At 56.3% G+C, this 57508-nt stretch carries 55 protein-coding genes (2 of these 55 cut by a window edge); 48 read left to right on the top strand and 7 right to left on the bottom strand.

Annotated features, from left to right (window positions below; genetic code table 11):
* The 13 genes from FHS18_RS13280 to FHS18_RS13220 form a co-directional block, all read left to right on the top strand.
* On the top strand, positions 1-759 hold the 3' portion of the coding sequence (locus tag FHS18_RS13280) for a uroporphyrinogen-III synthase (RefSeq protein ID WP_183600550.1). It extends 57 nt beyond the left edge of the window; only the last 759 of its 816 coding nucleotides appear in the window; its start codon lies off the left edge, out of view; its stop codon occupies positions 757-759.
* 34 nt (positions 760-793) lie between these two features.
* Positions 794-1552 carry a uroporphyrinogen-III C-methyltransferase gene (gene cobA, locus FHS18_RS13275; protein ID WP_183600549.1) on the top strand — a complete coding sequence of 253 codons (759 nt, stop codon included), beginning with the start codon at positions 794-796 and terminating at the stop codon, positions 1550-1552.
* 618 nt (positions 1553-2170) lie between these two features.
* Positions 2171-3799 carry a peptide ABC transporter substrate-binding protein gene (locus FHS18_RS13270; protein ID WP_183600548.1) on the top strand — a complete coding sequence of 543 codons (1629 nt, stop codon included), beginning with the start codon at positions 2171-2173 and terminating at the stop codon, positions 3797-3799.
* 113 nt (positions 3800-3912) lie between these two features.
* Entirely contained in the window at positions 3913-4842 is a 930-nt protein-coding gene (locus FHS18_RS13265) for an ABC transporter permease (RefSeq protein ID WP_183600547.1), read from the top strand.
* Between the two features lie 4 nt (positions 4843-4846).
* Complete coding sequence (locus FHS18_RS13260) at positions 4847-5791, top strand: ABC transporter permease (protein ID WP_183600546.1); 945 nt, start codon at positions 4847-4849, stop codon at positions 5789-5791.
* 15 nt (positions 5792-5806) lie between these two features.
* Entirely contained in the window at positions 5807-6790 is a 984-nt protein-coding gene (locus FHS18_RS13255) for an ABC transporter ATP-binding protein (RefSeq protein WP_183600545.1), read from the top strand.
* A gap of 15 nt (positions 6791-6805) precedes the next feature.
* A complete protein-coding gene (locus FHS18_RS13250; protein ID WP_183600544.1) occupies positions 6806-7771 on the top strand; it encodes an ABC transporter ATP-binding protein in 966 nt (321 codons plus the stop codon).
* Between the two features lie 144 nt (positions 7772-7915).
* Positions 7916-8611, top strand: a complete 696-nt coding sequence (locus tag FHS18_RS13245) for a DNA alkylation repair protein (RefSeq protein WP_183600543.1) — start codon at positions 7916-7918, stop codon at positions 8609-8611.
* 74 nt (positions 8612-8685) lie between these two features.
* On the top strand, positions 8686-9510 hold the full coding sequence (locus FHS18_RS13240; protein ID WP_183600542.1) for an alpha/beta hydrolase family protein: 825 nt from the start codon (positions 8686-8688) through the stop codon (positions 9508-9510).
* Positions 9511-9690: 180 nt separating this feature from the next.
* Positions 9691-11061 carry a beta-N-acetylhexosaminidase gene (gene nagZ / locus FHS18_RS13235; protein ID WP_246427629.1) on the top strand — a complete coding sequence of 457 codons (1371 nt, stop codon included), beginning with the start codon at positions 9691-9693 and terminating at the stop codon, positions 11059-11061.
* 561 nt (positions 11062-11622) lie between these two features.
* The gene (locus FHS18_RS13230; protein WP_183600541.1) at positions 11623-14730 is read left to right on the top strand and encodes a PAS domain S-box protein; all 3108 of its coding nucleotides are present in this window, start codon (positions 11623-11625) and stop codon (positions 14728-14730) included.
* A gap of 166 nt (positions 14731-14896) precedes the next feature.
* Positions 14897-15061: a mechanosensitive ion channel protein MscL gene (locus FHS18_RS13225; RefSeq protein ID WP_183600540.1), complete on the top strand. Its 165-nt coding sequence runs from the start codon at positions 14897-14899 to the stop codon at positions 15059-15061.
* A gap of 161 nt (positions 15062-15222) precedes the next feature.
* A complete protein-coding gene (locus FHS18_RS13220; RefSeq protein ID WP_183600539.1) occupies positions 15223-15804 on the top strand; it encodes an LOG family protein in 582 nt (193 codons plus the stop codon).
* Positions 15805-15917: 113 nt separating this feature from the next.
* Here the strand turns inward: FHS18_RS13220 and FHS18_RS13215 are convergent, their stop codons facing one another.
* Entirely contained in the window at positions 15918-17876 is a 1959-nt protein-coding gene (locus FHS18_RS13215) for a glycoside hydrolase family 15 protein (protein ID WP_246427628.1), read from the bottom strand.
* Positions 17877-17883: 7 nt separating this feature from the next.
* Positions 17884-18912, bottom strand: coding sequence for a LacI family DNA-binding transcriptional regulator (locus FHS18_RS13210; RefSeq protein ID WP_183600538.1), 1029 nt, complete (start codon positions 18910-18912; stop codon positions 17884-17886).
* A 557-nt stretch (positions 18913-19469) separates the two neighbouring features.
* Between FHS18_RS13210 and FHS18_RS13205 the strand changes: the two genes are divergently transcribed.
* The 8 genes from FHS18_RS13205 (at position 19470) to FHS18_RS13170 (ending at position 27898) form a co-directional block, all read left to right on the top strand.
* The gene (locus FHS18_RS13205; RefSeq protein WP_183600537.1) at positions 19470-20786 is read left to right on the top strand and encodes a sugar ABC transporter substrate-binding protein; all 1317 of its coding nucleotides are present in this window, start codon (positions 19470-19472) and stop codon (positions 20784-20786) included.
* Between the two features lie 123 nt (positions 20787-20909).
* Positions 20910-22220, top strand: coding sequence for a carbohydrate ABC transporter permease (locus tag FHS18_RS13200; RefSeq protein WP_183600536.1), 1311 nt, complete (start codon positions 20910-20912; stop codon positions 22218-22220).
* The gene (locus tag FHS18_RS13195; protein WP_183600535.1) at positions 22217-23056 is read left to right on the top strand and encodes a sugar ABC transporter permease; all 840 of its coding nucleotides are present in this window, start codon (positions 22217-22219) and stop codon (positions 23054-23056) included. Before FHS18_RS13200 ends, FHS18_RS13195 begins: the two co-directional genes overlap by 4 nt.
* A gap of 10 nt (positions 23057-23066) precedes the next feature.
* Positions 23067-24737 (top strand): alpha-amylase family glycosyl hydrolase, encoded by a 1671-nt coding sequence (locus FHS18_RS13190; RefSeq protein WP_183600534.1) that lies wholly within the window; start codon positions 23067-23069, stop codon positions 24735-24737.
* A gap of 138 nt (positions 24738-24875) precedes the next feature.
* Positions 24876-25109, top strand: coding sequence for a hypothetical protein (locus FHS18_RS13185; RefSeq protein WP_183600533.1), 234 nt, complete (start codon positions 24876-24878; stop codon positions 25107-25109).
* Positions 25110-25313: 204 nt separating this feature from the next.
* Entirely contained in the window at positions 25314-25463 is a 150-nt protein-coding gene (locus tag FHS18_RS13180; protein ID WP_183600532.1) for a DUF1540 domain-containing protein, read from the top strand.
* A gap of 255 nt (positions 25464-25718) precedes the next feature.
* A complete protein-coding gene (locus tag FHS18_RS13175; RefSeq protein ID WP_183600531.1) occupies positions 25719-26297 on the top strand; it encodes a TetR/AcrR family transcriptional regulator in 579 nt (192 codons plus the stop codon).
* Between the two features lie 137 nt (positions 26298-26434).
* Positions 26435-27898, top strand: coding sequence for a DHA2 family efflux MFS transporter permease subunit (locus FHS18_RS13170; RefSeq protein ID WP_183600530.1), 1464 nt, complete (start codon positions 26435-26437; stop codon positions 27896-27898).
* Positions 27899-27992: 94 nt separating this feature from the next.
* Here the strand turns inward: FHS18_RS13170 and FHS18_RS13165 are convergent, their stop codons facing one another.
* Both FHS18_RS13165 and FHS18_RS13160 read right to left on the bottom strand, forming a co-directional pair.
* Entirely contained in the window at positions 27993-28718 is a 726-nt protein-coding gene (locus FHS18_RS13165; RefSeq protein WP_183600529.1) for a hypothetical protein, read from the bottom strand.
* 199 nt (positions 28719-28917) lie between these two features.
* Positions 28918-30681, bottom strand: a complete 1764-nt coding sequence (locus FHS18_RS13160; RefSeq protein WP_183600528.1) for an alpha-glycosidase — start codon at positions 30679-30681, stop codon at positions 28918-28920.
* Between the two features lie 325 nt (positions 30682-31006).
* Between FHS18_RS13160 and FHS18_RS13155 the strand changes: the two genes are divergently transcribed.
* From FHS18_RS13155 to FHS18_RS13085, 15 genes are all read left to right on the top strand, one after another.
* Positions 31007-31600, top strand: coding sequence for a TetR/AcrR family transcriptional regulator (locus tag FHS18_RS13155; protein WP_183600527.1), 594 nt, complete (start codon positions 31007-31009; stop codon positions 31598-31600).
* 94 nt (positions 31601-31694) lie between these two features.
* Positions 31695-32057 (top strand): DMT family transporter, encoded by a 363-nt coding sequence (locus FHS18_RS13150; protein WP_183600526.1) that lies wholly within the window; start codon positions 31695-31697, stop codon positions 32055-32057.
* Positions 32058-32095: 38 nt separating this feature from the next.
* The gene (locus tag FHS18_RS13145; RefSeq protein ID WP_183600525.1) at positions 32096-32419 is read left to right on the top strand and encodes a DMT family transporter; all 324 of its coding nucleotides are present in this window, start codon (positions 32096-32098) and stop codon (positions 32417-32419) included.
* A 79-nt stretch (positions 32420-32498) separates the two neighbouring features.
* Positions 32499-33176, top strand: a complete 678-nt coding sequence (locus FHS18_RS13140; RefSeq protein ID WP_343060524.1) for a serine/threonine-protein kinase — start codon at positions 32499-32501, stop codon at positions 33174-33176.
* Between the two features lie 18 nt (positions 33177-33194).
* Complete coding sequence (locus tag FHS18_RS13135; protein ID WP_183600524.1) at positions 33195-34094, top strand: DUF72 domain-containing protein; 900 nt, start codon at positions 33195-33197, stop codon at positions 34092-34094.
* A 172-nt stretch (positions 34095-34266) separates the two neighbouring features.
* The gene (locus tag FHS18_RS13130) at positions 34267-34692 is read left to right on the top strand and encodes an RrF2 family transcriptional regulator (RefSeq protein WP_183600523.1); all 426 of its coding nucleotides are present in this window, start codon (positions 34267-34269) and stop codon (positions 34690-34692) included.
* Positions 34693-34820: 128 nt separating this feature from the next.
* Entirely contained in the window at positions 34821-35132 is a 312-nt protein-coding gene (trxA, locus tag FHS18_RS13125; RefSeq protein ID WP_183600522.1) for a thioredoxin, read from the top strand.
* Between the two features lie 231 nt (positions 35133-35363).
* Positions 35364-36035 (top strand): response regulator transcription factor, encoded by a 672-nt coding sequence (locus FHS18_RS13120; protein ID WP_183600521.1) that lies wholly within the window; start codon positions 35364-35366, stop codon positions 36033-36035.
* Positions 36032-37423 (top strand): HAMP domain-containing sensor histidine kinase, encoded by a 1392-nt coding sequence (locus FHS18_RS13115; RefSeq protein WP_183600520.1) that lies wholly within the window; start codon positions 36032-36034, stop codon positions 37421-37423. Before FHS18_RS13120 ends, FHS18_RS13115 begins: the two co-directional genes overlap by 4 nt.
* Before the next feature lie 589 nt (positions 37424-38012).
* Positions 38013-38927 carry an ABC transporter ATP-binding protein gene (locus tag FHS18_RS13110; protein WP_183600519.1) on the top strand — a complete coding sequence of 305 codons (915 nt, stop codon included), beginning with the start codon at positions 38013-38015 and terminating at the stop codon, positions 38925-38927.
* Positions 38927-39640, top strand: coding sequence for an ABC transporter permease (locus tag FHS18_RS13105; protein WP_183600518.1), 714 nt, complete (start codon positions 38927-38929; stop codon positions 39638-39640). Before FHS18_RS13110 ends, FHS18_RS13105 begins: the two co-directional genes overlap by 1 nt.
* Complete coding sequence (locus FHS18_RS13100) at positions 39640-40374, top strand: ABC transporter permease (protein WP_183600517.1); 735 nt, start codon at positions 39640-39642, stop codon at positions 40372-40374. Before FHS18_RS13105 ends, FHS18_RS13100 begins: the two co-directional genes overlap by 1 nt.
* Positions 40375-40519: 145 nt before the next feature.
* Entirely contained in the window at positions 40520-41476 is a 957-nt protein-coding gene (locus FHS18_RS13095) for a helix-turn-helix transcriptional regulator (protein WP_343060522.1), read from the top strand.
* 82 nt (positions 41477-41558) lie between these two features.
* A complete protein-coding gene (locus FHS18_RS13090; protein ID WP_183600516.1) occupies positions 41559-42059 on the top strand; it encodes a DinB family protein in 501 nt (166 codons plus the stop codon).
* 236 nt (positions 42060-42295) lie between these two features.
* A complete protein-coding gene (locus tag FHS18_RS13085) occupies positions 42296-43531 on the top strand; it encodes a molybdopterin-dependent oxidoreductase (RefSeq protein WP_409348559.1) in 1236 nt (411 codons plus the stop codon).
* Positions 43532-43753: 222 nt separating this feature from the next.
* Here the strand turns inward: FHS18_RS13085 and FHS18_RS13080 are convergent, their stop codons facing one another.
* Positions 43754-43900 carry a hypothetical protein gene (locus FHS18_RS13080; protein ID WP_183600514.1) on the bottom strand — a complete coding sequence of 49 codons (147 nt, stop codon included), beginning with the start codon at positions 43898-43900 and terminating at the stop codon, positions 43754-43756.
* A gap of 184 nt (positions 43901-44084) precedes the next feature.
* Between FHS18_RS13080 and ychF the strand changes: the two genes are divergently transcribed.
* The 5 genes from ychF to FHS18_RS13055 all read left to right on the top strand — a co-directional run bounded on the left by ychF (position 44085) and on the right by FHS18_RS13055 (position 48773).
* Complete coding sequence (gene ychF, locus FHS18_RS13075; RefSeq protein ID WP_183600513.1) at positions 44085-45185, top strand: redox-regulated ATPase YchF; 1101 nt, start codon at positions 44085-44087, stop codon at positions 45183-45185.
* Positions 45186-45396: 211 nt separating this feature from the next.
* Complete coding sequence (prfA, locus tag FHS18_RS13070; protein ID WP_183600512.1) at positions 45397-46470, top strand: peptide chain release factor 1; 1074 nt, start codon at positions 45397-45399, stop codon at positions 46468-46470.
* A 172-nt stretch (positions 46471-46642) separates the two neighbouring features.
* On the top strand, positions 46643-47662 hold the full coding sequence (gene prmC / locus FHS18_RS13065) for a peptide chain release factor N(5)-glutamine methyltransferase (protein WP_183600511.1): 1020 nt from the start codon (positions 46643-46645) through the stop codon (positions 47660-47662).
* A 119-nt stretch (positions 47663-47781) separates the two neighbouring features.
* Positions 47782-48255, top strand: coding sequence for a hypothetical protein (locus FHS18_RS13060; RefSeq protein WP_183600510.1), 474 nt, complete (start codon positions 47782-47784; stop codon positions 48253-48255).
* The gene (locus FHS18_RS13055) at positions 48252-48773 is read left to right on the top strand and encodes a hypothetical protein (protein WP_183600509.1); all 522 of its coding nucleotides are present in this window, start codon (positions 48252-48254) and stop codon (positions 48771-48773) included. Before FHS18_RS13060 ends, FHS18_RS13055 begins: the two co-directional genes overlap by 4 nt.
* Before the next feature lie 77 nt (positions 48774-48850).
* Here FHS18_RS13055 and FHS18_RS13050 read toward each other — a convergent pair whose 3' ends face one another.
* Together FHS18_RS13050 and FHS18_RS13045 are read right to left on the bottom strand one after the other, a co-directional pair.
* Positions 48851-49687, bottom strand: coding sequence for an ABC transporter permease (locus FHS18_RS13050; RefSeq protein ID WP_183600508.1), 837 nt, complete (start codon positions 49685-49687; stop codon positions 48851-48853).
* Between the two features lie 32 nt (positions 49688-49719).
* Complete coding sequence (locus tag FHS18_RS13045) at positions 49720-50490, bottom strand: ABC transporter ATP-binding protein (protein WP_183600507.1); 771 nt, start codon at positions 50488-50490, stop codon at positions 49720-49722.
* Positions 50491-50794: 304 nt separating this feature from the next.
* On the opposite strand from FHS18_RS13045, the gene FHS18_RS13040 reads away from it, so the two are divergent.
* The 7 genes from FHS18_RS13040 to FHS18_RS13010 form a co-directional block, all read left to right on the top strand.
* Positions 50795-51388 carry a TetR/AcrR family transcriptional regulator gene (locus tag FHS18_RS13040; RefSeq protein WP_183600506.1) on the top strand — a complete coding sequence of 198 codons (594 nt, stop codon included), beginning with the start codon at positions 50795-50797 and terminating at the stop codon, positions 51386-51388.
* 257 nt (positions 51389-51645) lie between these two features.
* Positions 51646-52566 carry a TauD/TfdA dioxygenase family protein gene (locus FHS18_RS13035; protein ID WP_183600808.1) on the top strand — a complete coding sequence of 307 codons (921 nt, stop codon included), beginning with the start codon at positions 51646-51648 and terminating at the stop codon, positions 52564-52566.
* 59 nt (positions 52567-52625) lie between these two features.
* Complete coding sequence (locus tag FHS18_RS13030; protein WP_183600505.1) at positions 52626-53705, top strand: aliphatic sulfonate ABC transporter substrate-binding protein; 1080 nt, start codon at positions 52626-52628, stop codon at positions 53703-53705.
* Between the two features lie 60 nt (positions 53706-53765).
* Positions 53766-54698: a TauD/TfdA dioxygenase family protein gene (locus FHS18_RS13025; protein ID WP_183600504.1), complete on the top strand. Its 933-nt coding sequence runs from the start codon at positions 53766-53768 to the stop codon at positions 54696-54698.
* A 222-nt stretch (positions 54699-54920) separates the two neighbouring features.
* Positions 54921-55637, top strand: coding sequence for a stage II sporulation protein R (spoIIR, locus tag FHS18_RS13020; RefSeq protein WP_183600503.1), 717 nt, complete (start codon positions 54921-54923; stop codon positions 55635-55637).
* A gap of 273 nt (positions 55638-55910) precedes the next feature.
* On the top strand, positions 55911-57074 hold the full coding sequence (locus tag FHS18_RS13015; RefSeq protein WP_183600502.1) for an L-threonylcarbamoyladenylate synthase: 1164 nt from the start codon (positions 55911-55913) through the stop codon (positions 57072-57074).
* A gap of 124 nt (positions 57075-57198) precedes the next feature.
* Positions 57199-57508 carry the 5' portion of a manganese efflux pump MntP gene (locus FHS18_RS13010; RefSeq protein ID WP_183600501.1) on the top strand. Its footprint extends 251 nt past the window's final position, so the window shows 310 of its 561 coding nt (coding positions 1-310); its start codon is at positions 57199-57201; its stop codon lies off the right edge, out of view.

Genomic DNA, 57508 nt, shown 5'->3' with positions numbered 1-57508 from the left:
ATGAGTCGGATGATCGGGAAGTTCGGCGGTACTGCCGTAATTAGGCCGACGCAAGGTACGGTGTTTCTCGATGATTCGCAGATAGAAGGGCAGCTCGAAGCGCTCATGCAGCAGCCGCCGGACTGGATGATCCTGACGACAGGCGTTGGGACGGAGGCGCTGATTCAGGCGGCGGAAGGACTTGGGCTTGCGGATCGTTTCCTGGAGTTGCTCGGTACGGTGAAGCTTGCTGCGCGCGGTTATAAGACGATTAATGTACTTCGGAAGCTGGGACTTACGCCGCTCGTCCGCGATGATGACGGCACGACGGCAGGGCTGCTGAGAGCGATGGAACCGCATGACCTGCAAGGGTCCAAAGTGGTCCTGCAACTATACGGCGATCCTGCGCCGAAGATTACGCGTATGCTGACCGAGCGCGGAGCGGCTTGCGAAGAACTGCTGCCTTACCGGCATATCCCGCCGGCAGGGGATGAAGTCACCCGGTTGGTGGAAGAAATAATCGCGGGTTCGGTCGATATGGTGGCCGCGACGAGCACGCCGCAGGTTCGGTACCTGGCGGAACATGCCGCGAAGCTTGGTAAGCTTGAAGCGGTTATTGAAGCGTTCGAGGAACGCGTGCTTGCTGTGGCGGTCGGCAAGGTGACGGCTGAGGCTTTCCATGAAGAAGGCATCAAGCGCGTGCTTGCGCCCGAAGAGGAACGGATGGGCAATATGGTGGTGGCCATGAGCCGCCATTACGACAGCGAAGAGCAGGTCTAATCACCCAATTGAAGCTTGAAAGGGCGTGTGGTGTATGTTCGGTAAAGTATATCTCACCGGAGCGGGGCCTGGCGATCCGAAGCTGATCACACTTCGAGGGCTTGAGACCATTCGCGAAGCCGATGTGCTCATCTACGACCGATTGGTCGCGCAGGAGCTGATAGAGGAGGTGAAACCGGGAGCGGAACTATTATATGTAGGGAAAGCCTCCGGCCACCATACAATGAAGCAGGAAGACATCAATGCGCTCATCGCAGACCGCGCCATGCGCGGATTGACGGTAACCCGGCTCAAAGGCGGAGATCCGTTCGTGTTCGGCCGCGGCGGCGAAGAGGCGCTTCATTTAACGGAGCTCGGGGTGGAGTTCGAAGTCATACCGGGGATCTCCTCCAGCATTGCGGCACCGGCCTATGCAGGCATTCCGGTCACTCACCGGACGATGGCAGCTTCATTCGCGGTGATTACCGGCCATGAATGCATTCAGAAGGATAAGGCGTCGGTCAATTGGGAGTGGGCTGCCGGGGCGGAAACCTTAGTCATACTAATGGGACTCTCTAGGCTTCCTCTGATCGTAGAACGGCTGCTTGCGTTTGGTAAGCCTGAAGATACGCCTATCGCATTGATTCAGAACGGCACTTCCGAACGGCAGCGCGTCGTGACGGGCACGATCGGGACGATACTGGAATGTCCGGATGCCGCGCAGTTGAGCAGTCCTGTCGCGATCGTTGTCGGCGAAGTCGTGAAGCTCCGCGATCAGCTGGCGTGGCGGAAGGTAGAAGCCGTCATCGGCTAGCAAGCTGTAAGCACTCATACGCTCTAATAATCGAAGGCACGATGTTGTTGATCCCTTGGCGGGATGAACGGACATCGTGCTTTTTTTTATCCAGTCCGGAGGCGCAAAAGAAAAGAACGGTTATTGGATATGCTACAAAATAGAGGGGCGGCAACCGAAAAGTAATGGGGGTAAAATCAAGCAACTTTACATCTATAACCATTTATAAATATACATAGATTTGTATAACAATCGAATGGTTATAGGATAATTTCAACAAAAAAATGAGGTGACATCGCCGAAAATCAGTAATTAATAACAGTAAATACCATTAATAATTCAAAAAGTATTAACATTCTGATACTTTGGCGCTATTTACTAAGAAAAAGTTATTGCTCTTGAAGTATTGAAAGTGTAGAATACATGGGTAAGCGTTTGCAGCTAAAACACATAAAATAGTGGTAAATATTGTCATATCTGCTCGTAAAAAGCAGATAAAACCTTACATAGATGTGACATATATGTCCAATAATTGGAGATAAAGCGTAGAAATATGATTAACTTATTATATTTCTATTGTCAGTACTATGTGAGGCTGATATAATTCCACGTATAACTCGTGAGAGAGGTGTAAGATTTATGAAAGCAAAGCTAACATTATTGCTCGTTTCCATCGTAGCATCGGTTGCTGTATTGGCTGGCTGCGGTAACGACAACAGCGGGGGCGCTGGACAAGAATTCCGTATGAACCTCGGTGCAGAACCACCGACGCTTGACCCAGCTCTGATGCAAGACCAAGTATCGTCGACAGTTATGTCCGGTCTTTTCGAAGGTCTGACTCGCATGGAGAACGGCGAAGCGGTTAACGCGATGGCAGAAGACATTGCAGTTAGCGAAGATGGTCTGAAGTACACAGTCAAGATCCGCCAGGATGCAAAATGGTCCAATGGCGATGCTGTAACGGCACACGATTTCGAATATTCCTGGAAACGTACGCTGGATCCGAACCTGAACCCTCCAGCACCATACGCTTACCAGCTTTACTACATCAAAGGCGCTGAAGAGTACAACACCAACGCCGGCGGTACAGTAGATCAAGTTGGCGTTAAGGCGACTGACGATCTCACGCTCGAAATCGAGCTGAAGAACCCAACGCCTTACTTCAAGAGCTTGCTTTCCTTCTACACTTACTACCCAGTAAACAAAGCGGTTGTTTCGGCTAACCCGGCATGGGCAGCAGAAGCTGACACTTATGTTTCCAACGGTCCTTTCAAACTCTCGAGCTGGGCGCACAGCGACAGCATCGACCTGGTTCCGTTCGAAGATTACTATGACCGCGACAGCATTAAGCTGGAGAAAGTTCACTTCGTCATGATCTCCGATGCTAGCACGGAGTCCAATATGTATGAAACGGACGAGCTTGACTGGTCCGGTAAGCCAACGGGTTCGATCCCGGTTGAACAGCTTGCACAATTGATCCAAGACAAGAACCCTGAGCTGGTATCCCAACCACAGGCGAGCACGTACTATTACAACTTCAACAACTCGAAGAAGCCGTTCAACAACGCGAAGGTACGTAAAGCACTTTCGATGGCTATCGATCGTCAAGCAATCGTTGACAAAGTATCAAAAGGTAACGAAGTACCTGCTTTTGCTTTCGTACCGCCAGGTATCCATGGTGTAACGAAAGATTTCCGTGACGAAATCACGACGGAATACTTCACAGAGAACGCTGATGAAGCGAAGAAACTTCTTGCTGAAGGTCTTGCTGAAGAAGGCATGACGGCTATGCCTGAATTCGAGCTTTCGTACAACGAAGGCGGCGTGCACCAACCGGTTGCAGAAGCAATCGCTGATATGTGGAACAAAAACCTTGGCATCACGGTAAAAACACAAACGGTTGAATGGAAAGTATTCCTGCAAAATCGTACTTCCCTGGCGTATGACGTAGCTCGTGCAGGTTGGGGCGCTGACTACAACGATCCTATGACTTACATCGACATGTGGATCACAGGCGGAGGTAACAACGACACTGGCTTCTCCAATGCAGAGTATGACGCGCTTGTTAAAGAAGCTTACTCTACACAAGATCAACAAGCGCGCGTTGACGCTATGGCGAAAGCCGAGCAAATTCTGATCGGAGACAACATGGCGATCATGCCAATCTTCTACTCTTCGGTTAACACATTGGTTAAACCGCATGTTAAGAACGTAGGCATTGACTACAAAGGTGATATTGACTACACGAGAGCCTACATCGAGAAATAAGTTAGAGGCACTCGGTCTTCTTCGAGCAAGCTAGACGGAAATACGTAGGTGACGTCGAATGACATTGCCTACGTATTTCTACGTTTTATAATCTGATTGGGAGGTGGTGGATCATGTTCCGTTATGTGCTAAGAAAGTTGGTCAACATTCTGTTGTCCCTGTTCGTCCTTGCAACGGCAACATTCTTCCTCATGAAGGCGATCCCGGGCGATCCATTCATGCAGGAAAAGAACGTACCCGCTGCAGTCCGCGAGAACTTGATCAAATACTACGGGTTTGATAAGCCGTTATGGCATCAATATCTCATTTACTTGAAGAACCTGCTTAACTTAGACTTAGGGATGTCGATGAGACAGCAGTACCAGAGCGTAGTGGATATCATTACCCGTTCGTTCAAATACTCGCTTCAACTCGGCGTTGTGGCTATTATCGTTTCCGTTGTCGTTGGTGTTGCTATCGGCCTCATCGCGGCATTGTATAACCGTAAGCTGATTGACCGTCTGATCATGCTGGCGGCTACAGTCGGGATCGCGGTTCCGAACTTCGTGCTTGCTACGCTCGGACAGTACTATTTTGCGAATAAGCTGCGCTGGTTCCACGTTGCCGGTCTGCACGGTCCGATGGACTATGTTCTTCCGACGCTTGCGTTATCTGTTCTTCCTATAGCCTTTATTGCCCGACTTACGCGTTCGACGATGATTGAGGTTCTGGCAGCCGATTATATCCGTACTGCCAAAGCGAAAGGTTTGGGATCGCTCACGATTCTCATCCGCCACGCCTTGCGTAACGGCCTGTTGCCGGTGGTTTCCTATGTTGGACCGATGACAGCGAACATTATTACGGGTTCCGTTGTCGTCGAATCGATTTTTGGCATCGCTGGACTTGGGAAATTTTTCACAGATTCCGTATCGAACCGTGATTACACGCTCATCATGGGCATTACCTTGTTCTATGCGGCCATTCTCATGGCTTCTCGTTTCATAACGGATATTGCTTACGCCATCATTGACCCACGTATCAAGATTTCGAAAAAAGGAGGCTGAGACCATGCAGCCGGCTAATGTGGAATCCCACAAAGGAAGCATTGATCCTAGTAAATTTGCTAAGCTTGAAAAGAAGTCGAATGACGTCGTTGAGTCTGCTCCTAAGAGTCGCTCTGCAGGTCAAGAAATTCTGTACCGCCTTTATACGAACAGCTGGGCAATGGTATCGTTAGGTATTCTTGTTGTCATTGTATTTTTCGCAATATTTGGTCCACACATGACTGCGCACAACTATTACTCGAACAATCTTGATGCTCAAAACCAAGGCCCTTCCGGCGACCACTGGTTCGGTACGGACAGCCTTGGCCGCGATATCTGGGCGCGTGCCTGGAAGGGTGCGCAAATCTCGCTTACCATTGGCCTTGTAGCAGCGCTGGCTGACTTGTTGATTGGTGTATTGATGGGCGGTATGATGGGCTATTTCGGCGGCAAAGTCGATGAAATCCTCAACCGTTTCTCTGAGGTTCTCTATGCGATTCCGTACCTGTTGGTCGTAATTCTGGTCAGCGTCGTACTCGGATCGAATATGTGGACGATTATTCTGGCGATGACAATAACCGGATGGATCAACATGTCGTGGATCGTCCGTGGACAAATTATGCAGCTGAAGAACCAAGAATACGTGCTGGCTGCACGTTCGATGGGGGCAGGCGGTTTCCATATCGTGCTGCGCCATCTGATTCCGAACTCGCTTGGCCCGATTATCGTTACGTTGACGCTGTCGGTACCATCGGCTATTTTCGCCGAGGCATTCCTGAGCTTCCTGGGCCTTGGCGTTCAATCGCCGGCCGCTTCGTGGGGCGTTATGATCAACGACGCAATGGAGACATGGAAGTACTACCCTTGGCAGTTGCTCTTCCCAGCTGGTCTGTTGACCATTACGATGCTGGCGTTTAACGTCTTCGGTGACGGCCTGCGCGATGCGTTCGATCCGAAGATGAAGGTTTAACGGGAGGTGACGGACATGAGTAAACAAGAAACGGTTCTATCCGTGAAAAACCTGGAAGTTGCGTTTAACACACGCGGTGGATTGGTACAGGCCGTCCGAAACGTTACGTTCGATCTGAAGGCCGGTGAAGCGCTCGCGATCGTTGGTGAATCCGGCAGTGGCAAGAGCGTAACCGCACAGACGATTATGCGTCTGATCCCAACCCCTCCAGGCCGTATTAACGGCGGCACCATCGACTTCAAAGGGCAAGATATTCTGAAGAAGTCGGAGAAAGAGATGGAAGCGATCCGTGGTAAAGAGATCGGCATGATCTTCCAGGATCCGATGACATCGCTCAATCCGACGATCACGATCGGCCGTCAAATTACCGAAGTTCTCATGAAGCATCAGAATATGAACAATACGCAAGCCAAAGAACGTGCGGTCGAGATGCTGCGCCTCGTAGGCTTGCCGAATCCGGAGCGCCGGTTCGCACAATACCCGCATGAATTCTCCGGCGGTATGCGCCAACGCGCGATGATCGCCGTTGCGCTCTCTTGCGACCCGACGCTGCTCATTGCCGATGAGCCGACGACGGCGCTCGACGTGACGATCCAGGCTCAGATTCTGGAGCTGATGAAGGATCTTCAGCATCGCCTAGGAACTTCGATTATTATGATCACCCATGACTTGGGGATCGTTGCCGATATGTGTGACCGCGTTATCGTTATGTATGCCGGTAAAGTGGTGGAAGAAGGTACGAAGGAAGAAATTTTCAAAAATCCGCAGCATCCATATACGCGTGGTCTGCTTCGTTCGCTGCCGCGTCTCGACCAACCGAAGGACGAGCCGCTTATTCCGATCGATGGCACCCCGCCGAATATGATGCATCCGCCGAAAGGCTGTGCATTCGCCGACCGTTGCGAGAACGCAATGCGTATTTGCGCCGAGCAAGACGCAGACGTTACGACGCACAGCCCAACTCATGCGTCCAGATGTTGGATGCATAGCGCGGTATAGAGAGGGGCACGGACGATGAGCAAATCTAATTCGAATGCACTCATTCAAATCGATGGTCTGAAAAAATATTTCAACGTTGGCGACGGCACGCTGAAAGCCGTCAACGATCTTTCGCTGAACATCGCCAAAGGCGAAACGGTCGGGGTTGTAGGCGAGTCGGGCTGCGGTAAATCGACGGCAGGCCGCACGATTCTCCGCCTGTACGAACCGACAGCCGGCACGGTGCTGTTCAACGGCGAGAACATCTACAAGATGAACGGCTCCAAGCTGAAGGCGGCGCGCCGCAACATGCAGATGATCTTCCAGGATCCCTACGCATCCCTGAACCCGCGCTGGTCCGTCGAAAGTATTATTGCCGAACCGTTCAAGCTTCATAATCTGGCTGGCAGCCGCAAAGAGATGCGCTACAAAATCGAGCAGTTGCTCGACCGCGTAGGCCTCAAGCCTGAGCATGCGGATCGTTATCCGCATGAGTTCTCCGGCGGCCAGCGTCAGCGGATCGGGATTGCCCGTGCGCTGGCGGTAGACCCAAGCTTCATCGTGTGCGACGAGCCGATCTCCGCGCTCGACGTTTCGATTCAGGCGCAGGTCGTCAACCTGCTGAAGGATCTGCAGCGTGAGCAAGGACTGACGTACATGTTCATCGCGCATGACCTGGCGATGGTTAAGCATATCTCCGACCGCGTAGCCGTTATGTACTTGGGCAAAATGGTGGAGCTCGCAGAGAGCGAAGCGCTCTATGCGAACCCGCAGCATCCGTATACCAAAGCGCTGCTGTCTTCGATTCCGGTTCCGGATCCGGAGATCGAAGCGAAGAAAGAACGCATCGTGCTGAAAGGGGACATTCCATCCCCGATCAACCCGCCGAGCGGTTGCCCGTTCCGTACGCGCTGCCCGGCTGCCACAGAGCGCTGCGCTTCCGAAGTGCCTGCGCTGCGTGAAGTGAGCAAAGGCCACTTTGCGGCTTGCCACTACGCATAAGTTTAAGTGGAAGGCGTTATCATCGCGCAAGCGATGGTAACGCCTTTTTTTCGCTTCGTCCAAGGGTGGTCGCCGGCGGCTTGTCTTGTTCGATCGGAATCGGTAGACTACAGGCAGGAGCAGAGATGGGAGGACGTTCGCAAGATGAATCAGCACTATGTTACGCTGCTTGAGAATAAGCTGAGGGCGTCGGCTAACCCTGCCGAGGCAGCCGCAATGGCCGCGTACATGCGGGATCTGTTTCCGTTCCTGGGGATCAAGAAGCCGGAACGTGCGGCGCTGACGCGCGATTTTCTGACTGAGCATGGATTGCCGGAGACGGAAGAGGAGCTGCTGCAGGTCGTTCGCACCTTATGGGCGCTGCCGGAACGGGAGTTTCATTACACGGCGATCGTGCTGTTGGAGAAGCGGATGAAGAAGGCGAAGCCGGAGCGCGCGCCATTGCTTGAACAACTTATCGTGACCTATTCTTGGTGGGATACCGTCGATCTGCTGGCGGGCAAGCTGGCTGGATCGCTATTCGAGCTGTATCCGGAGTTAAGAGGCGAATACGTTCCGCGATGGACGGAGTCGGACGATCTGTGGCTAAGAAGAAGCGTGCTGCTGTTCCAGCTTCATTATAAGGAGCGGACGGATGCGCAGCTATTGTTCGCGTTGATTCGGCGCTTCGCGGGCGAGGAGGACTTCTTCATCCGTAAGGCAATCGGCTGGGCGCTGCGGGAGTATTCCAAGACGGATGCGCAAGCGGTGCGGAATTTCGTCGCTGCAGAGAAGTTGTCGCCGCTCAGCGTACGGGAGGCGCTCAAGTGGTTGGATGCCCACCCGTCAAATAACGATTGACGCAAGGGAGCAGGTGTGTTATTCTAATTCCAACTAATACGGTATGAATTATAGGAATAAGGTGGTGCCGATAGATGAATCATTCCATTACGATAAAAAGCGGCGATGTACTGTTGTCCGGCGTACTGCAGTACCCGACTAGCGATAAAGATTCCCGCGGCTCGCGGAAGTACCCGATCGTCGTGATTGCCCATGGATTCATCGGCAACCGGATCGGTACGGACCGTCTATTCGTGGAGGCGGCCGAGCGCCTCACGGCACAAGGCTACTTCGTCCTGCGCTTCGATTATGGCGGCTGCGGCGAGAGTACGGGCGACTATGGCAGCGGCGGTCTGGATGTGCTCATCGAGCAGACGCGCACGGTGCTCGACTACGTATCCGGCCTGGATCTGGTCGATCCAGAGCGCGTCACGCTGCTCGGGCACAGTCTAGGCGGCGCGGTGGCGGTGCTGACGGCGGCTCGCGATGCGCGGGTCAAGTCTCTCGTGATGTGGGCGCCGGTTGCGCATCCTTATATGGATATTCGCAATATCATCGGGACTAAGGCAATCGAGGAAATCGATACGGTCGGCAAGACGGATCATCATCACTACGAGCTGACGAAGCGCTTCACCGACTCGCTCGCGGAATTCCAACCGCTGACCGAGCTGCGCGGCTACAATGGCGACGTGCTGATCGTGCATGGCACGGCCGATACGGTCATTCCGGTCGACTACTGCTTCTTGTACCAGAAGATGTTCTGGCTGCGCAAAGAGGGCAGCTGCGACAAGGAAGTTATTCTGCAGGCCGATCACACCTTCTCCTCGAAGGCGGCCCGTGAGCAGACGTTCGATATTACGGTCCGTTGGATCGAGGCGCTCGGCAAGCGCCGCAACGATTGGAGTCTGTGGACAATCTAGCCGCCTCACGCGGCGAATAGGGTCTTCTGTACCAGCGAATGGGCTGGTGCGGAAGACCTTTTTTTATCGATAGAGGCTTTGATTGGGCCCTGGAAGGAACTTTCTGCCGCCGTATTCGTCTAAGGGTTAAACCCGCTCGTAGTTGTGCAACAATGAAGGATGGGGACAGGAAGGTGAAGCATGGGAAAATCGAAGCTGTTACGGATAGGGATCATGCTGATTGTTATCGTTGTGCTGATCGCCGGCTGCAGCAAGGATAACCGACAAGAGTCGGAGCCTGGTAATGGACAAGGGGAGCAGACGTCCGACAATCGTCCGGAGGCTCCTGACGTGAACGCAGGGACTGCGGATGGCGGGCAGGATGATGGAGCGGCAGAGGGCGGCAACGATCAGCCTGAAGCGGAACCGGACGATGAATTAAGTCCGGAAGATGAGGCGGCGGCAGCGGCGCAGGAGGAACTGCAGCGTCAGCTAGCGGCGATGACGCTGGAGGAGAAGATCGGCCAGCTGCTCATTGCCGGCGTTGACGGCACCCAAGCGGATGAAGGCGCGAGACGGATGGTACAGGAACAGCATGTGGGCAGCGTTATTTTCTATAAAGACAATCTGAAGTCGGTCGCCGGCATGACGAATTACGTTAATCAGCTCAAAGCGTGGAATGCGGGCAATCCGGCGCCGCTCATGCTGTCGGTCGATCAGGAGGGCGGCAAGGTAAGCCGGCTGCCGGAGCTGGCCAAGCTGCCGAATGCGAGACAGATCGGCAATACCGGCAAGACGGAGCTGGCGGAGGATATCGGGACATTGCTAGCCGAAGCCTGTGCGGCAATGGGCATCAACGTCAACTACGCGCCGGTGCTCGATATTAACAGCAACCCGGACAATCCGGTGATCGGGACGCGCTCGTTCGGGACGACCGCGCAGCGGGTAAGCGAGATGGGCCTTGCCACGATGAAAGGGATCGAGGAGCATGGCGTGGTTCCGGTCATTAAGCATTTTCCGGGGCACGGGGATACGGGCGTGGACTCGCATCTGGAGCTGCCGGTCGTGCAGAAGGAGCTGAGCGAGCTGCAGGCGTTCGAATGGAAACCGTTCGAGGCGGCGATCGAACAGGGGGCGGAGGCAGTCATGGTCGCCCACATTCTATTCCCGAAGATCGACCCGGAGTATCCGGCTTCGTTATCGAAGACGATAATGACCGATCAGCTGCGGGAGACGCTGCATTTTGACGGCGTGATCATGACCGACGATCTGACCATGGGCGCGATCGCGGATCATTACGGCATGGGCGAAGCGGCGGTGCAATCAATGAAAGCAGGAACGGATATGCTGTTCATCGCCCACGGATACGATAACATCGACACCGTCATCAAGGCGCTGAAAGGCGCCGTCGCCAGCGGCGAGCTAACCGAAACGCGACTCGATGAGAGCGTCTTGCGCGTGCTAGCGCTCAAGCGGCGTCATCAGTTCTCGGACGCCCCGACAGCCAAAGCGGACATCTCAGCGATCAATGCAGACATCGCCGAGGTGCTTAAGGAGTTTGGTCTAAAATAAACCTGAAGGTCGTGTAGGCGATGCCCGCACGGCCTTTTTGCTGTTGCGGTTTAAAGTAAAGCGTGTCCACAAGGTGGACGTCAAGCGAGAGTCAGCACGTGTAATGTTCAGACGAGAACCACCGCAGGTCACCTCCCCAAGGCATCAAATTAATTAACGAAGCTCGAACAAAGAGCTTTGTGCTGGCGGCTCAACCGACAGCACAAAAGCGGGCCTCGCGCGAAAGGACACATCGAAGATGGCCGCGTCCCGAGTCTCGCCCCTTACGGGTATCCAGTAGGGCCGTGGCCCTCTGGTTCCCCTCCGCGGAGGGGGAAGGGGGAGGCGAATTAAAGGGGTTGAAGGGGTCTCCCTTTCTCTGGGGTCTAAAGGGGGTTGCCCCTTCTCTATTGGGTTTCAAGGGCTGGCCCTTGGTTGCAGAGGGTGTCCAGAGGGCCAAACCCTCGGAATCCCTCAGGGATTTTGGGACCCAATTTGTACTAACAGGGTTTTGTCGTTTCATGTCGAATCAATTAATAAAGCGCTGTTAATGATGCTGCATAGAAACGGAGAGACCCTATAGTGAAGCTGCCGACCTTTCCGCGCAAGGGCGCGCGATCGTTGAATAACAAGCTCCGGAGCCGGGCGATCATGCTTGTGCTAAGCGTGGCGATAACCTGTATGCTGGTGTTTACATTCACCGAATATGAGCACCATGAACGCCAGACGATCGAGCAGCTCCAGCAGGTCGTCATGCTGGAACATGCTTTTATCGAGAAGTGGATCGAGATGCGGATGTCGGAGATTCACTTCCTGGCGAACATGCCGTCCACCAAGAAGCTGAATCGCGCGGAGATGAAGGCGAACATGCAGCAGTTCCTGGGCAAACAGACGGAGTTCAGCTATATCACCTATGTCGACCAAGACGGCATTGCCAATGTGAACGGCCAAACGACCAATTTGACGGACCGGCAATATTTTCAGGAGGGCAAGCTGCTGAAGGAAAGCATCTCCAGTACGCTGACGTCCAAGTTTACCGGCAAGCCGGTCATTATTTTTTCCTCGCCGGTTACGGATGAGAACAACGAATTTATCGGCCTCGTAACGGGTGCGGTCAATTTGACGACGATCGATGCGCTCGTGAAGCAATTCCGCTTCGGAGAGCATGGGGAATCGTATCTGGTGGCGCTCGACGGGACGATGATTACCGAATCGCGCTTCACGCTTGACGGCGTCATGGATACGGAGATTACGCGCTTGGCTACGCTTGGCGAATCCCCTGCTAACTCGTACACGAACTATCGGGGCGTCGAGGTATACGGAGCATACCAGTGGGCCAATCAAGACCGATGGCTGATCATTGCCGAAGCGGGCAAGGATGTCGTCATTCACTCGCTGTACACGCAGATTCAGATGACGGCCGCAATTATACTGCTTGCGATATTAGCGGCAATCTATTTGTCATTCAAAATGTCGAAAAAAGTAACGTTGCCGATCGAGCATCTGCTTCAAGGGGTGCAAGGCATTAAGGAAGGCGACTACAGCTATAAAATCGATTCGGATCAGCTGAAAATCCGGACAGTCGAGCTGGTGGAGCTAGTCGAGGTCTATAACGGGATGTCGGCCGCGCTTCGTTCGTCGATCGAAGAGTTGCGGATGGAGCGTAATTTCGTCGGCTCGGTCCTGGATGCGGCTGCTTCGCTCATCGTAGTTATGGACGCCGAAGGCCGAATCATTCGTTTCAATCAAGCGTGCAAAACGATGACCGGCCATACGTTGGAAGAAGTGTACGGCCGCTATATCTATGAGCTGCTGCCGCTCACGGAAGAACGTGAGGCGATGAAGGAAGGGCTGCAATATTTTATGGAAGGCGGCGCCTTCTCCCAGCATTATGAGCAGAATTGGTCGTCGGTAGAGGGAGAGATCCGGCTGGTGGCTTGGTCGAATGCACTCCTCAGGGATCAGGATGGGCAAGTCAAATACATGATCGCCACCGGCAAAGACATTACGGAGCAGCGCCGGGCGGAGAAGGAACTGGCGGACCGCGAGGAGCATTTTCGCTCGATTGTCCACTCGATGGACGAGACCGTTACCACCTATGACGATCAATTGCGCATCGTGGGCATGTTCGGCCGGTCGACCCGCGAGGTGGGGGAGATCGATGGCCTGCTAGGCAAGCAAGTGAAAGAGCTTATGCCGCAGAAGGATTCGGCTCCCCATGAAGAAGCGCTTCATGCCGCATTGCAAGGGATTCCGTCCGTCGTGGATTGGTCGCTTATGACGCAGGAAGATGGCATCAAGCACTACCATACGTCGTACTCTCCTTATAAGGAGACGAATGGACAGATCAAGGGCGTCGTCTCCGTTGGCCGCGACGTGACCGAGCTGAAGCAAGCCGAAGAGGCTTACCGTGAGTCCGAACAAAGAGTGACGAGCATTCTCGAGAGCATTACCGATGCGTTCATGGCGTTGGACCGGGACTGGCGCTTCCGGTACATTAACCGCGAGGCGGAGCTGGTTCTTGGAAAAGGCAGCCGCGATGTGATCGGCACGATCATATGGGACGAGTTCCCCCGCGTGAAGGGGAGCGTGTTCGAGAGGGCCTACCGCAAGGCGATGGAGGAACAGACCCCTGTGCTCATGGAAGAATTCGTGCCGAACTTCAACGCATGGTTCGAAGCGAATATTTATCCTTCCAAGGAGGGCATCTCGATCTATTTGCGCAATGTAACCGAACGCAAGCAGTTGGAGCTGAAGGTCGAGGAAGGCCGGGAACGCGTCGATACCATTATTGAGACGGTGCCGAACGGCATTCTCGTCATTGACGAAGAAGGTACGATCACGCTGGCGAACGAGATGGCCGAGCAGATGCTGGGCATTCCGCAAGGGACGGCCGAGGAAGCGGGCTTCTGCATTTGGAATTTGCACAGCACCGAAGGCGTGCGGTACACGCATGACAAGTTGCCTTTCCTGGACGTGCTGAAGACGGGGCAGGCGAGGAACGATATGGAGTTCTCGATACGCGACGGCGAGCAGCTGTCCCGGATCGTCGCTTGCAATGCTGCGCCGCTGACCAATAAGGATGGCAAGGTTACGGGCGTGCTCGTCTCGATCACCGACATTACGATGCGGGTGATGGCGGAAGCCGAACTGAAGAATGCCAACGATGCGCTAGTGAAGCTGTCCTCGCTCGATGGTCTTACCGGGGTCTACAACCGCCGTTATTTCGACGAGATGACCACGAAGGAATGGCAGCAGTGCTGCGCGCGCAAGGAGGATCTGTCGATCATTCTGCTCGATATCGATTGCTTCAAAATGTACAACGACACGTACGGCCATCAAGGCGGGGATATGTGCCTGAAGACGGTAGCGAGCTTGGTGAAAGGGACCTTAACCGCTCCTTCGCATTACATCGCTCGTTACGGAGGCGAGGAGTTCGCTTGCGTACTTCCAGGCGTAAGCGTGACGGAAGCAGGCCGCATCGCGGAAGAAATCCGCACGTTGGTGGAAGCGCAGCGGATTCCGCATGCCAAGTCGATGGTGAGCCGTTATGTGACCGTGAGTATGGGCGTGGCTGCAGGCGGCTGCGCCGAGGTGCAAGGATGGGAGGAGCTCGTCGCTTCCGCCGATCGTGCTTTGTACGAGGCCAAAAGCACGCGTAACGCCGTAGTATTAGCTGCGGAAGCGTAAGTAAGAGGCCTTAGGCAGAGGGCGGTTAGCCATCTTGAGCCTGAGGCTTCTTCTTACATCGCCCGAACACTCGGGAAGAGAATTGACACAATCCGACGCGACGTTTAATCCGGCCTTAACACGATGCCTTTATGCTTGGTAACAATAAGCGTAAAGGAGCTAAACCATGATTGTATTCGATGTGATCGTCGAAGGCGCCGTGAAGGAAACGTTAAAACCTGCCAAACAGCAGTTGAAGGAAATTGCCGCATTCATGAAGTCCGAGTCGGTACGTCTCATCCGTACCTATGGCTCAGAGGTTCAGATCAAGCGGCGTATGCTTTACAAATAAGCGCTGCCCGGATAAGGGCATGCGCTTTTTTTGCGGTTATTCGCGTTTACGGTTCCGGAGCACTAGGTAATGGATGACGCGGTTTGGTAAGCTAGGGGATGTATTGTTTCCGCATGCAGGTAATCCATCACCATCATGAGACAAGATTGGAGTGTTCAGGAATGAAATCAATCGCTGTATTCTGCGGCTCGAACGTTGGCGTTTCACCCTTATATAAAGAAAGCGCGACAAGGCTCGGTCAGGAACTTGCCGAACGCCGGATTACGTTAATTTATGGCGGGGCTAATGTCGGGCTGATGGGGGCTGTAGCAGATGCTGTGCTAGAGCATGGGGGCAAAGTGATCGGGGTACTTCCCTTCTTCTTGCAGCAACGCGAAATCGCGCATACGGGCCTTACCGAGCTGATCATGGTGGATTCCATGCACGAACGTAAAGCGAAGATGGCGGAGTTGGCCGATGGCTTCATTGCGCTTCCCGGAGGGCCGGGGACGATGGAAGAATACTTTGAGATTTTTACGTGGGGGCAGCTCGGGTTGCATACGAAGCCCTGCGGATTGCTGAATATTAACGGTTATTTCGACCCGCTTGTGTCGATGTTCGACGTCATGCAGCGGGAGCAGTTCATGCAGCCCAAGTACCGTCCGATGGTGATCGTCGATCATACGCCTGAAGGAATACTGCAGCAATTCTCAAACTATACGGCTCCTTCGGTCAAGACGTATCTTACCGAACAGCGTACGTAACTTGGCTAGTTAATCGATGTATGACTCGACGCAATCAAGCTCATCCATAACCAAAAAAAGCGGCGGACCAGGTTAATCCCTAGTCCGCCGCTGTTCTATTTGGTCCATCTGAATTAGTTCAGTTCTCCACGCTCTGCCAGCATGAAGATCGTCAGCACGAACATCGCATGCGACCACGTGAGCGGTACGACCCAAGCCGTCTCGCCCGTGTTCTTATCTACTTGCTCCGGCAGCAGGCCGGTTGCCGTACGGTGATCGATCGCCCATTGCAAGTGCTTCTTCGCTTCGTCATATTGCCCGTTAGCGATACGGTAGTGAGCCAGCCACAGCGTCGTCAGGATCCAAGGGTTGCCCCCGGCATACGTGTCGTCCTCGTAGCGCTTGATGCCGCCTACGATCGGGCTCGTCAGTTCGCGCTCCACTACGTCGGCCGTCTTCACCATACGCTCGTCGTCCGGCGTGAAGGCGCCGAACGGTACGGAGATGCCGAGCAAGCTGATGTCGATAACCGGATCATGCTGAAGGTGGTAAGTTGTGTACCCTTTCGCGCTCGTTTGCGTGTAGCCTTGCAGGCCCTTCGACGTTGCTTCTTCATACACGTGCGGGTAGACGGTGATTTTCAGACCGCGGTAGAAGCTGTCCTTCTCTTCGTTCCAGCCGTGTGCGGCAAGGCCTTCCTGGACGCGCGCCGCAGCGGCGGACCACTCGGCTGCGAGTTCTTGTTTGCCTTCGAGTTCGGCGAAGGAAGCAGCCGCGCTCAAGCCGCCATAGACAGCCGCAGCGGAATACGTATGCTCGGCTTCGCGCTCTTCCCACAGATCGCGGCTTGGCTTAGGCAGGCCGGTCGCAGGGTCGAGGCTTGCCACGAGGAATGCAGCGCCTTTCTCGACGGATGGCCATACACGGACGGCAAAATCGCGCGAGCCCGTATGTTTGTAGTGCTCCCACATCCCCCAGATCAGCGAAGCGCCTTCGTCGAGCTGGATGCCCCACGATGGTGCAAGGCTGCCGTCATGGTAGTGGCGTTGCTGCCACGAACCGTCCGGATCCTGCGCCGTAAGCGCCCAATCGTAGAAGCGGTCCGTCAGGCCGGTCAGGCCGGCTTTGTCGATCGCGGTCGTAATGAACGCGGCGTCGCGACCCCAGCAGTACGAGTATCCGCCGCAGCGGCTGAAGTTCTCGTCGAATTCCGGCGCGGCTACGATGCTGCCGGTCTTCTCGTCGCTCATCAGCTTGAACATGAGCAGGGAACGGACGTACAGTTCCTTGATCTCCGGGTTATCGGTAGGGCATGGCGTCGCGGCTTCGACGAACTCATGCCAGTATTGGTTTGTTTCCGCGAACCATTCGTTAGACGGACGGCTCTTCGCTTTATTCAGCGCGTCGAGCGATTCGAAGCGGGTCGTGCCTGCTGCGATATAGACGGGAACCGTAACGGCAGCGCCTGGAGCCAGATCTTGGATCTTCCAGCTAAGTCCGCCGTCCGTCGTCATCTCGATGTTCGTGCCGCGGAGAGCGCCGTTCTCGGCGGCATCCCACGCATAACCTGCTTGATAACCAGTGCAAACGTTTGAACTACCGATTGAAAAAAAATACCGGTGACGGTAGTGGACGATCGCGTCCGCCTCTTCGTCGAAAAACACCGTGTTGTACAGGCGGTTCTCTGCGATAGCGAATGCGGAGTAGAACAGGAATTGGAACGATACCGGCGACTCGCCGTTGTTCGTGAACGTATACTCGCGCACATGGAAGTCTTCGCCTGGCGCAGCAAAGTCTACCGTAGTTGCTTCAACCGGGAAGTAATGATGCTTCGCTTTCGTGCGGAAAATATTCGTTCCCGGTACGTAAGCGGCCTCATGCGACCAGCCGTGCTCCGGCTCGTCGAACCAGGAAGTGCGTCCGGAAGCGAGCTCGCCCTCGAAGAAGAGCCCGCTGTGGATTTTGTCTACATGCTGCGGGAAGTCGATATTCGGCCACCAGAGACGGTACATGCGGCCGGTATTGCCCAGCGAAGCAAGGAAACGGGAATTGCCGGTAATGGCATCGATTAGATAAGGTTTGTCGTTAAGCAAGTTAACTTCACGTCCTTTTTAGATTTGGTTGAATCGATGATTCCCGCACGATAAGACGGTGCGGAATGACAATCTGATTCTGGCTGAGCGGCTCGCCATGCACGGCGCGCAGCAGCGATTGGGTCGCGGTGTAGCCGAGTTGGTAAGTCCCGATGTCGATCGAGCTGATCGGCGTGCTAGCCAGCTCCGAGAGAGGGATATTGTTAAAGCTGACAAGGCACATGTCGGAAGGGACGCTGTAGCCAAGTTCCGTCAGTCCGCGAAGAACGCCGAAGGCGATCAGATCGTCGTAGACGACTAATGCCGATGGCCGGTCCGGCAGACTCATGAAGAAGGACATGGCGCGGAAGCCGCTCTCCTGCAGCACGTCGCCTTCAAGTATCCATTCCTGCTTCGAAGGCAGCTTCGCTTCCTTGAGTGCCTGATGATAGCCGGCCAGACGGTCTTGCGAGACGACGAGGTTCGGCGGTCCGCTAACGAATCCGATCCGTTCATGGCCTTGTGCAATGAGATGGTTGGTTGCTTCATAAGCTGCCTGCACGTTGTTGTTGTCAATAGATATGATGTCCGGAAATTCATCGCTTCGACCGATAAGCACGAATGGGAAATTATGTGCCTGGAGAAATGCGATGACCGGGTCATTCTTGCGGGAAGAAAGCAGAATCAATCCGTCTACGCGGCTGCCTCGAACGAGTCGGGATATCGTCTCAAGCTCGTCATGATCCGAGGTAACCGTTGTCATTAACATGTCATAGCCTGCTCGTGTTGCCTGGGTAACAATCCCCCGGATAAGCTCGCCGAAGAAGAAATTAAGGAATAGTTCCTCGGCAGGCCTAGGTAGAAGGATGCCGAGCGTCTGGGTTGTCTTGGATACGAGGCTCTTGGCCATCACGTTCGGATGATAACCGAGCTGCTCCATAATCTCCTTAACCTTGCGCGACGTCTCAGTGCTGATTCTTGGGTTGCCTGATACAACACGCGATACCGTTGACGGTGAAACGCCGGCGACCCGCGCGACATCTTTTATCGTTACCATAGTGTAATCCCCCGGTTGTGCAAACGTATGCACGTCGTTGTCCTTTAATATGATTATGTTAAACGAGCAGGGAGGTGTTGTAAATAGATAATATGCCCAGACAAGCCCAAAAACAAAACATCAATAACGTCCGAAAAAAAGAGGAAATAGAAGAAAAACGAAGTGCGAGTCGTAAAAGGTAGTAAAAATGAACTGTGCAAACGTTTCCCCAACTTATGTCCTATGATGTATGATAAACCCATCAATAAAACGCTTTCTTCATGAAAAAGATGGTGAAAACGATTTCCTTAAGGCGTTTTCAGTGCCGATTGCACAAACGTTTGCACTTTATGAAATCGTAGTTTTTGCGTCAAAATCGGCTTTTTCGCCTATTCAAGCGGATCTATGAGCGAAGCCGAGCGGACAATTGGCAACGATGCTAATTTGTCGTAATGGTTCGGCGGAATTTGGAGACGCTACTGAGAGGCGCCTAGGGACAATCGATTTTCGACAAGCGAGCGTTTTATGGCGGAACTCGCCAACAATTTCTCTTATGAAGTGAAAGGGGTTCAATTCAGATGAAAAAACTGTCTTCCCTCGCTCTTGTTCTGGCTGTATCGGTATCGCTGACAGCTTGCGGAGCCAACAGTGAGAACACAGGCAACAACACTGGCTCGACGACGAATGAAACAACGAATACCGGCACGAACAATGCAGCAGGCGAAACAGCCGGCACCGAAGAGCTTGTGCCTGAAGAAGGCGCGTCCCTGCTCGTATGGGAATCCAAAGAAGAGCGTCCTTTCGTCGAGCAAATGGCGAAAGAATTCAAAGAGAAATACGGCGTAGATGTACGCATCGAAGAAATCGGCGCTGGCGACCAAGTTACGAAGCTGACGACTGACGGCCCTGCGGGCATCGGCGCAGACGTTGTTCTGTTCCCTCACGATAACCTTGGCCGTGCCGTATCCGCTGGCCTTGTCCTTGAGAATGATTCCTTCGCTGAAGAAGCTAAATCGGAGAATGCCGAGAATGCGGTTCAAGCGGTTACTTACGACGGCAAGCTGTACGGCTACCCGCGTTCCGTTGAAACTTACGCGATGTTCTATAACAAGGACCTGATCGCAACGCCTCCAACAACGATGGACGAAGTGAAGGAGTTCGCTAAGACGTTCAACGATACGAAAGCGAACAAATACGCGTTCATGTGGGATATCGGCAACTTCTACTTCAGCTATCCGTTCCTGGCAACGACAGGCGGCTACGTATTCGGCGGCAACGGTCAAGACGCTGCAGATATCGGCCTGAACAACGCTGGCGCAGTTGAAGGCGCTGAATACTTCAAGTCGCTCAAAGATTCCGTGCTTCCGCTCAAATCCGGCGACGTGAACTATGACATCAAGAAAGGTCTGTTCACGGGCGGCACGCTGGCTATGAACATCGACGGTCCTTGGGCAATCGGCGACTTGAAGAAATCCGGCATCAACTTCGGCGCGGCTCCAATCCCTAGCATCAACGGCAAGGCATCCGTATCGTTCTCCGGCGTAAAAGCTTGGTACGTCAATGCATTCACGCAATATCCGAACGCAGCGAAACTGTTCGCTCGTTATGCTTCGACGAAAGAAGCTCAGCTGGCTGACTTCTCCCTGACAGGCGCAATTCCGGCGAACAACGATGCTTCCGCAGACCCTGCCGTATCCGGCGACGAGCTGATCAAAGCATTCGTCGAGCAGTTCAAGAACTCCCAGCCAATGCCGTCGATCCCAGAGATGGGCAACGTATGGACGCCAATCGGCGCTGCTATGTCCGACATGTGGAACGAAGGCAAAGACGCGAAGACTTCGCTTGACAACGCTGTGAAACAAATCCAAGACGCGAATGCTGCTGCTGGTCAATAACTAAGTAACTTCACTCGCTGCCCCACAAAAAGAAACACATACTACACGTCACCCGCCCTCTAATGCAGAGAGCGGGTGACGTAACATAAAAAGATAAAGAGATATGGAAGGGAGCTGGGAGGGATGCAGCGGCATCGTAAAACGGCAACGATTTTATCGATACTGTCCATGGGCCTTGGCCAATTGTATAACCGCCAGTTTGTAAAAGGTATTCTCCTGCTGCTCGTGGAAGCGGTAGGGCTCGTTTATTTTGTGCCTCGTCTTGGCAATGCCATCTGGGGCATCGTTACGCTCGGCAGCGAACCGGCTCATATGGAGCGGATCGGCAAAAAAATGGTTCAAGTGGGCGATCACTCGATCTATTTGCTGATTAACGGTTTGATCGTCGTTCTCGTTTTTGCTATTTTCGCAGTTATTTATGTGCTTAACGTCAGGGATGCGTACCGAAACGGGAAGCATCGTGATGAAGGAGGAGCACCTGCTTCGATCCGTGAGACTTTGGCTCATGTAGCCGACAAGAACTTCCCGCACCTCTTGCTGACTTTGCCGGCAATCTCCGTGCTGTTCTTGACGATCATGCCAATCATCATGGCGATCATGCTCGCCTTTACGAACTATTCGGCACCGAATCATATTCCGCCAGCTAAGCTTGTCGATTGGGTCGGATTCCAGACGTTTATTGATTTGATTCAACTGAAAACATGGAGCCATACGTTCTATGGCGTATTCGTGTGGACGGTTATCTGGGCGATTATCGCGACGGTTACAACGTATTTCGGCGGTATCCTTGTCGCGCTGCTCATCAACCAAAGCGATATCAGGCTCAAAGGTCTGTGGCGTACGATTTACATCGTGCCTTACGCGATCCCGCAGCTGATCTCACTTCTTGTCATGCGCAACCTGTTCAACGGCCAATTCGGCCCGATTAACCAATACCTCGGCTATTTCGGATTAGGCGGCCTGCCTTGGCTGACGGATCCGTTCTGGGCGAAGGTCACGGTTATTATCGTTAACATGTGGGTCGGTATTCCGGTATCCATGGTTCTCATCCTGGGCGTCCTGACCGCGATTCCGAAAGATCTGTACGAAGCAGCCGAAGTCGATGGCGCGACGCCGTTCCAGAAGCTTCGCATCATTACGCTGCCATTCGTCTTGTTCGCGACAGCGCCGGTGCTTATCATGCAGTTCGCCGGCAACATCAACAACTTCAACGTCATCTTCCTGCTGACGAACGGTGATCCGGTCAAAGGCGATTACCAATACGCAGGTGCCACGGACTTGCTCGTTACCTGGCTGTTCAAGCTGACGTTCAATAACAGTAAGTACAACATGGCTTCGGCGATCGGTATTATTATCTTCGTGATCATTGCGACCTTGTCCATCTGGAGCTACCGCCGTTCCAAGTCGTTCAAAGAGGAGGACATGATCCAATGAGTACGAAATCCAGTAAATATCTCAGACTCACTCTGTCGTACGTCATTATTGTCGTGCTTGCCCTCTGTGCGCTGTATCCAGCGGTGTGGGTACTGCTATCGTCCTTCCGTCCGGGCAGCTCGCTGTTCGCGGATTCGTTCTTCCCGAAGAACCCGACGATCGACCATTATAAAGAACTGTTTACTTCGCCGAGCTTCCAATACGGCACATGGTATTGGAACACGCTGAAGATTGCTACGATCACCATGATTCTGTCGACATTCCTGACGACGATCAGTATGTACGCCTTGTCGCGTTTCCGTTTCAAAGGCAGACAGAATACCTTGACACTGATGCTGATCCTCGGCATGTTCCCGAGCTTCATGAGCATGATCGCGGTCTACATCCTGCTGCTTCAGCTGAACCTGCTCGATACGCATACGGCGCTTATTCTCGTGTATTCGTCCGGTTCCGTCCTTGGCGGATTCATCGTCAAAGGCTTCTACGACACGATTCCGCGGAGCTTGGACGAAGCGGCTCGGATCGACGGCGCGAATCACTTCACGATCTTCTGGCGGATTATGCTTCCGCTGTCCCGTCCAATGCTGACCTACGTGGCGCTTACGACGTTCACGGGAGCATGGGTCGACTTCATCTTCGCTCGTCTCGTTCTGCGCAGTAAAGAGAACTGGACGCTGGCGGTCGGCATGTGGGATATGGTATCGAACTTCCAGAACAGTAACTTCACGATGTTCGCCGCAGGTGCGGTGCTTATCGCAGTTCCAATTATGATTCTGTTCGCCTTCCTGCAGAAGTTCCTCGTTGAAGGTCTTACGGCAGGGGCATCGAAGGGATAAATCGGAGCCTATGAACAAAAAAAACAAACGAAGTTGGATCGGGGCTGCGCTCAGCGCAGCCCTGTTTCTTGGTATCGTCGGCTGCTCATCCGGTAACGGGGAAGCGCCTGCGGGCAATGACGCAAGCAAACAAGAAACCGCTGCCAACAATAATGGCAACAATAATGGCGCAGGAACGGGTACGGCGGGCAATGTAACGACAGCCGCTGTGGACGAACAGCCCTCTACCGTTTATTACGAAATCTTCGTCCGTTCTTTCTATGACTCCGATGGCGATGGCATCGGCGATCTGAATGGCGTGACGAAGAAGCTGGATTACCTGAAGGATCTTGGCATAGGCGGCATCTGGCTCATGCCGATCAACGCGTCGCCTAGCTATCATGGCTATGATGTAACGGACTACTACGCCGTGAACGAAGAATACGGCACGTTGGAAGATTTGAAGACGATGCTCGATGAGGCGCACAAGCGCGGCATTAAGGTCATTATGGACCTGGTCGTCAATCATACGAGCACGGAACACCCTTGGTTCAAGGAAGCGCTAGCAGATCCGAATAGCAAGTACCGCAACTGGTATACGTTCAAAAGCGCCTCTGAGAATCTGCCGGGCGACGGCGCGACTGGCGGTAACCCGTGGCATTCGGCGGGCAGCGACAAATATCTCGGCGTCTTCTGGGAAGGCATGCCGGATCTGAATATGGATGAACCGGCGGTTCGGGCGGAAATCATCAAAGCCGGTCAGTTCTGGCTGGAGCAAGGGATGGATGGCTTCCGCCTCGACGCGGCCAAGCACATCTACGGAGACTTCAAGTCGACGATCAATTCCGATGAAGTGAAGGCGAAGAACCAGGCGTTCTGGCAGGAATTCCGCGCTGGCATGTCCGAGGTGAAGGACGATGCTTACCTCATCGGCGAGGTATGGGATTCGCCGGTCATTGTCGCCCCTTATCTGGATAAAGCACTGGACTCCGGCTTTAACTTCGATCTGGCGACGAAGCTGCTGTCGGCGGCGGATACCGAGACGAACCCGGATGTCGCGTTCTCGCTGAAGCGCGTATACACGATGTACGAGAAAGCTTCGAACGGCGAGTTCGTCGATGCGACGTTCCTGGCTAACCATGACCAGAACCGGACGATGAGCGTGCTGGGCGGCAACGTCGATCATGCGAAGATGGCGGCGGCGGTGCAGTTCACTTTGCCGGGCAATCCGTTCATCTACTACGGCGAGGAAATCGGCATGCAGGGCATGAAGCCGGACGAAGCCATCCGCGAGCCGATGCCTTGGTATGCCGGGAAGGATGGCGGCGAAGGCCAGGCGGCGTGGGAGACGTCGCACTACTGGAAGGAAGGCGCGAACGTAGAGACGCAGCTAGCCGATGACAACTCGCTGCTGAACTATTACAAGCTGCTCATCGCATGGCGTACCGAGATTCCGGCGCTGCGTGACGGAGGCTTGGAAGAATATAAGCTCGACAATCCGAAGATCGGCGCATTCCTGCGCATGACGGCGGAGGAAGAGGTGCTTGTCGTTCATAATATGAGCGGCGAGGAGCAGTCGATCGAGCTTGCCGCAAGCGAAGGTAAGTCGCTTCGCGAGCTGCTCAAGACGAGCAAGGACGGGGCTTCCCTGTCCGGAACGAAGCTGACGCTGCCTGCGTACAGCACGGTGATTGTGAAGTAACATGAGGAAGGTCGGGAAGGCGGTGCACTAGCCGTTTTCCCGGCCTTTTTTGGTGTTCACTTGGGGGTATTGTTGTTTCGAACAACCTTGGAATGAGGTATGAGAGGGTACACCACGGATAGGAGGGAGGTGCGAGTGATGGACAAGCATACTGATAGGGAATCGCTGCAAAATGGCCAGCAGAACCGCGATCATCCGGAGCAATATCCGACCGACCAACCGAGCCTATTCGATATGTGGGAGAGCGAGCGCCATGTCGACGCGATTCCGGTCGAGGAGCTTAAGATCAGTCAGGACGACGAGAAGGACAAGTCGCATACGAAGGATCAATCGTCCAGCGCGAGGAAGTATCATTCGGGGTTCGAGAAATAGCATGGTTGCTAGAATAATTCTAAATGAACGAAGCGAGGAATATAGCAAAGGATTGCGAAAAGGTGAAAGTTTTGCTATGCTAAGAGAAGTCCGAATTTAGGACAAATGCCAAATAACCCGATCAATTAGATCGAGTTCATATCGTTATGCAAGCACCACCTTGCTTAACGATTCCGGCAAATACAATTGATGAGGTGAGCCAACATGGCGAAAGACGTATTGTGCGAAGTGAACTCCTGCCGTTACTGGGCAACAGAGAACAAATGCTCTGCAACATCGATCTACATTGTAAGCCACGCTTCTAAAGCAAGCGAATCCGCTGAGACGGACTGTAAAACATTCGAAACGAAATAAGTCTTACCGATGAAGGAGCCGCCCTACGGCTCTTTCTTCTTTTTGTATTGTATCAAGAATGATAATTGTTATCAAGCCCCGATTGAGAGAATTTTTCATTATCAATACGGGTTCCTACAAAGAACGGCCATCCCATAACCGCAAGGCGTGATTAGCCGTCATGTTTCGCGTTTTTTTGCAATTGATTATTGATTTCCTGGCGCTCTTTGCGCATATTATATATATAGACCAGTTGTTATAATGGAGATGAACGCATTGGGAACCGAGAAACCAAGTTCCAAGGACATCATTCTGGAGACGGCGGCGCGGCTGTTCGCCAAGCAGGGCTATCATGGCACCGGACTTAATCAAATCATCCGCGAAAGCGGCGCGCCGAAGGGATCGCTTTATTATTATTTCCCGAGGGGCAAAGAGGAGCTCGCCATCGCCTGCGTCAACCTGATCAGACGGGGATTGCAAGACAAAATTATGGAGCAGATGGCTAAGGCGCGGAAGCCGGCCGACTTCATGCGGAATTTCGTTCGTGATATGGCGGACAGCATCGATGTTTGCGGTACGGATGGCCTTATCCCGTTCGGCTTCTGGGCAGCTGCCGAGACCTCGGCGGTCAGCGATTCGCTGCGGGATGCTTGCAAGGTCGCCTTCAAGGAATGGAAGGCAATCTTGGCGGCCAAGCTCGTGGAACTGGGCGTCGAACATGAGCTGGCGGATGGCAAGGCCGATCTTGCGGTATGCCTGATCGAAGGCGCCACCATCATGGCGATCGTCGAACGGGAATCCAGAGCGATGCGCCGCGTAGCCGAACATCTTCCCGTCATTCTGAGCGTACCTTGAGAGAGGGGAGAAGGCACCGCCTTGCGACAATGGGCTTACGTCCCGTTGTTTTGTGAAGAAATTATATAGAACGGTCTAGTTATAAAGATTGGCGCGGCATTAACCGCGTCTTTCAATAGATAGAAGGAGTGGAGACCATGCAAGCTTCAGCAGCAACAACCGGCGCCGGCGTAACGGCAGCCAAGAAAGACATTAAAGTGTTTCCCGTCGTTCTCGCTTTCCTACTCAGCGGGTTCATCGGCCTGTTCAGTGAGACGGCATTAAACGTCGCGCTGACCGATCTGATGCAAGTATTCAACATCGGCTCGTCGACCATTCAGTGGCTGACGACAGGCTATCTGCTGACGATGGGGATTTTGGTCCCGTTATCGGGCTTGCTCATTCAGCGTTATACGACAAGACAGCTGTTTATTACGGCTCTTGCTCTATCGTGCCTTGGCGCGCTTGTCGGAGCCGTTGCCTGGAGCTTCAGCATCCTGATGGTATCGCGGATTATTCAAGCGATCGGCACTGCGCTGCTGTTGCCGCTAATGTTCAATACGATATTGGTTATTTTCCCAGTAGAAAAACGCGGCGCCGCCATGGGTCTCATCGGTCTCGTTATCATGTTCGCTCCAGCAATAGGACCGACAATTGCAGGCCTGCTTATCGAAGCGCTGAACTGGCATTATATCTTCTGGATTTCGCTCGTGTTTCTTGTGATCGCCTTGATTCTGGGCATCCTCACGATGCAGAATGTCTCCGAGACGAGCAAGCCGCGCATTGATCTGCCGTCCATGCTGCTGTCCACGCTCGGATTCGGCGGTATCGTCTTCGGCTTCAGCAGCGCAGGCGAAGGTCATGGCGGATGGAGCAGCCCGACCGTACTGGTCTCGCTTGCGATCGGTCTCGTCGCGCTTATTCTATTCTCGGTGCGTCAGTTGAAAATGTCCGTGCCGATGCTCGATCTGCGCGCCTTCAAGTACCCGATGTTCACGATCGGCGCCCTCATGGTCGCCCTATGCATGATGGTCATTCTCTCGTCGATGCTCGTGCTGCCGATGTACTTGCAGGCAGGATTGGCTTTCTCCACGCTTACCGCAGGTCTGATCTTGCTGCCGGCCAGCGCATTGAATGGACTTATGGCACCGGTTATGGGCAAGTTGTTCGACAAATACGGGCCGAAATGGATCGTCCTGCCGGGTCTCGTCCTGGTGGTGGCCGCGCTCTGGCTGTTCTCCGGCGTTACGCTCGCTTCATCGGTCGGCTTTATCATTGCCGTCCATATTCTGATGATGATCGGCGTCTCGATGATCATGATGCCGGCACAGACGAACGGGCTCAACCAGCTCCCGCCGCAGCTGTATCCGCACGGCACGGCCATTATGAACACGATGCAACAAGTGTTCGGCGCGATCGGCACGGCCGTCGCGGTCAGCGTCATGAGTAATGGCCAAGAGCGGTTCATGAGCCAGGCCGACAATCCGAGCGACCCCACGCTTATTACGTCCGCACTGACAGCCGGCGTACAGGACGCGTTCCTGTTCGGCATGATCGTCGCCGTGATCGGCCTAGTGCTCTCCTTGTTCATCAAGCGGGTAGTCGTTAACCGTTCGCACTAATTTCGCACTGCCTAAATGAAAAATGCAGCCCGTCTCATCGACGGGCTGCATTTTTGTTAGACAGAAGGGGGCCGACTGCGAGCGGGCGTATCCCCTACTCTTGCCCCACCTGATGCTGCTTGATATAAGCATCGTTGATAACCGCGGTCTTGGAGCCGTTCCAGTAAGCGTAAGCGGCCTTGCCTTCCTCTTCGTTCATCGTATAGGTCTTCGTAGCGACGAACTTGAGTTTGGTCTTGTCCAGCTTATAGTTGACGAACGACCATTGTTTCTTGGTCGGCGTATATTCGACGTTCTGATAGAGGCCGCTTCCGGTCGCGCGGATCGCATTGCTGACGCCGTAGCTGAGGCCGTTAATTTGCTTCAGCGTGCCATTGACCATCGCATAGATGTGATAGCTGCTGAGCGGCGCTGTCTCGCAGGTTGCGAAGACGAGCAGGTTCGGGCTGCCGACCAACGTGTAGACGAAGGTGTATTTGCCGGTCAGCGGGAAGCTCCCCGGATTCATGATTTCGGCGGTGGAGCCGCCTTTCTTGAAGTAGGCGATGCGGTATTGATTCATGAATAAGTTCTTGCCTTGCGCCGGACAGGCGGCTGGCTTGGTCTTCGCGCGGGTTTCCTTGGCGGTGGCATATACATAGACATTGTACAGCGTATCGCCTTCATTCAGCAGTGTCGCATGCCGGCTCTTCTTGCTGTAAGTTGCAACGAGTTTGTTGTACGCAGAGGAGGTAGTAGTTGCAGCATAAGCAGGAAGGGAGGAAGCGAGCAGGCATAGCGCGAGGATGAGCGAGCTGAATGCGATCCACTTCTTCTTCATAACGATCTCCTTCCATCATAGGTATTCAGAAATTCTGACAACAATCGCCATTAATTATACCAAATTGTGACTATGGAAAGAAAGGAACCAAAGAAGTAGATAGAAAGTAATGGATACAAAGAATCAGGTCTTAGAATGAAAAAAATCCCGCCCGTCAGCGCAGGCTGATAGGCGGGATCTTATCGTTATCAAGCTATCGTTACTTCGCCGGTTCTCCGTCTTCAAGCAGCTGCAGTACCGCGAATCCATACTCCGGCAGGGAGAGCGTAAGGTCCTTCGCTTTCACTTCCACCGTCTCGCCCGTGAAGGCGTTGCGGTAGGTGCCGGCTGCTGCGGTTACCGTTACCTTGCGCGCCGTACCGCCGGCATTCATCGCGATGATGAAGCGTTCGCCGCTTGCGAGGCGCTCGAATACGATCGCCGCATCCTTGGCAGCCGCGTGCAGGAATCGGATGTCCATCGAGCGAAGCGCGGCATGGTTCTTGCGCAGCGCGATGAGCGTCCGGTAGAAGTGCAGCAGATCGCCGTTCTGTTCGGCTTCATCCCACACCATGCACTTGCGGCAGCCTGGATCGTGACCGCCGGTCATGCCGACTTCGTCGCCGTAGTAGATACACGGCGTGCCGGGGTAAGTGAGCTGGAACAGCGCCGACAACTTCATCTTGCGCTCATTGCCGTTGCACAGCGTAAGCAGGCGCGCCGTGTCATGGCTGTCGAGCAGGTTGAATGCCGCTTCGCCGACTTGCTGCGGATAAGCGCCCAATTGTTTGCCGATCGCGTTGGCGAAGCCAAGACCGTCGATCTTGCCGAATGCGGCATAATCGAGGACCGCGTTCGTGAACGGGTAGTTCATGACCGCATCGAACTGGTCGCCTTGCAGCCACATCATCGAGTCATGCCAGATTTCGCCGAGGATGTAGGCATCCGGCTTCGCGGATTTCACCGTCTGGCGGAACTCGCGCCAGAACTGGTGGTCAACCTCGTTGGCGACGTCCAGGCGCCAGCCGTCGATGCCGACTTCCTCGATCCAGTATTTCGCGGCGCCGAGCAGATACTTCTTGACGTCTTCGTTCTCGGTGTTGAGCTTCGGCATGATCGGCTCGAAGGCGAACGTGTCATAGGTCGGGATGCCGTTCTCGACGCGGAGCGGCCAGTCGCGGACATGGAACCAGTTCGCGTATTCGGAATCGGCGCCTTTCTCCTTCGCGTCGAGGAACGGACCGAACGTCGCCCCGGCATGATTGAACACGGCGTCGAGCAGGACGCGGATGCCGCGCTTGTGGCACAGCTCCACGAGCTCCTTCACCTTGTCGTTATTGCCGAAATGCTTGTCGACCTGCATATAGTCCTGCGTGTCGTACTTGTGATTCGTCGTCGCTTCGAAGATCGGGCAGAAGTAGATCGCGTTAATGCCCAGATTCTCGAGGTAATCGAGATGGTCGATAACCCCTTGCAGGTCGCCGCCGAAGAAATTGCTCGGCGTCGGCGTGCCGCCCCATGGCTCGACGTTAGCCGGATCGTTGGAAGGATCGCCGTTGGCGAAGCGCTCCGGGAAGATCTGATAGAAGATGGCGTCCTTCACCCATGCCGGCGGCTCGAACACGTCGATCGGGTTAATGAACGGGTAATCGAACGCTTCGAGCGAATGGGCGGGCTGCGTTTTCTCGAAGCCTTTCTCGGTCAGCCACAGCTTCTTGCGGCCTTCCTCGAGCTGGAAGAAGTAACGCAGGCGGCGGTATGGCGGCTTGACGGCAACTTCCCAGTAATCGAACAATTCGTCCGAGGCGAATACGCGCATCGGCACTTTGCGCACCGTCTGATCCCAAGCATACTTGTCGCCGACAACGGCTTGGATCCGGTCGATATCATTGCGTTTGGTGCGGATCCGGATATGGAGGGTTTCGCGGTCGTACGCGTAACACCAGTTTTGTTTGGGACGATGGTAGATGGCTTCGAGCAACATGGCTATTTTCACGCTCCTAGTGGAATCGGTTAGGGCCGTACTACGCAAAAAAGGTACAACCTCATATACGTAAGTAAGAGGTTGTACCTTTAGGTAGCATGGCCTTTAAGTTATGGAATTATTATACCACGGCGGCATTCGGTTCTCCAAGCCGGAAGCCGTCAAAAATGGCCGGAAATCCTGAATTTCTTGTGAATAACCTAACCGTCGCCGAAGGGGGATATAACGAGATTGACACCTGCGAGGAGGTTCGGCTACAATGACGTGAGCTAACGATCGTTAGGGGGCTTGGGCTCTTGTTAGATCGCGGAAGGGGGGGATGGGCATGACAGCTAGCAAATTGAAGCAGGCGGCCATGGTGCTGTTCACCGAATCGGGTTACGAAGGCACCTCGCTGTCGGAGATCGCGAAGGCCGTCGGGATTAAGACGCCGTCCATCTACGCGCATTTCGAATCGAAGGAACAGCTGTTCATGAGCGTGCTCGAAGACGTGCTGGCCGAGGAGCGGCTGCGCTTTGGCGCAATGATGGAGAAGACGGAAGGGCAGCCGCCGATTGAACGGGTACGGGCCGCATTCGATCATTTCAGCGCGCCGGATACGACGACTGGCCATACCTTCTTGAAGCGTGCGATCATGGTCCCGCCGAGGCATCTCCGCGACCGGCTGCGAGCGGATTTTGCCGCCTTCGAGTTGTTCCTGAATGCCGGAATGGAGCAGCTCTTCCGGAATTGCTCGACCCGCGGGAAGGATCAGGTCCCGGAGGTGGAGCGGCTGATCGTGCTGTTCTACGGCCTGGTAGACGGTCTGTTGGTGGAGCATGAAGCCTATGAGGAACAAGTATTTGAGGTTCGGCGCCGTATGCTCTGGGAATGGTTCGAGCGGGCGCTGCAGGAGACAGAAGGGACGGCCGCAAAGTAGGGTGACAGCCTTTGCGAGCGGTGTACGGAATAGATGAGCACTGCGGCGGAATGAAACTTGAGCAGTTTCATCCTGCTAGTGAGGGAGGGCAACTATGGGTTGGTTTTACGTGCTGATAGGCGGTTTGTTCGAGGTGGGTTGGGCGTACGGCCTGCGCGCGTCGGAGGGCTTCACGAAGCCGGTCGCAAGCGTGGTGACGATTATTACGCTGGCGATCAGCTTCTATCTGTTCGCCAAGGCGATGCGGATGCTGGAGATCGGAACGGCATATGCCGTATATACCGGAATCGGTACGGCGGGCACGGCGATCGTCGGCATGCTGGTGCTCGGGGAGCCGGCGGATGCGCTGCGCATCTTTTTCGTGGCCTTATTGGTCGGCGGCATAATCGGCATCAAGCTCGTCTCGGAGGACGGAGACAAGAAGGACGCTTCCCGCGAGGAGCCGGATGCTTCTTAATTTTGTGCGTTGGTAAGCGCGAGGGGAGGGATACGACGATGGCATGGGTATTTCTGCTGTTATCCGGACTTAGCGAGGTGAGCGGGGTTACGTTCATGAAGCTGTCTGACGGGTTCCGCAAATGGAAGGGGACCGTCGGCGCCATTATATCCGGTATTTTCAGCTTTTATTTTCTATCGCGGGCGCTGCAGGAAATACCGATCAGCACCGCTTACGGCGTGTGGACGGGGATCGGGTCGGCAGGCAGCGTCATCTTGGGCATGATGCTGTTCGGCGAGTCGCGCGACCGCCGGAAACTGCTCTTCATCGCGATGATTATTGCGGGCGTCGCGGGACTTAGGATCGTTGGAGGAGGGCATTAGCCTTTCCTTTAACGGTCTTTTCTTTTGTGACGGTCCGTCATACAATGAAGGCATTGATGAAGAAGGGGCGTAAGCAATCGTGACAGAACGTATGGAGCCGCAGGCATTCGTAAGGCTGGTCGAGGAAACGCTGCTGCCGGACCTCGTGCTCGAGAGTGTCGATCCGCACGAACCGATTGTCGTGCGCAAGAAGCCGGATGTGTGGCACAAGCTTGGCGCGGGTAATTATGCAGGTGTATTTGCGCATCCGGATGCGCATGATGTTGTGGTGAAGATCTATGCGCCGGGTCGCGATGGATTCGAGGAGGAAGTCGAGGTGTACCGCCGTCTGGAGGACCATCCGGCATACTCCCAGTGCTATTATTCCGCGGAGACAGACGGGCATCAGTATCTTGTGCTGCGCCGCTTGCGCGGGAAGACGCTATATCAGAGCGTGCTCGACGGGACGCGCATCCCGCGGCAGGTAATGACCGATATCGACGAGGCGCTGGCGTATGCCAAGAGCAAAGGTCTCTGCCCGCATGACGTACACGGGAAGAACGTAATGCAGCATGAAGGGCGCGGATTGGTGGTCGACGTATCGGATTTCTTGAAGACGGACCCTTGCCGGATGTGGGACGATTTGAAGAAAGCCTACGACAAGTTCTACATTCCGGTCATGTCCAAGCTGCCGCTGCCGATTCCCGAATGGATGATGGACGGCGTGCGCAAAGGCTATCGGATGCTGCGCTCGTTATCGGGAAGCCGCAGCCGCTAGAGAGGTGACGGTAAGGCGATGATCGAGATAGGGTTATGCGGATGGGGGGACCATGACGCGATCTATGCGAGCCCCAAGGAGAAGAATAAGCTTGCGGCTTACGCGAACTGGTTCCCTACCGTGGAAGTGGACAGCTCCTTCTATGCGGTTCAGGCGCCAAGGCTGGCGGAAAAGTGGGTGGCCGATACGCCGCCGAATTTCCGCTTCGTCGTGAAGGCCTATCAGGGAATGACTGGTCACACCCGCGGCGGCGGCATTCGTCCGTTCGAGAGCGAGGAAGCGATGTATGCGGCCTTCCTGGCCTCCATCGAGCCGATTCGGGCGGCGGGCAAGCTGTCGGCGGTATTGTTCCAGTATCCGCCGTGGTTCCGCTGCGACCGCGAACATGTGGCCCAGCTGCGGGCGGCCAAGGCAAGGATGACGGATATCCCTTGCGCGCTGGAGTTCCGCCACCAGAGCTGGTACGAGCCGGCGATGCGGGAACGGACCTTGGATTTTACGAGGCGAGAAGGCTGGATCCATACGGTGTGCGATGAGCCGCAGGCAGGCGAAGGATCCGTGCCGATCGTCGAAGCGGTGACGGATGCGCAGTTGTCGCTGATCCGGCTGCATGGGCGGAATGTCTCGGGCTGGCACAGCTCCGGACAGCCGAATTGGCGGGATGTGCGCTATCTGTACCGGTACAATGACGACGAGCTGGAGGAGTGGGCGCAGCGCATTCGCAGACTTGCGGAGCAGACGGAGCGCGTGTGCGTCTTGTTCAACAACAATTCCGGCGGCGATGCGGCGGACAATGCGCTCACGCTCATGCGGATGCTGGATGTGGTACCGCCACGGGGCTCCTACGACCTGCCGGTGAAGATTGAGCCGGAGCCGGTCGACCAGCTGGATTTGTTTGATTTGCCCGATACATGGTGAATGTTCGGTGGAGGCCTGTTCAGGCGGGCCAGTTCCCAGTTGTTGCGCGGAGACCGTGCAGAAGTAAGCGGATAAATCCAGGCGATGCATCGTAAAATAGAAGGCGAACCCGCGTTGACAATTACAACTGTAACTGATATTATTACAGTATAAAGCGGGGTGACCGTTGCAGATGAACAGCGAATTTACGATAGCCGTCCATAGCCTCGTTTACTTGGCCTACCTGCCTGAGCGGATGGCCCCGAGCGAGCAGATTGCCGAGAATGTGGCGACGAACCCGGCCCGCATACGCAAGGTGATGAGCTGCCTGCGCAAAGGCGGATACGTGGACACCCGTGAAGGAGCGGGAGGCGGTTACCGCCTGACGCTTGACCCGGCTGTCGTGACATTGGCCGATGTGTATCGGCTAATGGCGCAAGGTTCCGTCATTCCGAGCTGGTGCTCAGGCGATCCGGATATGGACTGCGTTGTCGGTTCCAACATGACATCGGTGATGAACGGCATTTTCTGCAGGGCGGAGAAGCAGCTCGAGGATTATTTTGCCGGGATTACGATAGCTGATGTGCTCCGGCAGATCCGGGTCTGCAAGCCGAGCTGACGCTTCTTAAGCAAGCCGGGGAATCTCCCCGCTCGCAAGCGGGCTTCTAGCACGATAGCTGTTAGGAGCAGTGAAGTTTCCCCTACTTATACAGTAGGAACCCATTAGTCTTGAGAGGATGATGAACAATGGCAGTAGCATTGACCAAAGATACGTTCAACCAAAGCATCGAGAGCGGCGTAACGCTCGTTGATTTCTGGGCGCCATGGTGCGGCCCTTGCAAAATGCAGCTTCCAATCGTAGAAGAGCTGTCGACGGAACTGTCCGGCACGGCTACAATCGCGAAAATCAACGTGGACGAAGAGCCTGAGCTCGCTTCCCAATTCGGCGTCATGAGCATCCCGACGCTGATCCTGTTCAAAGACGGCCAACCAGTCGACAAAATGGTCGGTCTGCAATCCAAAGATTCGCTTAAAAGCAAAATCGAGCGCCAGCTGTAAGCTTAAGCTAACGCTGCCGGCTTGAAGCGTTAATCGCGCTATAGAGCGGCGGAAGACCCGGGGGGATGACCTCCGGGTCTTCTCTATTTTAAACCGCGCGGACTCGGGCGAGGATGATGAATCATCATAGAACGGCCTTATGGTGCAAAGGATTTAAACGAAATTTAACTTCCTTTTGCGCTGCGCGTTCACTATGATGAGGGCACAACGACGTGAAATTGGGGTATGTCCATGACTAGAGTGCTCTATATTGAAGACGACCTGGAGATCGGCCGCTGGACCAAGGAAGACTTGGAGCAGCGCGGCTTTCAGGTGACGTGGCTGACGTCCGGCGACGAGGCGGCCGCGCATATCCGCGAAGCCGACATCGTCATTCTCGATGTGATGCTGCCGGGACTCGACGGTTTCACCGTCGGGCAGCGGCTGAAGCGGGAGGAGCCGCAAGTGCCGATTCTGATGCTCTCGGCGCGCACCTCGGTCGACGATAAGCTGCAGGGGCTGCAGTTCGCCGACGATTATTTGACCAAGCCGTTCCATCCGGAGGAACTGGCCGCTCGCCTTATGGTGCTGCTGCGGCGCTTCGGACGCGAAGGCGGGCAGGAGATCGTCCTGGGCCATTTGCGGATCGATCCGGATAAGCCAACGGTGACGGTCACCGGGAGTGGCGAGGAAGTGCTGTTGACGGCCAAACAGCTGCAGATCCTGCTCTATTTTCTGAAGCATCCGAACCAGATCGTGACCAAGGAGCAGATCTATGAGGCGGTATGGGGCGAGCCGTTCATGGAGGGCGACAAGACGGTGCTGGTCCATATCCGCTATTTGCGGGAGAAGATCGAACTGGACCCGAGCGCCCCGACCATTATTGAGACGATCCGCGGACTCGGTTACCGGGTGAAGCAATGAAACGATTCAAGCTGAACCATTCGCTGCTCACGCAATATGTGCTGATCGTGCTGTGCGCCTTGGTGCTGCTCCCGTTCTCGTTCCCGCTCGTCTCCGTTATCATGTACGTGCCGCAGTTTCTATCCGGCGGCGGCGACGTCAGGAACGGCACGTACAACGACGGGTTGAAGCTTGAGAGGATGTGGCATGAAGAGGCCGGCAAGTTGCAAGGGGCTGACGAAGAGACGATCGAAGGGCATCTGAGCGAGCTGAAGGCCAAGTATCCGCTGGCGTCGATGTATCGGGTCGACGCGGATGGCGTGCTGCAAGCGGCGCTGCCCGAGAACCCGAAGCTGCCTGCACAGTGGACGCCTACGTATACGGTACAGTTCATGAAGGCGCGCAGCGGCGGAGATCCGTTCACGGTCGTGGCTCTGCTGGGGGACGAGAAGGACGAAGGCTTCATCGTCTTCGAGCTGCCGCGCAATGTGATGCGCACGAGCGACGGAGGAGTGAGCAATAACTTCGGCTTCATCTTCGTCGGCGGATTCCTGCTCATTCTGGCGTTGTTCCTCTTCCTCTCGTTCATGTTCTTCTACCGGATCCGCAGGCGGTTGGTACGGCTGCAGACGGCGATGACCGGACCGCCGGCAGAGAACGGAAGCGGGATTCCTGCGCAGGTGGAGGTATTGGCGAGCGACGAGATCGGCCGGTTGGAGCAGTCGTTCAATGCGATGATCGGCAAACTGGAAGCGAGCCGGGCGCGCGAAGCCGAAGAAGAGGTGCTGCGCCGGGAGCTGATCGCGAAGCTGTCGCATGATCTGCGCACGCCGCTGACGACGATCCGCGGCCATGCTTACAGCCTGCGCAGCGAGTCGCTAAGCGAGCGGGGACAAGAATCGATCGCGCTTATCGAGCGCAAGACCGGCTATCTCGGACAGATGATCGAGAACCTGTTCTCGTACTCGCTCCTGTCCGCCGGCAAGTATCCTTATCGTCCCAAGCAAGTGGAGATCGTGCGGATGACGCGGACGTTCTTCGCCGGCTGGTACCCGGCGTTCGAGCAGGAAGGGTTCGAGATCGATTTGAACCTGCCGGAGGAGGGCTTCATGTGGGTCGTCGATTCCGAGTGGCTGGAGCGGGTGCTCGATAACTATTGCCAGAACGTCCTCCGCCACGCGAAGAGCGGGCGTTATGTCGGGTTAACCGTCGACGCGGCAGGCGGCGGCCGAATCGTGTTGTCCGACCGCGGCGAAGGCATGGGCAGCAGCACGCTCGAAAAAGGAGCTGGGCTCGGTTTGTCCATCGCCTCGCTCATGTTGAAAGAAATGGGACTGCGCGGCGATGTGGCGACAGGCCCGGCGGGAACGGTGATCACGATCTCGCAACGGGTGTTCGGAACTAAATAGATATGCCAACGCGGTGCTCGGAGGAGCAGCGCGTTTTTTTATTGTTGAAAGCCCGAAGGGTAAAGGGTAAAAAGTAAGCTTTGCCCGCGAATGCGGGCAAAGGCGAAGGATAGCTGGGAGCATGCATCAAGCATGCGAGTACGGGTCTGCTCCCCAAGGCAAAACGTCGCGAACGAAGCTCGAACCAAGAGCTTTGTCCAACTGGAGCAGCTAATGTCGAGTCGACATGTCCAGCAATCCCATACTCTTGGACAAAAGCGGGCCTCGCTCGAAAGGAAACATCGAAGACGGCCGCGTAGAAGGTTCGCCAATTACGGGTGTCCAGAGGGCTGTGGCCCTTGGGGTCCCCTCGGCGGAGGGGATTTAGGGGAGGCGAAAAAAAGGGTGTGCAGAGGGCCGTGGCTAAAAGTTTTCCAGCGGAAAACTCGCTTCGGAAGCATAAGCTTGCATCCCCTCCGTTGGAGGGGTGGGGGAGGCAACGGAAAATGGGATTGAAAGGGCAACGCCCTTTTTTTAACCTATTCTTAAACGGAGCCGCCCGCGGAGCTTAACCTTCGCCTTGTAAGATAGGGTTCAGAGGTGAGGGACAATGAGCAAGTGGATTGTGGAGACGAATCAATTAACGAAGAAGCTGGGCGGCAAAGCCGTCGTTAGCGATGTGAACCTGCGGATCAAGGAAGGCGACATCTACGGTTTTCTCGGCCCGAACGGCGCGGGCAAAACAACGACGATCCGCATGCTGCTGGGCTTGGCGAAGCCGACTTACGGGCATGTGCATATTTTCGGCCACGAGCTGGCGCGGAAGCGGATCGAGATTCTGCGGAAGGTCGGATCGCTGGTGGAGTATCCGTCTTTCTACGGCCATCTGACCGCGTACGACAACCTGGAAGCGGTGCGCCGCCTGCTGGACGTGCCGCGCTCGCGGATCGACCAGGTGCTGGAGGTCGTCCGGCTGACGAAGGAAGCGCGGCGGGCGGTGAAGGGGTACTCGCTCGGCATGAAGCAGCGGCTCGGCATCGCAACGGCGCTGCTCGGACAGCCGCAGCTGCTCGTGCTGGACGAACCGACGAACGGCCTGGACCCGGCGGGCATTCTCGAGATTCGCGAATTGATCAAACGGATGCCGCAGGAGCACGGCGTGACGATCCTCGTATCAAGCCACCTATTGTCGGAGATCGACCAGATGGCCAATCGCGTCGGCATCATTACCAAGGGGAAAATGATTTTTCAAGACGAAACGCAAGTGCTCCGGCAGCAGGCGCGAAGCCGCATCCAGCTAGCGGTCAGCGAGCCTGAGGAAGCCTGGCGCATGCTGCTTGCCCATGGCTACCATGTGGATTGGGATCGCCAACAGCTAACGGCCGAGCTGACCGACGACAAGGCGGTCGCGACGATGGTAGCGGCGCTGGTGCAGCACGAATTCGCGGTCTATCGGGTGCAGGAGGAGAGCGCGTCGCTAGAGCAAATCTTCCTGAACATGACCGGCGGGGAGGGGAGTCTCTGATGCGGGGCATTCTAGCTTCGGAGCTGCTCAAGATTCGCGGCAAAATGGTCTGGTTCCTCGTCGTCTTGGGACCTGTCGGCGTCATCCTGCTGCAGGCGGTCAACTTCGGCCTAAGGTACGACTATTTGACCGACCAGTATGCGGACGATCTGTGGGGCGGGCTGATCGGCAACGTGGTGACGCTGGCGCTGCCGACGCTGCTGATCGGCATCGCGATTCTGGCTTCGATGGCGGCAGGCATCGAGCATCAGACGAATGCATGGAAGCAGCTGCTGGCGCTTCCGGTGTCGCGGTCGGCGGTGTTCGCGGGTAAAGCGCTGCTGCACGTGCTGCTGCTCTTCGTCTCTTGTACGCTCATGCTGATCGGAACGTTGGCGCTCGGCTTCGTGCTCGGCTTCGACGCCGGCGCTATCCCGTACGGACGGCTGGCCGAGCTGGTGTATTATCCGTTCCTGGCGGCCCTGCCGCTCATGGTGCTGCAAGTATGGTTGAGCATCACGATGGCGAATCAGGCGGTGCCGCTCACGGTCGGCATCATCGGGATGATCGTCGGCATGTTCGGCTCGCGGTTCGACGACTGGGTGCCGTACAAGTGGCCCCATCTCATCAATGCGGCGGGAGAACCGCTCTACAGCGTAGCTTGCGGCATCGGGCTTGGCGTCGTGCTGCTGCTGATCGGCATGCTGCAATTCGCCGGAAAGGACGTGAAATAATGATGCGGATGTTTCGCTCGGAATGGATGAAGCTGCGCCGGACCGTCATCTGGGCGCTTGCGGTCATCAGCCCTTTGCTTGCTGGCGTGACCGGCTTCTTGAGCGCTGGAGATTATGAGAACGGCCAAGAGGGAGTGTGGCAGATCGCGCTCGGCATCATGGGGCTGCTGCATGCGATGCTGTTCCTGCCGCTGCTGACCGGCGTGTTCGCCGCGCTCCTGTGCCGGTTCGAACACACCGGCGGAGGCTGGAAGCAGCTGCTCGCCCTGCCGGTCTCCCGCAGCTCCGTCTATGCGGTCAAATTCATCTACATTATGCTGCTGCTGGCGATTACGCAGCTGCTCTTCCTGGCGGCGCTGCTGGCGACAGGGCTGCTGCTCGGCTTCGCGGAGCCGATCCCGTGGCGGATGTTGCTCGTATCGGCGCTAGGAGGCTGGCTCGCCTGCCTGCCGCTCGCCGCGCTGCAATTGGCGGTATCGGTCGCATGGTCCAGCTTCGCCGCGCCGCTCGCGGTGAACGTGATCTTCACGATCCCGAATATCCTGATCATCAACTCCGCGCAGTATGGGCCTTACTATCCATGGGCGCAGCCGCTGCTGGCCATGGTGCCGCGGGATGAGATGGGGTTCGGCGCCTTCAATCTGTCGCCGGAGACCTTGCTCGGCGTCATCCTGGTGAGCTTCGTCGTGTTCCTGCTGGGTGGCTGGGGATATTTCATACGCAAGGCGGTGTAAAGCGGAGGTCTGATCAGGCCGCTTTTGCCGCGAAGGTACTGTGCGCCCCGTTTGGAAGAAAAATGGTAATTTTCGGCTATTGCCCCGGGCGCCCTCCCTCTGGTATGTTCAGCAGACGAGAGAACGGCAGGGAGGAGAACTTAAGGTGAAGCTGGATCGCTTGCTTGCCATTACGATGCTGCTGCTCAACCGCCGACGGGTTAGCGCCAAGGAGTTGTCCGAACGGTTCGAGGTGTCGCTGCGGACGGTGTACCGCGACTTGGAGACGATCAATCAAGCCGGGATCCCGGTCGTCAGTTACGCGGGGGCGTCCGGAGGTTATGAGATTATGGATCAATATCGGCTCGACCGGCAGTTCCTGACGATGGAGGAGCTGCAGTCGATCATCATCGCGCTGCGGGGGATCCGCTCGTCGCTCGAGGAGCAGGACGTCGCGGTGCTGCTCGATAAGGTCGGCGCGCTCGTCGCGCGTTCGGAGCACAGCGACGTGAACCGCATGAGCGAACAGCTCATTATCGATATCAATCCATGGCATGGCGGTCAAGCGGACAAGGAGCTGCTCGGCATTGTCCGGGAGGCGATCCGTACGAATCGCGTCGTGCAGTTCGCCTATACGAGCAGGCACGGCGAGGATTCGCTGCGGGAGTGCGAGCCGATGGGAGTCGTGCTTAAGGGGTATGCCTGGTATTTGTACGGCTACTGCCTGCTTCGGGGAGACTATCGAACCTTCCGGTTGTCGCGCATCGAGCGGCTGCAGGTGTTAGAGCGGAGCTTCGAGCGCCGCGCGGGCGTCCCCCAGCCGCTCAGCTACTGCCAAATCGGCGAAGCGATGCAGAGCGAGCATCCTCTCGTGACGCTGGTGCTGCGGTTTCAGCCGAGGGTGAAGGCGCGGGTGATGGATTATTTTGAACCGGGGCAGATTCAGGCGGAGCCTGAAGGGACGCTGCTCGTGACGACGACGCAGCCGGATGAGCCTTGGCTGTACAGCATGCTGCTCGGGTACGCGACGGATGTGACGGTGGTGGAGCCGAAAGAGGTTGCCCACGCGCTTGCCGCCAAGGCAAGAGAAATTGTCCGGATGTACGAACGAACACTGCCATAATGCTGTCAGCGATACCTGGGTATAGTGGAAGCATACGGATGGATATCCTACATGCTAGCCATTATGAGGAGGAAGATGACCCATGTTTACTTCAATCGCAAGCTTCGAAGCTAGTTGGCTCCACGAAACGCAAGGCACGCAACGCGTGATGGACGCGCTAACGGACGAATCGCTCAAGCAGACGATCGCCCCGAACCACAGGCCGCTCGGCCAACTGGCCTGGCATATCACGACATCGATTCACGAGATGCTATCCCGCACCGGCCTTACGTTCCCGGCTGCAGGCGAGGATGAGAAGGCGCCGGCGTCGGCGGCGGTCATCGCGGAGGCGTACAGGACTTCGAGCGCGGCAGTGCTGGCGGCGGTCAAAGAACAGTGGACGGACGAGACGCTGCTGAAGACGGCGAATATGTACGGGGATGAGTGGCCGAACGGCTTGACGCTCCATATTCTCATCATGCACGAGGTGCATCACCGAGGCCAGATGACGGTGCTGATGCGCCAAGCGGGACTACGGGTGCCGGGACTCTACGGACCGTCGCGCGAGGAATGGATCGAGCAAGGCATGGAGCCGCTGCTGTAAGCGGCGTAAGGGTATTAGGCAATGCGGAGAACGGTTCGATCGCTTCTTAGGGGCGAACGGACCTTTTTTGCGTTTGTATTGCGGGGCGAATGAGCAGGGCTAGCAACATACGGATGTGACCTCCCGCTAGGATAGGAAAAGAATCCGTTTCAAGCGATCTCTTTGTGGATTATCTTGCGTCTATGTATATAAGTATAATAATAGTTAGCAATAGATTCGGATGGAGGCGAGGCATGGTGAAGGAATGGCTGGCGAGCTTGAGAAAAGGGTACGGGCGAAAGCTGAACCTCCTACATACGTGGAACGGATGGCTCGTTGTCATTCTGGCGCTGACGGGGCTTATTCTGTTCGGCGGCTTCTGGCGCGGATTGCTCGGCGAAGGCCGGGTATGGGTGCGATGGGGGCATATTGTGGCGGGAGTGGCATCGCTTGTGCCCGTGATCTACTACTTGCTGCTGGCGGGGAAGCATTGGAAGCAGCTGCGCGGCAAGCCTTGGCAGCGGGCCAATGTGATCGTGGTGCTGGCGCTGCTCGTCGGCTGGCTGCTCTCCGGCCTGCTGCTCTGGCAGTTCCGGGCAGTGGGACCTCGCGTATCGAACGCGGCGCTGCTGGTCCACGATCTGCTGACGTGGATCGGGCTGCCGTACATCATCTATCATTCCATCACGCGGGTCAAATGGCTGAAGGAGCCGCACCGCCGCACCGTGAAGACGGACAAACCAGACAAGGAAGGCGCCTTGCATCCGGCTGCGGGACCGCAGGCGGTCATGTCGCGGCGCGCCTTCATCCGCACGGCGGTCGGAGCGGGCCTGGCCATTACGCTCGGGCCGTCCTTCCTGCAGTGGTTCGGCAAGACGCTCGGCTCCGGCGAGAGCACGGAGGAGCTGATCGTGCAGGACGCGAACCGGATGGTGCCGGCGCCGCAGCCGCTGGCCGCCTCCTCGCCGCCGATCGGCGGCGGAAGCCAAGGCAGCTTCCGCGTCTACACCGTGACGCCGATCCCATCGTTCAATAACGCCAGTTGGTCGTTTACCGTAGATGGGCTCGTGGAGCAGAAGCTGAGTTGGAATTGGGAGCAATTCGTGCAGCTCGCCCGTAAGGTTCAGGTCAGCGACTTCCATTGCGTGACCGGTTGGTCGGTCTACAGCAACACATGGGAAGGGATCCCGCTCAAGGAGCTGCTGGCGCAGGCAGGCGTGAAGTCGACGGCGCGCACCGTCAAGTTTTACTCCGGCGATGGCGTCTACACCGATTCCCTCTCCATGGAGCAAGCCAGCATGGACGACGTGATGGTCGCCGTCCTGCACGACGGCAAACCGATCCCGAGCGATCTCGGCGGCCCCGTGCGTTTGGTCGTGCCGAAGATGTACGCCTACAAGTCGGTCAAGTGGCTGAACCGCGTCGAGCTCATCGACGAGGATCATACCGGGTATTGGGAGGAACGGGGTTACGCGAAGGATGCGTGGGTGTAGGACGACAGCGCCGCATAACGAAAAAAGACACCGCGAAGGTGTCTTTTTTGAAATATAGGCATTCATAAAGAACGATCGATTATTTCGCGATGTAGGAGATCGTCTCGGCGTTGTAAGGCGTCTCTTCTTCAACGTGGTACAAAAAACCATCACACGAAGCAGCAAAAAAAACACCTATCGCGAGTCGCCGCAATAGGTGTTTGCTGATTTTTTGCCCATGAACTATTTGTCCGAACGATTCTTCGTCTTCTGGAAGTTCGTGACCGATTTGGCATCTTCGATCGTATCGTTGACGAAGGCCATGTCCTGATTCTTGGCCTTCATGTTCGTTGTGCCTACATAGTTGCCTTCGTGCGTTTTGTTCTCCACCCGTAATCACCTCCTCGAATGGAAATCGGAGCACCGATAGTATGCGTGCAAGGCGGAGGATTCATGCGGCGGCGACGGATAACCCCCGTCCACTGGACAAGAAACGCAATTGTCGCTTTCATTGTCTTTTCCGTTCGGGTATAATTGCATGAGATTAATTAGGCGATAAGGGGCTGTAATATAAATGGGTTTGAAAGCTGGAATCGTCGGTCTGCCGAACGTCGGCAAATCCACGTTGTTTAATGCAATCACGCAGGCGGGCGCTGAGTCCGCGAACTATCCGTTCTGTACGATCGATCCGAACGTGGGCGTCGTTGAGGTGCCGGATCCGCGTCTGGACAAGCTGACGGAACTCGTCGTGCCGAACCGTACGGTGCCGACGGCATTCGAGTTCATCGATATTGCCGGAATCGTCAAAGGCGCGAGCAAAGGCGAGGGCCTCGGCAACAAGTTCCTGGCGCATATCCGCGAAGTCGACGCGATCGTGCAAGTCGTGCGCTGCTTCCAAGACGAGAACATTACCCACGTCTCGGGCAAGGTCGACCCGATCAGCGACATTCAGACGATCAACCTGGAGCTGGTGCTGGCTGACCTGGAGTCGGTCGAGAAGCGCTTGGACCGCAGTCGCAAGAACCTGAAGGGCGGCGACAAGAAGGTCGTGCAGGAAGTCGAAGTGCTCGAGAAGATCAAGGAAGCACTGTATAACGACCAGCCGGCGCGCGCGGTCGATCTGAGCGACGATGAGCGCGTACTCGTGCGCGAGCTGCATCTGCTGACGATGAAGCCGGTGCTGTACGCCGCGAACGTAAGCGAAGGCGAAGCGGCGAATGCCGACGAGAACCCTTACGTGCAGCTGGTTCGCGAATTCGCGGCGGCTGAAGGCGCGGAAGTGGTGCCGATCAGCGCGAAGGTGGAATCCGAGATCGCCGAACTTGAAGGCGAGGACAAAGAGATGTTCCTCGAGGAACTCGGCCTGACGGAATCCGGTCTGAACCGCCTCATCCGCGCCGCATACAAGCTACTTGGCCTGTATACGTACTTTACGGCAGGCGTACAGGAAGTTCGGGCTTGGACGATTCGCCAAGGCATGAAAGCGCCGCAAGCGGCAGGCGTCATCCATACCGATTTCGAGCGCGGCTTCATCCGTGCCGAAGTCGTGTCCTATGACGATCTCGTGGCAGCGGGCTCGATGAACGCGGCGAAGGAGAAAGGCCAGCTTCGCCTCGAAGGCAAAGAGTACATCGTTCAAGACGGCGATGTCATGCACTTCCGCTTCAACGTGTAGGATGGACGTGAGCAAGGACCCGGATCGCACCGGGTCCTTTTGGCATGAGTTCAAGCGAATATGGCGGCAGCAATGATCTCCTCCTTCAGATTTTGGGTAAAGCTAACAGGAAGAATGCCCAGAATTCGCACGTTTATGGAGCAGGCTGCGATATGATATACTAATGAAACGTGAAAGTGACGATACTATAGTACACTAGGGGTGAATGCACGTGTTAGACCGTTTGCAAGCAGTCGCTGACCGGTATGAGAAGCTGAGCGAGCTGTTGTGCGATCCAGATGTAGCGAGTGATCCGAAACGTCTGCGCGACTACTCGAAAGAGCAGTCCGATTTGCAGCCCGCATATGGGGCATATACCGAATACAAAGAAGTTACCGAACAGCTCGACGACGCGAAAGTGATGCTCGGCGAGAAGCTCGATGACGAAATGCGCGAAATGGTGAAGATGGAGATCGACGAGCTGAGCGAGCGCAAGACGCAGCTTGAAGAGCATATCCGCTTCCTGATGCTGCCGAAGGACCCGAACGACGAGAAGAACGTTATCGTCGAGATTCGCGGCGCGGCGGGCGGCGACGAGGCCAACTTGTTCGCTTACGACCTGTACCGCATGTACAACAAGTTCGCCGATGCGCAAGGCTGGCGCGTAGAACTGATGGAGTTCACCGAGAGCGATCTGGGCGGATTCAAGGAAGTTATCTTCATGGTGTCCGGCAAGGGCGCTTACAGCAAGCTGAAGTTCGAGAGCGGCGCTCACCGCGTACAGCGTATTCCGGTAACCGAGTCCGGCGGCCGGATCCATACCTCGACTTCTACCGTTGCCGTAATGCCTGAGGTCGAAGAGGTCGAAATCGAGATTCTGGACAAAGACATCCGGATCGATACGTTCTGCTCCAGCGGCGCTGGCGGCCAGTCCGTCAACACGACCAAATCGGCCGTGCGCGTGCTTCACGTGCCGACCGGGATCATGGCGACTTGCCAAGACGGCAAATCGCAGAACGAGAACAAGGCGAAGGCGCTGCAAGTTCTTCGCGCGCGGATTTCCGATATCCGCCGTCAAGAAGAAGAAGCGAAATATGCCGGCGAGCGGAAGAGCAAAGTCGGTACGGGCGACCGCAGCGAGCGGATCCGCACGTACAACTATCCGCAAAGCCGCGTGACCGATCACCGCATCGGCCTGACGCTGCATAAGCTCGACTCCGTCATGAACGGCGACATGGAAGAGATCATCAACGCATTGACGTTGACGGCTCAGACCGAGTTGCTCGAGAAAGAAAACCTGGCCTAATCGAAGAAGGGGCTGCTGACCGGTTACTACGGTCAGCAGCCTTTATTTGCACGCCGAGCGGATTGTCCGCGTCATGTCAGCCGTACCGAGCGTGGCCAACGGAGCGGAAAATCCGGGGTTATATCGCGGCGTACATAGGAATGAACATGCAAACGAAGGAGGCGTGATCCTGATGGAGCATCACACACAAGGCGACCATGGCAACGGGGGCGGATCTATCCGCCTCACCGTCGGCAGCGCGATCGTGCAGGCCGCCCACCTGCTTAATGAGCGGGGCATCGGCGAACCGCGCGAGCATGCCGAGCGGCTCATGATGCATCTGCTCGGCGCCGATCGCGCGCGGCTGCTGCGCGATTGGGGCGAGGCGCTGCCCGATGCGGACACCGCCGCCTGGCAGGCGCTGGTGGACCGCAAGGGGAATGGCGAGCCGCTCCAATATATTGTCGGCGAGCAGTGGTTCTACGAGCTGGCGTACACGGTCACGCCAGCGGTGCTTATCCCGCGGCCGGAGACGGAGCTGCTCGTGGAGGCCGTGCTCGCGGCGGCGGACCGGCTATGGCCGCAAGCCGCGGTTGATTCGCCGCCCGGCGCCGCGCCGGATGCCGGCGGGGGCGCCGCAGGCGGAGAGCCCGGGCCGACGGTGCTCGACGTCGGCACCGGCAGCGGGGCCATCGGCGTGACGCTGGCTGCGCTGCGTCCGCGGTGGCGGGTCGTCGCGTCCGATCTGTCGCCGGACGCGCTCGAAGTCGCCCGCACGAATGCGACGCGCCACGGGGCGGCGCCGCGCATGGCGTTCGTGCAGGGCGACCTGCTCGCGCCGTTCGCCGCGCGGCGCGAGGATGGGGCGGACGCGTCCGGCGGCGATGGGCACGCCGGGCTGCGGATCGATGTTCTCGTATCCAATCCGCCGTATATTCCGGCGCGGGATATCGAGGACCTGCAGATCGAGGTTCGCGGCTTCGAGCCGCGTCTGGCGCTCGACGGGGGCGAGGACGGACTGAATCCGTACCGCATCATCGTCTCGCAGCTGCCGAAGCTTGCGCAGCTGCCGCGGATCGTCGCCTTCGAGCTTGGCATCGGGCAAGCCGAAGCGGTAGCGGATCTGCTGCGGCAGCTCGGTCATTGGAGCGACATTCGGATCATTCGCGATTATGGCGGCATCGACCGGCATGTCATCGCCACAGCGCCTTAATTCCAAGAACAAGCCAGGGTACGCCGCTTGCACGTCCGAGCGTCCCTTGGCTTTTTGGCGTGCATAGCCGTCACCCATTATGGAAATCATCCTCCTATACCTACAACGCGGAGGCTGCAATGGGGATCACGGTGTTTGCCAGCTTGGCTGTGCTCAGTTTGCTAACGTTTACGGTGTTCCTAAGGCGGATTCACTTGTTTGAAGCTATTCTGGTGTGGGGACTGCTCGTTTTTCTGCACAGCAATTTTCTGTGGCTTGTCGGGATGAATGGCAAATATATAGACATCGACGAGTCCGTATCGATGATCTTGGCCATCACGGTCATGTCCAAGATTGTGGTTCCGATCCTCGTCTTCCATGCCTTCGCCATCAGCCTCATGTTCCGCAAGGCGGTAGTGAAGCTTGTCGTGTTTGTGCTTCTTGTCGGCGTCCTCCTTGGAATGGATGGGCTGGCCGTCCGCTTGAACGTCATGGCTTTCAGCCCGGAATGGAAGATCGGGTACTCGATCTTGTACCGGGGCGGCACGGTTGCGGTTGCCTTCGCTGCCTGGCAGTGGATTCGAACTGTAGCAAGGAGGGAAATTCGACTATGATGCTGGACTTGCCCGAGTCCTTCGACGCGAATGAATGGTTCCTTATTATTTCGGTGGTCGTTATCGCCTCGTTCTCGCTGCTGCTGCCCAAGCGATTCCCTTTCATCGTCATGCTCGTCCTGTATACCATCGGGCCCACCATTGCGATGAACGTCGATTTCCTTCTTGGCATCCCGCCGATCGATGTGTACAACATTAACGACGATGGGCGCTACGAGTTATTCGACTTGCTGTTCTATTTCTTGTATGCGCCTTTCTCCTATTTGTTCATCTACTTCTATGACCGCCTGCGCTTCCGGGGATTCGGGACCGCTCTCTACGTGCTGGGCTGTTCGGCGGCCGGTGCGGCCTATGAATGGATAGCGGTGCTCTGCCATGTGTTTCAATATAAGGGTTGGAATTTGGGTTACTCCTTTATTGTGTATGTGTCCATTCAGGCGATCTACCTCGGATTGGCCCACTTCTTCAAGCGAGCGTACAACGCCAGTAAGCGGGATACGGCGAAGGAATGGTCTTAGTCCTGCTCCATACGCAAGAAATCCCCGCCTCGACGTAAAGCCGAGGACGGGGATTTTTAGTATGCGGTTAAGCTGACTTACCCTTTGTAGCTGTCCTGCCAACGCAGCAGGCGATTCTCGAGGTAACGCACGATCGAATCCGACAGCTTGCCGACGAGGGCAAAAATCGTAATGCCGACGAACACGATATCCGTCTGCATGAATGCACGCGCGTCCTGGATCATGTAGCCGACGCCGGTATCGGCGCCGAGCAGCTCGGCTACGACCAGGCAGAGCCAAGCGATGCTCAGCGACAGGCGGATACCGAGTAGAATATTCGGCAGCGCCGCGGGCAGGACGAGTTTCGTCATCTGGCGGAAGCGGCTGAATTCGAGTACGCGGGCGACATCGAACAGCTTGGCGTCGACGTTGCGTACCCCGAGGAAGGTGTTCACGTAGAGCGGGAAGAAGGCGCCGAGCGAGATGAGCAGCACCTTCGACAGCTCGCCGAAGCCGAACCACATGATGAATAGCGGCGTAATCGCGAGCAGCGGCACGGTTCGAAGCATCTGCACGGTCGGATTCACCGTTTCCTCGAAGCGGCGGTACATGCCCACGAGCAGCCCGATGATCAGTCCGGCGCTGCCGCCGAGCAGGAACCCGAGCGAAGCGCGAACGATACTGATGCGCAAATGGTGGGGCAGCTCGCCGGACAAGGTGAGCGCCGCGTATTGCTTCAGGATGAGCCACGGCGAGGAAAACAGCTGCTCGGAGATCGCGCCCGTAGCGCTTAAGGTTTGCCATACTGCGAGGATGAGGATTGGCAGCGCGGCGCCTCGAGCGAAGAGGCGCCACCTCCGGCTAAGGTCTTTCCGCCGCACGCGCTGCTCGGCTTCGAGAATCGACTCCTTGGGCGCTGTCAAAGGTACGGTCATGCCGTTCACGTTCCTTTCTGCTGATCGATGGTCTAAATGCTGTAAACATCCTGCTCCAGCTCGGCGCGGTGATCGAGCCGATTAAGCACGAGCGTCCGCAGCTCGGTGAAGGCGCGGCTCGTTCGCGAGCGAGGGTAAGGCAGATCGATCGGGACAATCGCCTTGATCGTGCCTGGCCGCGCGTCCATGACGACGACCCGGGTGGACAGGAAGACGGCTTCGTCGATATCGTGCGTGACGAGCACCATCGCGGTTTGATTCGTCTGCCAAATATCGAGCAGCGCCTCCTGCATATGACCGCGCGTGAACGCATCCAGTGCCCCGAAGGGCTCGTCGAGCAGCAGCACTTCCGGCTGCCGCAAGAGGGCGCGGGCGATTGCGACGCGCTGCGCCATGCCGCCGGAGAGCTGACGCGGGTAGGCCCGCTCGAAGCCGCCCAGCTTCACGAGCTCGATCAGCTCATCGACCGCCTTGCGGACGCCCGGGTCGCGCAAGGAGCGATCGGCCGCGATGTTCTGCTCGACCGTCATCCACGGGAAGAGGCGGTGCTCCTGAAAAATAAATCCTTTCTCTTGCGTCGGCCGCTCGATTCGCTTGCCCCTCAGTTGAACGCTACCCTCGTACGACAGATCCAGGCCCGCGATGATTTTGAGCAGCGTGCTTTTGCCGCATCCGCTCGGGCCGATGATCGTCGTGAAGTCGCCCTCATGCACGGCCAGACTCACGGATTGAAGAACAGGGGTGGTCCCCTGCTCCCCGTAGAAGGTCTTGTTCACTCGTTCGATCTCCAGTACTGGCTGCATAGACGTCCACTCCTTTTACGTTTGACGAATCCGGGTACAAAAAAAGAGACCGGCGGCACCAAAACAGGGGGCCTGCCGAATCTCTAGGTTGACTAGTCGATTCACGCAACTGACTGACTGCGTATTCATGTTGTCGCTCATCTTAGCATTGCGGACAAACGGATGTCAATACCCCACTAAGAAGGGCGGAATTAAGGGTGCCGGCGTGATGCCGCCGAAAACATAAGTGTGGTCACCGCTCAGCCGGTTCTGGTACACTGTCTGCAAGATAAAGAATGCCGATACTTCAGGAGGACGCACCTAAATGCCACGTAACCTTGTTCGCGATCAACAGCTGCGCGAAGAACGGCGCAAACAAATACTGGATGCCGCCGCCCATGTGTTCGCCACGAGGGGGCTGCTGACGAAGATCAGCGATATCGCCGCCGGAGCCGGGCTTAGCCATGGGCATGTGTATAATTACTTCAAGTCCAAAGAGGAGATTCTGCTGGCGGTAATCGAACGGGGGCAGCTCAGATACGGTAAGATCTTGCGTGCCGCGGAAGAAGTAGAGGGCAACGCCGCGGACAAATTCCGCTATCTGGCGAGGCGCTCCTTGCCGAGCGCCAGCAGCGCCGATATCTACCTGGTGCTGCTCCAGGCGCTTTTCACCGATCTGCTCGAGGAGGAAGACAAGCGCGTCATTCGCGGCCGGGCGAAGGCGAATCTCGGGATTCTGCTAGCGCTGATCGAGGAGGGCCAGCAAGACGGCACGGTGATGCAGGGGAATCCGATCCAGCTGGCGACATTATTCGGCACCTTGATCCAGAACCTGATGCTGATGGAGATGCGGGGTTATGCGCCGGCGACGGAAGAGACGATCGAGCTGCTCATTCGCATGCTCGGGCCCTGTCCGTAAGCCGCGATTCGTTTTGGGAAAAAGAGGGTTGACAGTAGCCGTTGCATGCTGATACGATTTGTTCACGCCACAAGCTGAACAGAGAATCATTCTGTTAGCCGCTTGTATGCACAATTGAATCCATGACTAGAATCGACTGGACGACCAGAGATTCGGGCACTTGCCTGGCATCTGAGATATCGAGTCTTTTTTTGCGTCCTTAAATCCGATTATTCAGGTATGTTTACAAAACTTTATCCCTTTGGAGGCGATTCATGATGAGTCAGACCGCATACTTATCCCGCAGCTACCATCCCGTACGAGAGCTTAAATCCGGTGCTCGCCAATTGCGCCGGCTTCCGGAAGGCATCGAAGAGATCCCTTACACGCTGTTCACGCTGAAACCGCTTGGTCCGGTCATCGGCGCCGAGATCGAAGGCGTTGACCTGGGGCAACCGCTCACGCCTGAATTGAAGGCCGAACTGCACCGTGCTTTCCTGGAGTGGAAGGTGCTCTTCTTCCGCAATCAGAGCATCGACAGCGAGCAGCAGTTGCGTTTCGCCAAAGAGTGGGGGGAGCTGGAGAAGCATCCGTTCCTGCCGCGGGGCAGCAGCGAGGAAGTGACGCGGTTCGAGAAGAACGCGAACATGACGGGCAACGAGAACGTGTGGCACACCGACGTCACGTGGCGTCTTGAGCCGGCGCTTGGCTCCGTTCTGCGACTGTCCGAAGTTCCTCCGCTGGGCGGCGATACCTTGTGGGCCGATATGGCCGTCGCTTACGACAATTTGCCGGATGAAGTGAAACAACGGATCGATGGTTTGACAGCTATCCACGATTTTACGGGCACCTTCGGCCGCCATCTCGCGCCGGAGATTCTGGAAGCCAAGCAAGCCGAGTTCCCGGCCGCCGAGCATCCGGTCGTCCGTACCCATCCGGAGACGGGGCGCAAGACCTTGTTCGTCAACGCGGCCTTCACCGTTCGGATTGTCGGCTTGGAGGCGGAGGAAAGCGAGAAGGTGCTGAACTACCTGTTCCGCCAAGCCCATGTGCCGGAGTATCAGGTGCGTTTCCATTGGGAGGAGAACTCGGTCGCCCTCTGGGATAACCGGGCGACGCAGCACTACGCGGTCTCGGATTACTTCCCTAACCGACGCGTCGCGGAACGGATCTCCATTGCAGGGGACCGGCCTTATTAAGTTTTAAGACGAACGTTCGAGCAAGCACGGGTTAAGATCAGAGAGGGGTTGGCTTTTCAATGCGCATGAAGAACGGTTATCTTGCCTTTATTGCGATCGTGGCGGTTCTGCTGCTGCTGGCAGGCTGCGGCACCGAGAACGACAATCAGACGGCGGCGGCCGGCGGCAAGGAGACGGCAAGCGTGGAAGCGGGCGCTAACGCTGCCGGCAAGGACGAAGGCGGCCAAGCGGAGGGGCAGGCGGCTCCAGCCGGGGATCCGGTGAAGGTGAACATCGCCATCAATGGCGGGTTCAACCCGCTCGTTATCGCCCAGGAGAAGGGTTGGCTGGACGAAGGCTTCAAGAAGCTGAACGCCGAGGTCTCTTGGAGCAAATTCACGAGCGGACCGCCGCTGCTCGAGTCGCTGGTGTCCGGGCGCGTGGATTTGTCGTTCCTGGGCGACGGCGCAGCGATCACGGGCGTCTCGAACCAGCTGCCTTTTGAGATTATCGGGCTGATTAACGAAGGCAAGGACCTCAATACGGTCATCGTGCCTGTCGATAGTCCGATCGCCACGGTTGCCGATCTGAAGGGCAAGACGATCGGGCTTGCCAAAGGTACAACCTCGCACGTCTATCTGATCAAAATCCTGCAGGCGAACGGACTTACGCAGCAGGACGTGAAGCTGATCAACCTGCAATTCGAGGACGGGCAAGCGGCCTTCGAAGCCGGAAAGCTGGATGCATGGGTCAGCATCGACCCCTATACGACGCTGAACGTGACGAAGAAGAAAGCGAAGATCCTGGACGCGAAGACCGTCATCTACGCGCCGGTCTCGATGATTGCCCACAAGGAGTTCGCGCAGAAGCATCCTGAGCTTGTCGTCGAATACTTGAAGCTGTATAAGCAATCGCTCGATTGGCAGACCGCGAATCCGGATGAGGCTGCGGCGATCTACTCGGAGCAGACCAAGATTCCGGAAGACATTATCAAGCTCGTGCTGGAGCGAAGCGCACCGCTGCTATCGGCGTATACGCCGGAGGTGCTCGAATCGCAGCAGGCATCGGCAGACATTCTGCTCGAGAACAAATTCCTGAAGAAGGCCGCCGTATTCAAGGATGCGGTCGATGATACTTTCGTTACCGAAGCGCTGAAGTAAGTTGCGGTTCCCTAAAACAATGACAGGCGGCGGCACGCTGCCTCAAGGAGGAGCATGACGATGAGTGAAGTTATCCAAGGCCAAGAGGTACAAGTGGAGATCATTCCGGTAGCAGGGCGCATTGGCGCCGAAGTAAGAGGCATCCGACTGACCGAAGACCTGCCTGCCGAAGCGGTAGACACGATCCAAGAAGCGCTGCTTGCTCACAAAGTGCTGTTCTTCCGCGGTCAGGGCCATCTGGACGACGCTGGCCAGGAAGCCTTCGCCAAGCGTCTGGGGGAGCTGTACGCGCATCCGACCGTACCGGTGAAAGCGGGCACCAGCTCGGTGCTGGAGCTCGACTCCGAGCATGGCGGCCGCGCCAACTCCTGGCATACCGACGTTACGTTCGTCGAGGCTTATCCCAAAGCTTCCGTGTTGCGCGGCATCGTCATTCCTCCGGCGGGCGGCGATACCGTATGGGCGAATACGGCCGCAGCCTACAACGATCTGACGCCGGAGCTGCAGGAGTTGGCCAATAACCTGCGGGCGATCCATACGAATGCCTACGATTATGCGGCGACGGTCCGCAAGGAAGTGTCGGCTGAAGACCTGCGCAGGCATCGCGCCGTATTCGCCTCCACGGTCTACGAGACGGAGCACCCCGTTGTTCGCGTACATCCGGAGACGGGCGAGCGCCATCTGCTGCTGGGGCACTTCGTGAAACGGATCGTGGGCTTGAAGACCCCCGACTCGGACCGGATCATCAGCATCCTGCAGGAGCATGTGACGCGTCTGGAGAATACGGTACGTTGGCGCTGGTCGGCCGGCGACGTCGTCATCTGGGATAACCGCGCGACTCAGCATTACGCGGTCAACGATTACGGCCAGCAGCATCGCGTCGTCCGCCGCGTCACGATCGCAGGCGAAGTCCCCGTCGGCGTAGACGGCAACAGAAGCGTGACGCTGCAGCCTCAGCCGCAGCAGGAGCAGGAGGAAAGCGAAGCCGTCTAGGAATCTAGCACAGCTGATCGCTAGTAGAAGTGATAGGGCGGAATCCCGCGGCCATCGGCGCTGCGGGGTTCTTTTTCGCGCTGTCCGCACGCTTCTGGATTTTCATAGATTTTCATAAATCAGCGAGGTTTAGAGAGTAAGTGCACCGGACATAATGGGGCTATAAACGTTCCGGGACGCAAGCCAAGAGCACCGACGGGTGCCGCGAAGGAGCTTGTGTATATGATCCGCACTTATTCTCGTTTTCCTTATAAGAAGTCTTACGGTTATCTCTTCGTTATTCTCGCGATCTTGTTCATGAGCTGGGAAAGCCAGCGTGCCGATGCGGCGATTGCCGGCGGCGACATCCCTACGGAATCCATTCGTCTGCGCATTCTTGCGAACTCCGACAGCGCCGTCGACCAAGCGGTGAAGCGCCATGTCCGCGATGCGGTCGTGGCTGAGATGGACCGCTGGATCGAAGGACAGTCCTCCATCGAGCAAGCGCGCCTGACGATTCATGCCCATATGCACGATATTGAACGCGTCGTTGCCGGAGAACTCGCCAAGCGCGGCTTCAACTACGGCTTCAAGGCAGAGCTGGGCGTCGTTCCTTTCCCGACCAAAATGTACGGCAACAAAGTATACCCTGCCGGCGAGTACGAAGCGCTCCGCATTACGCTCGGCAGCGGCGAAGGCCAGAACTGGTGGTGCGTGCTGTTCCCGCCGCTCTGCTTCGTGGATGCGGTGAGCGGCGAAGCTTCGGCAGCGGCCGTCACGACGACTGCCAGCGTGGAAGTTACCAAGGATGCCGCGGTGAAGGATGCAGGTGCCGCGAACACAGCCTCGAACGCAGACGCTGCCGTATCGACCGGGGAGCAGCAAGCGCCGGAAGTGAAGTTCTTCCTCTGGGAAATGATCGAATCCATCATCAGCTGGATCGGCGGCCTGTTCAGCTAATGGATGAATGAGTGAGAGATTGACGCCCTGCAGCGGTAGACAGACCGCTTAGCGGGGCTTTGTTAACATATAGGAGTTTATAAAGTTTCACGGTTATCAATCATCCTCTATGTCTCCGGAATGAAACGCGCTGCGCCATCAAAGACGGCGCAAGCCGTTTCACCTTGTGCCCGGGGCAACATTTGCGAAAGTCTTTACGCCGGCGGCTGTGCTATAATGAAGCCAGTTAACAAGACCCATTCAACCAGATGGATAAAAAGGATTGAGCTTTTCATGCTTACAACGTATCAATGGCGCGTCGATGCCAGCTCGCCTCGGGCGAGCGAAATCGCCGAAGCCGCGAAGCTGCTCCAGCAGGGAGAGACGGTCGCCTTCCCGACGGAAACGGTATACGGGCTAGGCGCGGATGCCCGCAGCGACGAAGCGGTGGCCCGGATCTTCGAGGCCAAAGGACGTCCTTCGGACAATCCGCTGATCGTCCATATTGCCGATACCGCGCAGCTCGCGTCGCTCGCGGCCCCGTATGACGGGCTGACCGCACGATTGATGGAGCGGTTCTGGCCGGGCCCGCTCACGATCGTGTTGCCCGTGCTCCCTGGCGCGGTATCGCCGCGCGTCACGGCTGGGCTTGATACGGTGGCGGTTCGGATGCCTGCCCACCCCGTGGCGCTGGCGCTGATCGCCGCCGCCGGCTGCCCGGTCGCGGCGCCGAGCGCGAACCGCTCGGGGCGGCCCAGCCCGACTCTTGCGGCTCATGTCGCGGATGACCTGGCGGGCCGAATCGCCGGGATCGTCGACGGCGGCGCTGCCGGCGTCGGACTCGAATCGACGGTCGTGGAGGTCGAGGGCGATACGGTGCGCATCCTGCGTCCGGGCGGCATTACGGCGGAGGAACTGCTTACCGTGGCGGAGCGGGTGGAATACGATGATGTAGCCGCACCCGGCGCTTCTTCCGCTGCCGCCGTACAGGCTACGATTGCTCCGATGGAGACCCGTACGTCTAATGAACGTAAGGATAAGCTCCATGTCCAGGCTCGGTCATTGGTTGATCCAGCCGTCAGTGCCGCGCCGCGCTCGCCGGGGATGAAATACACCCACTACGCGCCGCAAGGTACGATGGAGCTGGTGCAGGGCGAGCTTCCGAAGGTTGTGGCTTACGTGCAGGCGCAGGGATCGGCGGCAGGCGCGCGCGGCGAACGGACAGGCGTGCTCGCATTCGCGGAACATGCGGATAAGTACGCCGCCGATGACGTGATCGTCATGGGCAGTCTCGCCGATCTTGCGACGGCGGCGCAAGGGCTGTACGCCGCGCTGCGCTCGTTCGACGAACGGGGCACGCAGCGAATCTGGGCGGAGTCTTGCCCGGAGAGCGGCATCGGCCACGCGCTGATGAACCGGCTCGTGAAGGCGGCCGGGCACCGGATCGTCCGCGTCTAAGCAGGGGAACCCCTTTTTCGCAGGCAAGTCCGAATGTCCATGCCATGCCCGTCCCTCGAATCAATCATGTTTCCCTTCTTGTCCGCATAAGCTCAGGATGAGACTTGGACAGGGGGGATACGCAATGTTGGAGGCGGGCTTGCAGACCGGCCAAATGCTAACGCTTATTATCATGGCTGTAGCGCTCGGGATGGACGCATTTTCACTTGGCATCGGAATCGGATTGAAAGGAATCCGTTTGCTCGATATTATTAAGTTAAGCTTCATTATTGGAGTCTTCCATATCATCATGCCGCTCCTGGGTATCTTCACCGGTCAATACGTCAGCACGCTGCTCGGCGGGGTGGCGACGACGGTGGCTGGCGCGCTGCTTCTGTTGCTCGGCGGCCATATGATCTATAGCTCGCTGCGCGGGGAGGATGCGCCTTCCTTCA

Origin of the sequence: Paenibacillus phyllosphaerae (assembly GCF_014192105.1) — a bacterium.
GTDB lineage: Bacteria > Bacillota > Bacilli > Paenibacillales > Paenibacillaceae > Paenibacillus_Z > Paenibacillus_Z phyllosphaerae.
This window is presented reverse-complemented; position numbering and strand designations above follow the sequence as displayed.

What these genes read in the sequence shown, in the direction of transcription:
- ychF (WP_183600513.1), top strand. Translation starts at nt 44,085, where the DNA reads ATGGGTTTGAAAGCTGGAATCGTCGGTCTGCCGAACGTCGGCAAATCC.
- FHS18_RS13045 (WP_183600507.1), bottom strand. Translation starts at nt 50,490, where the DNA reads ATGCAGCCAGTACTGGAGATCGAACGAGTGAACAAGACCTTCTACGGG.
- cobA (WP_183600549.1), top strand. Translation starts at nt 794, where the DNA reads ATGTTCGGTAAAGTATATCTCACCGGAGCGGGGCCTGGCGATCCGAAG.
- FHS18_RS13185 (WP_183600533.1), top strand. Translation starts at nt 24,876, where the DNA reads ATGGACAAGCATACTGATAGGGAATCGCTGCAAAATGGCCAGCAGAAC.
- spoIIR (WP_183600503.1), top strand. Translation starts at nt 54,921, where the DNA reads ATGATCCGCACTTATTCTCGTTTTCCTTATAAGAAGTCTTACGGTTAT.
- FHS18_RS13050 (WP_183600508.1), bottom strand. Translation starts at nt 49,687, where the DNA reads ATGACCGTACCTTTGACAGCGCCCAAGGAGTCGATTCTCGAAGCCGAG.
- nagZ (WP_246427629.1), top strand. Translation starts at nt 9,691, where the DNA reads ATGGGAAAATCGAAGCTGTTACGGATAGGGATCATGCTGATTGTTATC.
- FHS18_RS13225 (WP_183600540.1), top strand. Translation starts at nt 14,897, where the DNA reads ATGATTGTATTCGATGTGATCGTCGAAGGCGCCGTGAAGGAAACGTTA.
- FHS18_RS13060 (WP_183600510.1), top strand. Translation starts at nt 47,782, where the DNA reads ATGGGGATCACGGTGTTTGCCAGCTTGGCTGTGCTCAGTTTGCTAACG.
- FHS18_RS13030 (WP_183600505.1), top strand. Translation starts at nt 52,626, where the DNA reads ATGCGCATGAAGAACGGTTATCTTGCCTTTATTGCGATCGTGGCGGTT.
- FHS18_RS13165 (WP_183600529.1), bottom strand. Translation starts at nt 28,718, where the DNA reads ATGAAGAAGAAGTGGATCGCATTCAGCTCGCTCATCCTCGCGCTATGC.
- FHS18_RS13205 (WP_183600537.1), top strand. Translation starts at nt 19,470, where the DNA reads ATGAAAAAACTGTCTTCCCTCGCTCTTGTTCTGGCTGTATCGGTATCG.
- FHS18_RS13200 (WP_183600536.1), top strand. Translation starts at nt 20,910, where the DNA reads ATGCAGCGGCATCGTAAAACGGCAACGATTTTATCGATACTGTCCATG.
- FHS18_RS13265 (WP_183600547.1), top strand. Translation starts at nt 3,913, where the DNA reads ATGTTCCGTTATGTGCTAAGAAAGTTGGTCAACATTCTGTTGTCCCTG.
- FHS18_RS13100 (WP_183600517.1), top strand. Translation starts at nt 39,640, where the DNA reads ATGATGCGGATGTTTCGCTCGGAATGGATGAAGCTGCGCCGGACCGTC.
- FHS18_RS13015 (WP_183600502.1), top strand. Translation starts at nt 55,911, where the DNA reads ATGCTTACAACGTATCAATGGCGCGTCGATGCCAGCTCGCCTCGGGCG.
- FHS18_RS13035 (WP_183600808.1), top strand. Translation starts at nt 51,646, where the DNA reads ATGAGTCAGACCGCATACTTATCCCGCAGCTACCATCCCGTACGAGAG.
- FHS18_RS13160 (WP_183600528.1), bottom strand. Translation starts at nt 30,681, where the DNA reads ATGTTGCTCGAAGCCATCTACCATCGTCCCAAACAAAACTGGTGTTAC.
- FHS18_RS13210 (WP_183600538.1), bottom strand. Translation starts at nt 18,912, where the DNA reads ATGGTAACGATAAAAGATGTCGCGCGGGTCGCCGGCGTTTCACCGTCA.
- FHS18_RS13270 (WP_183600548.1), top strand. Translation starts at nt 2,171, where the DNA reads ATGAAAGCAAAGCTAACATTATTGCTCGTTTCCATCGTAGCATCGGTT.
- FHS18_RS13250 (WP_183600544.1), top strand. Translation starts at nt 6,806, where the DNA reads ATGAGCAAATCTAATTCGAATGCACTCATTCAAATCGATGGTCTGAAA.
- FHS18_RS13260 (WP_183600546.1), top strand. Translation starts at nt 4,847, where the DNA reads ATGCAGCCGGCTAATGTGGAATCCCACAAAGGAAGCATTGATCCTAGT.
- FHS18_RS13150 (WP_183600526.1), top strand. Translation starts at nt 31,695, where the DNA reads ATGGGTTGGTTTTACGTGCTGATAGGCGGTTTGTTCGAGGTGGGTTGG.
- FHS18_RS13055 (WP_183600509.1), top strand. Translation starts at nt 48,252, where the DNA reads ATGATGCTGGACTTGCCCGAGTCCTTCGACGCGAATGAATGGTTCCTT.
- FHS18_RS13110 (WP_183600519.1), top strand. Translation starts at nt 38,013, where the DNA reads ATGAGCAAGTGGATTGTGGAGACGAATCAATTAACGAAGAAGCTGGGC.
- FHS18_RS13155 (WP_183600527.1), top strand. Translation starts at nt 31,007, where the DNA reads ATGACAGCTAGCAAATTGAAGCAGGCGGCCATGGTGCTGTTCACCGAA.
- prmC (WP_183600511.1), top strand. Translation starts at nt 46,643, where the DNA reads ATGGAGCATCACACACAAGGCGACCATGGCAACGGGGGCGGATCTATC.
- FHS18_RS13255 (WP_183600545.1), top strand. Translation starts at nt 5,807, where the DNA reads ATGAGTAAACAAGAAACGGTTCTATCCGTGAAAAACCTGGAAGTTGCG.
- FHS18_RS13130 (WP_183600523.1), top strand. Translation starts at nt 34,267, where the DNA reads ATGAACAGCGAATTTACGATAGCCGTCCATAGCCTCGTTTACTTGGCC.
- FHS18_RS13220 (WP_183600539.1), top strand. Translation starts at nt 15,223, where the DNA reads ATGAAATCAATCGCTGTATTCTGCGGCTCGAACGTTGGCGTTTCACCC.
- FHS18_RS13170 (WP_183600530.1), top strand. Translation starts at nt 26,435, where the DNA reads ATGCAAGCTTCAGCAGCAACAACCGGCGCCGGCGTAACGGCAGCCAAG.
- FHS18_RS13025 (WP_183600504.1), top strand. Translation starts at nt 53,766, where the DNA reads ATGAGTGAAGTTATCCAAGGCCAAGAGGTACAAGTGGAGATCATTCCG.
- FHS18_RS13240 (WP_183600542.1), top strand. Translation starts at nt 8,686, where the DNA reads ATGAATCATTCCATTACGATAAAAAGCGGCGATGTACTGTTGTCCGGC.
- trxA (WP_183600522.1), top strand. Translation starts at nt 34,821, where the DNA reads ATGGCAGTAGCATTGACCAAAGATACGTTCAACCAAAGCATCGAGAGC.
- FHS18_RS13120 (WP_183600521.1), top strand. Translation starts at nt 35,364, where the DNA reads ATGACTAGAGTGCTCTATATTGAAGACGACCTGGAGATCGGCCGCTGG.
- FHS18_RS13180 (WP_183600532.1), top strand. Translation starts at nt 25,314, where the DNA reads ATGGCGAAAGACGTATTGTGCGAAGTGAACTCCTGCCGTTACTGGGCA.
- FHS18_RS13190 (WP_183600534.1), top strand. Translation starts at nt 23,067, where the DNA reads ATGAACAAAAAAAACAAACGAAGTTGGATCGGGGCTGCGCTCAGCGCA.
- FHS18_RS13135 (WP_183600524.1), top strand. Translation starts at nt 33,195, where the DNA reads ATGATCGAGATAGGGTTATGCGGATGGGGGGACCATGACGCGATCTAT.
- FHS18_RS13195 (WP_183600535.1), top strand. Translation starts at nt 22,217, where the DNA reads ATGAGTACGAAATCCAGTAAATATCTCAGACTCACTCTGTCGTACGTC.
- FHS18_RS13040 (WP_183600506.1), top strand. Translation starts at nt 50,795, where the DNA reads ATGCCACGTAACCTTGTTCGCGATCAACAGCTGCGCGAAGAACGGCGC.
- FHS18_RS13115 (WP_183600520.1), top strand. Translation starts at nt 36,032, where the DNA reads ATGAAACGATTCAAGCTGAACCATTCGCTGCTCACGCAATATGTGCTG.
- FHS18_RS13090 (WP_183600516.1), top strand. Translation starts at nt 41,559, where the DNA reads ATGTTTACTTCAATCGCAAGCTTCGAAGCTAGTTGGCTCCACGAAACG.
- FHS18_RS13145 (WP_183600525.1), top strand. Translation starts at nt 32,096, where the DNA reads ATGGCATGGGTATTTCTGCTGTTATCCGGACTTAGCGAGGTGAGCGGG.
- FHS18_RS13105 (WP_183600518.1), top strand. Translation starts at nt 38,927, where the DNA reads ATGCGGGGCATTCTAGCTTCGGAGCTGCTCAAGATTCGCGGCAAAATG.
- FHS18_RS13245 (WP_183600543.1), top strand. Translation starts at nt 7,916, where the DNA reads ATGAATCAGCACTATGTTACGCTGCTTGAGAATAAGCTGAGGGCGTCG.